The sequence below is a fragment of the Actinomycetota bacterium genome, assembly GCA_023488435.1.
GTDB lineage: Bacteria > Actinomycetota > Coriobacteriia > Anaerosomatales > UBA912 > UBA912.
Map to the genome: position 1 here is coordinate 1 of JAMDCK010000021.1, position 43959 is coordinate 43959.

Below are 43959 nucleotides of genomic sequence, written 5' to 3' on the forward strand. Positions count from 1 at the left end.
GAGCAGGGGCTTCTCGGCATACGCAAGGCGCTGGGGCTCTATGCGAACCTGCGGCCAGTCAAGCTCTTCCCAGCGCTCGTGGGTGCGTCCGCACTCAAGCCTGAGGTGCTCGACGGCGTCGACATGCTCATCGTGCGCGAGCTGACTGGCGGACTTTACTTCGGCGAGAGGCAGCGCCTCTACAACGTGGCCGGCGCGGGTACGGGCGGCGGGCCGGGCCAACGCGCGTTCGACACGATGGACTATCGCGAGTTCGAGGTCGAGCGCATCGCGCGCACCGCGTTCGAGGCCGCGCGGACGCGGTCCGGGCGCGTTCACTCGGTCGACAAGGCCAACGTGCTCGAGACCAGCCGGATGTGGCGCGAGATCGTCCACCGCTTACACGCCGAGGAGTTCTCAGACATCGAGCTTGTCGACCAGCTCGTGGACAACACCGCGATGCAGCTCATCAGGTGGCCGGCCCAGTTCGATGTCATCGTCACCGAGAACATGTTCGGCGACATACTCTCCGACGAAGCTTCGATGCTCACAGGTTCACTCGGCATGCTTGCCAGCGCATCTCTGGGTGACGGCTCCGCGCTCTACGAGCCCAGCCACGGCAGTGCGCCGGACATCGCAGGCCAAGGTGTCGCCAATCCGCTCGCGATGTTGCTCTCCGTCGAGCTGATGCTCAGACACAGTTTCGGCATGAACGATGCCGCGGATCGCCTCTCCTCGGCGATCGAGCATGTACTCGCCGATGGCTGGCGGACCGCTGATATCGCGGATGAGACCACCTCCCCCGACAAGCGGGTCGGCACTTCGGCGATGGGAGACATGGTCGCCAGCCGCATAAACTGAGGATAGGCTCCCCGACATGCATGCTGCTCAACAATCGAAGTCATCGCCACCAGCCTGGCTCATCGTCAGCACGGTTTCGGCCTTGGTGCTGATCGGTGTCGGTGGCTACTTGCTCTTCCTCACCCAGCGCGATTTCTTCGATGAGAGCGCCAAACACTCCCTCACGACAGTTTCTGCCGTCAAAGTCGACCAGATCGTGCAGTGGCGTGAAGAGCGTTTTCGGGACGCCGGTCATGTGACGGCCTCTATCGGCGCGACAAGGGTTGCGGTGTGGATTGAAGAGCCCGACAGCCTCGACGAGGCGCTTGTTGCCCAGTGGCTTTCGACTTCGTACGCTCCCAGCTACTACACGGGAGCGACCATAGCCGATGGTTCCGGTTTGATTAGAATGACTTCAGGCGCGGTGAGTCCGCACATGACTGACCCGCTGCTTCGCGCCATTGAGAAAGCGATGCAGACGGGGCAGCCGCAGATCACCGATCCCTATGTCGCAGCCGAGGGAGAACATGCAAAGGTGCATCTAGTGGCACCGCTCTTCGATTCCACCGCCGTAGAGCGGCAAGTCACAGGTGTTGTGTTCCTTTGCATGAACGCCGAGGCTACTCTCTTTCCGCTGATCGCCGTGGATCCGCTCGGCAGTGAAACTGCCGAGACCGTGCTGCTCAGACGTGACGGCGAATACGTCCACTTCCTCAACAATCTACGACATGTCGATAATTCCGATCTGTCCTTCAGGGTTCCGCTGACTCGCACCGGCGTCCCCGCCGTCAACGCGGTGCTTGGAGAGATCGGGACGATGCACGGAGAAGACTACAGAGGCGTGCGTGTACTTGCTAGGTTAGATCAAGTTCCAAGCACTCCTTGGAGTGTCGTTACCAAGATCGACGAGGAAGAGGTATTCGCGGGGTGGCGGCTCGAAGCGTGGACGATATGGATCGGCACCTTGATTCTGATGCCCTCAGCCGTCGGCACTGCGGGGATGATCAAGCAGCGGATCGACCTCTCTCAGAGGGCTGCCCTTTTCGAGTCGGAACGCGAGCGACTGGCGACTCAGCAAGCTCTGACCCTGAGCCAACAGTGGCTTTCTTTGGCATCAGAGGCGGCGAGCCAGGGATTTTGGGACTACGACATCCCAACGGGTCGGATTGAGATCAACCGCTCTTTCGCCACGATGTATGGATTCGACCCAGACACTTTCGTTGAATCGTACTCCGCGTGGGCAGGGCGACTCCATCCCGACGACAGGACCCGTGTTGAGGCCGAGTTGAGGGATTACATCGAGGGCGCAGCTCCCGAATACAGGGCTATATATCGAACGATGAATGCCGACGGGGCATGGCTGTGGACCCTGTGCATCGGGAGTGTCACTCACCGCGATGAGCAGGGCACTCCGTTGCGCATGCTCGGCGTTGACACGGACATCACCTCACTCAAAGAGGCGCAGATCGAAGCGGCGGCGGCTCGTCAGCTTCTGCAAGATATTCTCGACACCATTCCCGTCAGAGTCTTCTGGAAGGACCTTGAGTCGCGATACCTTGGATGCAATAAACCGTTTGCAGTCGATGCCGGGTATGCCTCGCCAGATGAAATTGCGGGCAAGAGCGACTATGACCTAAGTTGGGCGGAAAAAGCCGAATCGTTCCGAGCCGACGATCGCAATGTTATCGACAACGGGGCGATGCCGCTGGGAGTTGAGGAGCCCGGGCTGTCGGCAACAGGCGAGAGTATTTGGCTGCGCACCAACAAGGTTCCAATGCGGAACGAACACGGGAGCATCATCGGGGTGATTGGCACTTATGAGGACATCACCTCAGAGAAGCTGACAAAACTCGAACTTGCGCAGCTCAACGAGAACCTCGAGCAGCTGGTGGATGAGCGCACCGAGGAGCTCTCAGCGGCCCTGCAGGAACTGCAGACCCTTTTCGAGGATCTCAGGGAGGTCAACGAGCAGCTCACTTCTGCCAACGAAGCGAAGACCGTGTTCCTGCGCTCGATGAGCCATGAGCTTCGGACGCCGTTGAACTCGGTGATTGGATTTTCGTCCCTGTTACTGCAAGGAGCAGCAGGGCCGACGACTGGGGAGCAAGAAAAGCAGCTTGAGATGATCAACCTATCCGGCAAGCATCTACTTGAGCTCATCAACGACATCCTCGATCTGTCGCGCATCGAGGCGGGTAGCGTCCAGCTGACACGCACGGTTTTCTCGGTGGAGGAGCTAGTGAGGGAAGTCGTGGAATCAGTAGCGCCTCAGGCGGCGAGCAAGTCGCTTTTGCTTTCGCACGAGGTATCCGAGCCAGCCCTTCTGCTGGATTCTGATCGCATCCGTGTCAGGCAGATACTGCTGAACCTGCTCGGCAACGCCATCAAGTTCACAGACGAGGGCTCGATCACAATCCGTGCGTGGCGCCCCGCCGACGGCGAGGTCGCCTTCTCGGTCATCGACACCGGCTGCGGGATTTCGGCCACAGATTATGAACGCATCTTCGAGGATTTCGTGAAGGCTCGACAAAATCCCCCATGTGCGGTGGAAGGCACTGGCCTAGGACTTCCGATATCCCGCACCCTGACGACCTTGCTTGGCGGCACATTGACTGTCGAGAGCACTCCTGGCGAGGGTTCAACTTTCACTCTTCGGTTACCGGAAAGACCCGCGGGGGACTTCGACTCCACATGGATGAAAGGGGCACCGATGCTGAGAGGCGACGGTTACCGATTGAACAACGCGATACGCACATCCATTCTGACTTCAATCCTTGCGATCACAGCACTCGGCATTATGGGGTGTACGACTCCCGAAGCGCCCACCGATGCACAAACGTCGGTCTTGGAGACCCCTGAAGAGGGCGCTGAGCGCCTCCTGACCGAGCTCCCAACCTCAACCTTCACTGAGCAGCAAGCCCTCGAAGCCCGGGGCGCTCTTCGCGACGCGGTGATCGAAGGGGCTTCCTCATCTACCGACTGGCTTGCAATCAACGAGGATGGATCGTTCGAAGCCACCGGCATCTTGCAAGGGGGCGGCTCCTGGGATGGCGCCGGGGGCGAGCACATCCTCGTGGGACTCAAAGTCCCGCAGGTCGTTGGTGATGTGACCGTCTATCATGTCATCCCCCTGATCTTCGAGGCACAGGCCCAGGTCACAAGCAGGGGAGAGCAGCACTCCATCGAGGCTGTGATGTGGCCCTCCGAGGGAGCATCGGTCGATTATGGTGGGTACTGGGCCACGGCGCGATTTTCGGTTCAAGACGGCTGGATCAGAGGTGAGTCCCTCGCCTTCACCGATCGGGAAGTCGTTTGGGGTGCTTGGCCGGATGACTATCCCGCATCGGCGGACACCTTCAATCTTGCAGGCTTTTTGGCTTGTTGGCTTTCTGCGGAGCCTGGGGAGCAGGGATTCGCAGGTAGTTTCGATGTGACGGTGGTGGACCATCTTGGGTCGGCGGCCATCTACCATGTGGCGCAGGTTTTCTACGAGCAGCAAGACGACGTTCCTGCTGGGCTACTGTTGATGTCGAGCGATGCATCGGAGCCCATCAAACCGCAGGCACTGGCAGTTCGCTTGGTCGATGATAAGCTGGTGGTCGATGGGGCGGATCGGTGACGGGCAACCGAGCTCCAAGCGAATGCGCCGATCTTGGAGGGAGTGCACCCGTGGGGAGAAGCGCCTGGATGAGATATGCTGTTCGACTGCTCGGAGTGATTGCGCTCCAAGCAGCTTTCTTCCTCGTTGCGATCCTCGTCGTGATTCCAGCGCTGCCCCAGACCGCTGAGGCGATCCGGGCTGTAGTCATCGTCACCGGATACCTGTTGCCTCTAGCGCCAGGGCTATTGGTCCCCCGAGAGTGGACGGCGCGTCGCCGGTTGATCGTCTCGGGCGCTTCAACTGCTGTCTTGGCATCGATCCTCAACGTCGAAGCACCTGCGATCGGTCTCAGTGCCGAGGTCGGACTCTTGTTCTTCGCAGTGCAAGTCTTTCTGTCCTCACTGATCTCGCTCTTTCCAGAGAAATCCACGCAGCCACAGACCACGTAGCTTTCAGTCCCAGACACCCGGATCACACCGCCCCTGTCATGGCACCGCCGCTTTGGAGTAAACTGTGAGGCTACAACGGGCGAAGCGGAAGTGAAGGGGTGCACAGATGGCTCTATCCAAGGCCGAGAAGATATGGATGGACGGCGAACTCGTCGACTGGGACAAGGCGCAGGTCCACGTGCTCACACACGCTCTCCACTACGGCTCCGGGGTTTTTGAAGGCATCCGCTGCTACAAGACCGACGACGGCCCCGCTGTCTTCCGCCTGACAGAGCACATGGAGCGCCTGGAGCGTAGCGCTGCGATGCTCCTGATGGATATAGGCTACAGCGTCGACGAGACGGTCGCCGCGGTCAAAGACCTCATCCGAGTCAACCGCCTTCAGTCCTGCTACGTGCGTCCACTCGTCTTCCGCGGCTACGGTGTCATGGGCCTTGATCCGCTCCCGGCACCGGTCGGCATAGCCATCGCGGCATGGCCGTGGGCGACCTATCTGGGCGAGGAAGCCATCAAGCACGGCGTGGCCGTCGGCGTCTCGAGCTGGAGACAGCGCGGGATCAACTCGACCCCACCGGCGATCAAGGCCACCGGTCAGTACATCAACTCCTCGCTCGCCAGGATCGAAGCGAACCGACATGGCTACGCCGAAGCGGTGCTTCTGAACGAGGAAGGTAAGGTTTGCGAAGGGACCGGCGAGAACCTCTTCATCATCAAGAAGGGTGTGATCCACACACCGCCTGTCTCGGACGGCATCCTTGAAGGCATCACGCGCGACAGCATCATGAATCTTGCCTGCGCACTGGGCATCGAGGTCAGGGAGACCTCGCTCGTGCGCACCGACCTCTACACAGCCGACGAGATGTTCATGACCGGCTCAGCAGCTGAGGTCGTCCCCGTCAACTCGGTCGACGGCCGAGTGATAGGGGAGCCTGGACCGATCACGGTGGAGCTGCAGAAGTACTTCTTCCGAGTCGTGGAGGGCAAGGAACCGGCTTTCGCACACTGGATCGAGCATGTATAACCGGACACGACCCGCAGGGTAGGCGACTCGGATGATCACTCTTTACGACACCACACTGCGCGACGGGACCCAGCGAGAGGGCCTCACGCTTTCGGTTGGAGACAAGATCCGCATCGCCCAACGCCTCGACGTCCTCGGCATACACTACATCGAGGGCGGATTCCCGGGTTCCAACCCAAAGGACGCCGAGTTCTTCAAGCGCGTCCGCGACGTTGCGTTCGAGAACGCTCAGATCACCGCCTTTGGCGCTACCTGCCGAAAGGGTGCCTCGGCGGAGACCGATCCGGGACTTCTGGCGTTGCTGGAGACCGGGTGTGACACGCTGTGCATCTTCGGTAAGGCGTGGGATCTCCACGTGACCGAGGCGCTCGGTGCGACTCTGGCTGAGAACGTGCGCATGGTCCACGATAGCGTCGCTTTCCTCAAGGCGGCCGGCAAGCAGGTCTTCTTCGATGCTGAGCACTTCTTCGACGGCTACGCCAACGATGCGTCATATGCGATCGAGGTGTGTCAGGCGGCTGCTTCGGCCGGTGCGGATGCGATCGTGCTCTGTGACACGAACGGCGGCATGATGCCACATCAGGTGCTCTCGGCAGTGACTGCGATGTCGCTAGTCATCGATGCGCCGTTGGGGATCCACGCTCACAACGATACCGGTTGCGCCGTGGCCAACTCGCTGCTTGCGGTCGAGGCTGGCTGCGTCCAGGTTCAGGGAACCGCGAACGGTTATGGCGAGCGCGCTGGCAACGCCGACCTGCTGACGATCATCCCGTCGCTCGTGCTCAAGATGGGCAAGGAGTGCATCACCAAAGAGCAGCTCAAGCTGCTCACAGAGGTCAGCCACTTCATCGCCGAGACAGCCAACCTCTCGCCTTACCCGCATCAGCCCTATGTGGGCATCTCGGCGTTCGCGCACAAAGGCGGCGTGCACGCTAGCGCCGCGGCGAAGCTGCCCGAGGCTTACGAGCACATCGACCCTGCGTCGGTGGGCAATCTCGCACGAGTGGTCGTGAGCGAACTCGCCGGCCGAGCGTCCTTGACGATGAAGGCGAAGGAGATGGGCATCGACCTTACCGGTGATGCCGAGACGGTCGCCGAAGTCCTCGACAGCATCAAGCAGCTCGAGCACGAGGGTTACAGCTTCGAGACCGCGGACGGATCGCTCGAACTGATGTTGCGCAAGAAGCTGGGTACCTACGAGCCGCTTTTCCGCCTCGAGTCGTTCCGCTGCATCATGGAGAAGCGCGAGGACGGCAAAGTGGCGACCGAAGCGACCATCAAGATCCACGTCGGCGGCCACCGGTATATCGCAACCGCCGAAGGCAACGGTCCGGTCAACGCTTTGGACAAGGCGCTCCGAATCGCGATGGGCAGATTCTATCCGCACCTGGAGGACTTCGAGCTCGTCGACTACAAAGTGCGGGTCCTGGAGGAGAAGAAGGGGACTGCGGCAGTCACCCGAGTTCTCATTGAGACGAGCGATGGCGAGAAGTCTTGGGGGACGGTGGGCGTTAGCGAGAATATCATCGAGGCATCGTGGGATGCGCTCGTCGATGGAGTGGAGCACGGGCTGGCCCATCCGCTGGCGCAGTGTGATCACGGCCCGAAGACTGCATAGACGATAAAGGATTCGCGGCTTCCGTATGGAATCTATAGACCAGGGGTACGGCATAGATGAGATCCGGAGGCGCAAGATGCGCGTCGTCAGAGTCCTTAGCGACTGTGATTGCCGCTATGGACTAGCGGACGCTCAGACCGTCACTCTGATCTCCGACGAGCCTTTTGCGGCGTGGGAGACGGAGCGCACCCTATCACTGCACGAGGCATCACTCCTCACCCCTGTCGTTCCAACAAAGATCGTCTGTGTGGGCCTGAACTATCGAGGACATGCAGCTGAGTTGGGCCAGCCGATTCCGCAAGAGCCGGTGATCTTCCTCAAGCCCCCGACCACCATCAACAAACCTGAAGGCGAGATCGTCATCCCGCCGGGCATCGGTCAGGTCGATTACGAGGCCGAACTGGCAGTGGTCATCGGTAGGCACACGCATAATGCCTCGCCTGCCGAAGCCAGACAGAGCATCCTTGGCTACACCTGCGCTAACGACGTGACCGCTCGCGAAATCCAACGCCGCGACGGCCAGTGGACCCGCGCCAAGAGCTTCGACGGCTTCTGCCCTTTGGGGCCTTGGGTCGAGACCGACGTCGAGCCCGACGACCTCCTCGTCGAGGCGATCATCAACGGCGAGGTGAGGCAGGCTGCACGCACCAGCGAGATGATCTTCGGCGTGTACGATCTGGTGTCGTTCATCAGCGGGGTCATGACGCTTCTGCCCGGCGATGTGGTGCTCACGGGCACTCCGGCGGGGATAGGCGCAGTCCGCCCTGGAGACAAGGTCGAGGTGCGCATCGAGGGCATTGGCTCGCTTACGAACACTGTCGTCTGAAGGGCATGCGCCGTCTGTCGAATCGTGGCCGCCTTTCGGCTATGAGCGGACGCAATATGTCGTTTCGGGTGGTATCCTATCTACGATATGTTGTGCCCGACCGCCAATCCCTGGAGGAACCGCCGAGTGTCTGTCGATCGCCTTCGAACACCTGAGGTAGATGAACTGCTGAGGGCTTTAGCCTCGATTCAGAACCCGGATGAAGCCTACGCGCTGCTGCAGGATCTGTGCACTGTGCGCGAGGTTCAGGACATGGCACAGCGGCTTCGAGTGGCGCGGATGTTGGCGGCAGGAGAGCACTACTCGGCGATTAGGCACTCCACGGGTGCTTCGGCGACCACGATCAGTCGAGTCAGCAAGGCACTGAACTACGGGGCCGATGGCTATCGCACGATCATCGCAAGGCTCGATGAGGGGCCAGGCGAGCGCTGACATGTCCTTCGTCCACTTGCACACACACTCAATGTATTCGCTGCTCGACGGTGCGGCTCGCATCACGGATCTTGTGAGCAAGGCCGCTGAGCACAAGATGCCCGCTTTGGCATTGACCGATCACGGGTACATCTATGGGGCCGTCGACTTCTTCCGCCAGGCCAAGAAGGCGGGGGTCAAGCCGATCATCGGTTGCGAGGTCTATTTCACGCCGGGGTCGATATCTCAACGGGAGGGTAAGCCGGAGCTTTATCACCTGTTGCTGCTCGCCAAGAACGATATCGGCTTGGCGAACCTCAAATCGCTACTGAGCGCTGCCGCGGTCGAGGGTTTCTTCTACAAGCCGCGGATCGACATGGAGTTGTTGACTCAGCATTCGGAAGGTCTCATTGGGACGAGCGCCTGCATGAGCGGAATCGTGAGCAAGTCAATCGAGCTGGGCATGGTCGAACAGGCCCGGGAGTGGGCGATCAAGTACTCGCAGATCTTCGCGCCTGGCGACTTCTACCTCGAGATCCAGGATCAGGGGATCGTCGCCGACAACGGGGTGACCCAGCGCCAACTGTGCGAGAAGATCGCAGCCCTCGGCGAGGAGTTAGGCTTGCCGCTCGTGGCGACCAACGACATCCACTACATCTCGCAGGAGGACAGCACCACCCAGGACCTGCTACTTTGCATCGGGACCGGCACCACTCTGAGCGACGAGAAGCGCATGAAGTTCTCGAGCACGGAGTTCTACATGAAGTCACCTGCCGAGATGGCCGAGGTCATGTCGGCGTACCCGCAGGCTCTCGCCAACACGCTTGAGATTGCCGAGAAGTGTTCGGTCGACATCGACTTCGACAGTCTGCACCTCCCGGTCTTCCCGGTTCCGGAAGGCATGACGCAAGAGGGGTACCTGCACGAGCAGTGCGTCAAGGGGCTCAAAGTGAGGTACGGCGATCCAGTGCCCGATAGCGTCATGGCAAGACTCGACTCTGAGATCGCCGTCATCAACGAACACGGCTTTGCGCCGTACTTCCTCGTCGTGGCTGACATCGTGCAGTGGGCGAAGGGGCAGGGAATCGGGGTCGGCCCCGGAAGAGGATCAGCGGCCGGGTCGATCATTGCATACTCGCTAGGCATTACCACGCTGGATCCGATAGCCAACGGCCTTCTGTTCGAGCGCTTCCTCAATCCAGAGAGAAGCGAGATGCCCGACATCGACATCGACTTTGACGACGAACGTCGTGGCGACGTGATCCAGTACATGATCGATGAATATGGTGAGGACAAGGTCGCACAGATAATCACCTTCGGCACCATGAAGGCCCGCGCTGCTGTTCGTGATGCAGGACGGGTTCTCGGCTATCCGTATGGGGTGCCGGATCGCATTTCCAAGATGATCGTCGAGGACCTCAAAGGCACTATCGACTCGTCGCTTGCTCAGAACTCGGAGTTCAAGGCCGACTACGACACCAACATCGACACCAAGAAGATCGTCGACGCCGCCCGCGCGCTCGAGGGCATCGTCCGAGGCGAAGGAGTCCATGCGGCCGGAGTGGTCATCTGCCCGGATCCCGTTCGTACCCACGTGCCAGTGAAGTACGACACGAAGGGTGGCGCGGTCATCACGCAGTGGGACGGCGTGACCGTGGGCGACCTCGGCCTGCTCAAGATGGATATCCTAGGACTCAGGACGCTAACTGCGATCGCCCATGCTGTCCGGGGCATCGAAGAACGACATGGTTTGCGTATCGACCCCGAGCAGATTCCCATCGACGACAAGAAGACCTTCGACCTCCTTAGCCGAGGAGACACCATGGGTGTTTTCCAGGTCGAATCGGCTGGCATGAGACAGCTTCTGAAGAAGATGAAGCCGACCACCTTCGAGGACGTGGTGGCCATCCTTGCGCTCTATCGCCCCGGTCCACTCGGGTCGGGCATGGTCGACGACTTCGTCGAGCGCAAGCTCGGTCGCAAGGAGGTCACCTACTACGACGATCGACTGGCCCCGATCCTGAAGGAGACGTACGGCACCGTCGTCTACCAGGAACAGGTCATGCGCATCTCGATGGAGATGAGTGGCTTCTCGGCGGCTAAAGCGGACAAGCTGCGAAAGGCGATGGGCAAGAAGCTCACAGATGTTCTGGCGGCACTCAAAGGCGACTGGGTCGAGGGTGCCAAAGGCAACGGCTACGACGCCAAGCTCGCTGAGAGCATGTGGAACGACATCGAGCCCTTCGCCGAGTATGCGTTCAACAAATCGCACTCGGCAGCTTATGGGCTGATCACGCTGCAGACCGCTTACCTCAAAGCGCACTACCCAAGCGAGTACATGGCGGCAGTGCTCAGCAGCCATCAGGGTAAGACCGAGAACATCGTCAAGTACGTCGCCGAGTGCAATCGCGCTGGCCTCAAGATTCTGCCGCCGGATGTGAACTCGTCGAACAAGCGGTTCACGGCCGTGGATGAGGGCATCAGATTCGGGCTGGCGGACATCCGTGGCGTGGGTGAAGCCGTCGTGGAAGAGATACTGAAAGCGCGCGAGAAGGGCGGCCCGTTCTCATCGCTGCATGACTTCTGTGAGCGCGTCGAGGCGGGCAAGTTCAACAAGAAGACCCTGGAAGCGCTGGTCAAGGCGGGTGCTTTCGACTCCACCGGATACTCTCGCATGCAGCTATCAGGCCTGGTCGATGAGTGCGTGGAGCTCGCGGCCAGGCGCCACAAGGATCGCCAGAGCGGTCAGGTCTCGATGTTCGATCTCTTCTCGGCAGAGGATGTTGGCGGCATCGATGATATCCCCGAGCCCTCAGGCGAGGAGTGGGACAAGAAGATCAAGCTGACGTTCGAGAAGGAGATGCTAGGCATCTACGTCTCCGATCATCCGCTCAAAGCCATCGCGGGGAAAATCCGCGAGGCCGCAGATTACAGCTTGCTTGAGGTCGAGGACCTGCCTGCAGGCACCATCGCCAGATTCGCAGGGATCCTCTCGGCGGTCGACCGTAAGCCGACGAGGGCCGGCAAGATGATGGCCATCATGACCTTGGAAGACCTTGGCGGCTCCGTGGAAGCGGTGCTTTTCCCGCAGATGTTCGACAAGTTCCGCGATCTAATCGCCGAGGAAGCGCAGGTGTGCCTCAAGGCCAAGATCGAAGAGGATGACCGTGGGCGCAAGCTTATCGTGATGGACGTGACTGCCCTCGAGCCCACAGAGCGCGTGCGTAAGCCCGGCAAAGTGGTCGTAGAGACCGATCACGCGGCCATTGCGAACGGCAGATTCGATGAGCTCAAAGAGCTGGTGGATCGCTATCCGGGGAGTGACACCCTTGAACTGCATCTGCGTGGCTCCGGATCAGTCCGGGTCTTCGCCTGCGGCATGGTGGATCGCTACGAGAACGGTCTTCACGCTGGGCTCATGGAGATGTTCGGCGGTGCGTGCGTCCGCACGTAGGTTGGGGACGCACCTGCGAGGGGTTGACTCGCCTTCGGCATGTGGTATGCTACTCCAGCACTCTATCACTATAGTGCGATGAAGTGGCCGTAGAGGAGATTGAACTGCAATGAGACCCACGACACCAAGAGGCTTTCGCGACATCCTCACACGTGAGGCTCGCGAGCGTGACCAGATATCGAGGTCGATCATCGAGGCACTGGCCGCCTGGGGGTATTCGATCGTTGAGACCCCGATCGTCGAAGAGTACACGACGCTCCAGGTCGGCGTAGGCAAGTCGCTCCAGGGAACCGTGTTCCCGTTCGTCGATACCGACGGAACTTTGCTAGCACTGCGCCCAGAGATGTCGGTCCCGATCGCGAGGCTTGCTGCGACGCGGCTTTCCCAGTCGCCCGGACCACACCGGCTCAGCTACAGCTCGGAGGTCTTCCGCGAGCAAGTCTCGTTGCGCGGGCAGGCCCGGCAGTTCACCCAGGTCGGACTCGAGCTTATCGGTGCGAGCGGCCCTGTCGCCGATGCCGAAGTGGTCGGCACGCTCGTCGAGTCCCTTCGAGCTACGGGGCTTCGCGGGTTCGTGGTCGCTGTGGGCACCGTGGAGGTCCTGCGGTCGATCATCACATCGTCCGATATGGACTCCCAGTGGAAAGATGCTGTCATCGAGGCAGCTCAGAAGCGCAATCTCGTGGCCATCGACCTTTTGGCCGCTCGCGAAGGACTCGATTCTGCAGTCGCTTCTGCACTCAGGGTCGTTCCGCGCCTGCGCGGTGGCCGCGAGGTGATCGCCGAGTGTTCGCAGGTAGCGGGATCCTTCGCTGGAGTCGCGGCTGCCCTCGATCTTCTCGGCGCCACGTGGGATCTACTCGAAGCCTCTGGCGTCCAGGAGTTCGTCTCGATCGACCTGGGCACCATGAGGTCGTTCGACTACTACGCAGGCATGGTCCTCGAGGTCTTCGCGCCGCAGCTCGGCGTCGCAATCGGCGGAGGCGGCCGATACGACCCGGTGATGTCGGAGTTCGGCGACCCTTGTCCGGCCGCTGGCTTTGCGCTCGGACTCGAGAGGGTGCACATCGCACTTTCCGAGCAGGGCGGCGTGAAGCCCTCCCGAGCCCTGGACGCTGTTCTCGGCGGCGAGGCGCAGCAATCGTTCGTGGCGGCAGCCAAGCTTCGGGCCGCGGGGTGGCGGGTGCGTCTCGCTTGCGGGGATCGGGCCAGCGTCGCCGAAGAGGGTCCGCAGTTCGCAGCGAAGCTCGCTTTGTGGGCCTCGGCAGACGGCGTCGTGGTCCTCGGCAGCGATGCGAGCGTCACCGGCACGCTGTCCGAGCCCTTCGGCGAGCCGCCTAGCCAAGCCGAAAGAGAGTCGGAGGTGCGCTCGTGATCGTGAAGCGCTCGATCGAAGCCCACGAAGCCGCCAGCAGATCGCGACTTCGGTTCGCAATCCCGAAAGGCGCCCTGTTCTCAGGGGCCGTCGATGTGCTCTCGCGCATCGGTGTCGACACGCGCGGACTCGAGGAGTCCGGCCGCCAACTCATCGTGGTCACCGACGATTTCGAGTTCGTGATCAGCAAGCCAAGCGACATCCCCATCTACGTTGCCACTGGCGCCGCCGATGTCGGTATCGCAGGCGCGGACGTGCTCGCAGAACTCCAGGTTGACGTCGTGGAGATACTCGACCTCGGGTTTGGGGCGTGCAAGATGGTCGTCGCCGAGCCGCTGGTCCCGCGCGAAGACCCGCAGCAAGTGTACGAGCACCTCGGCGTCATCCGTGTGGCGACCAAGTACCCGCGCATCACCGAGCGCCACTACTCGCGAAAAGGCGTGCAGGTCGAGGTCGTCAAGCTAAACGGCAACATCGAGATCGCCCCACTCATCGGCATGGCGGACCAGATCGTCGACATCACGCAGACTGGGACCACCCTGCGCAAAAACGATCTGCGGATCGTCGAGGATGTCATGTTCGCTTCGGCGAGATTCATCGCCAATCCCGGCAGTCTGCGGACCCGTTCATTACAAGTCGGTGAACTCGTGCAGGCTTTGGGCGGTCTGAAGGTACAATGAAGATGATCGCCGGATTTCCCGGGCGACACGAGGAAAGGTCGATTCAACGATGATCCGCCGAATAGATCTCGAACCAGGAGCCAAGCTCACCGAGGACCAACTTGCGCGCACTTCCAGCATCGACGCTGAGGTACTGTCCGTAGCGGCAAGGATCATCGACGAGGTCCGTCGACGCGATGACGAGGCGCTTTTCGACTACACCAAGCGCTTCGATAGCGTCGAGCTCACCACCCTTCGGGTAACCGCCGAGGAGATCTCGGACGCTATGACCTCCGTCGACGATGAGTTTCTCGACGCGGTCTCGGCTGCCGCCTCGGCGATCGAGGATTTCCATGCCCGCCAGGTGACGCAGTCGTGGTTCACGACTCACGAGGGCGGGATATTCCTGGGACAGAAGGTCACGCCGCTCTCGCGCGTAGGCATCTATGTGCCCGGCGGACGGGCGTGCTACCCCTCAAGCGTGCTGATGGGCGCGATTCCTGCGCTGGTCGCAGGCGTGGACGAGGTCGTCATGGTGGCCCCGCCCGATTCAAGCGGGAACATCAACCCGTACACGCTGGCCGCTGCCGCGATCGTCGGCATCGACGAGATTTACAAGGTGGGCGGGGCGCAGGCGATCGCCGCCCTGGCATTCGGAACGCGATCGATCCCGCGTGTCGACAAGATCGTCGGCCCGGGCAACGCTTATGTGACCGCCGCCAAGAAGCTCGTGATGGGCGATTGCGGAATCGACATGCTTGCCGGTCCTTCGGAGGTACTGATACTCGCCGACGAGACCGCGGTCCCGCTCTTCGTGGCGATCGACCTCATGGCGCAGGCGGAGCACGATCCCCGTGCGGCCACCTACTTGGTGACCACCGACCCGGACCTTCCCGCAGAGGTCGAGGAGGCGCTGGGAGTGCTTCTCGGCGAGTCCCCAAGGGGGGAGATCACCGCGCAGTCCCTCTCGGAGAATGGCGTGTTCATCGTGTGCCCCGACACGCAGACAGCTCTCGACGCGGTGAACCTGATCGCGCCTGAGCACCTAGAGATCCAGACGGTGGACGCGTTCCACCTGCTCAGCGGCATCAAGAACGCCGGCGCCATCTTCCTGGGGCCTTGGACGCCCGAATCCGTGGGCGACTACGTCGCCGGGCCCAACCACGTACTACCCACTGGAGGCACCGCGCGCTTCTCGAATCCGCTTTCGGTCGATGATTTCGTCAAGAAGTCGTCGGTGCTGTCTTACTCGTTCGAGGCGCTCGAGTCAGAGGGCCCCGACGCCATGACCTTTGCGAACAGAGAAGGCTTGTGGGCGCACGAGGCGGCCATCGCACTGAGGCTGGGGATGGTACTCAGTGAGGACGATGATCCCGTACAAGGCGATGATGACACAGGCGGGAGCGAGCCTCGATGAAGAAAGTCAGGGACCCCAAGGACGCACTCGAAGGGCTTGTCCCTTACGATGCCAAGGCCATCAAGGCCGAAGTCGTGCTCTCCAACAACGAGCACCCCGACAACATCCCCAAGGAGATTGCAGCCTGGATCGCCCAGCGGATAGACAAGTTCCAGTTCAACCGCTATCCGGATCCCACGGCCCGGGAACTCAGAACGCTCATCGCCGAAGCGAACGGGCTGGATGCTGCCAACGTGCTTGTCGGGAACGGTGGCGATGAGTTGATTCTAGACATCCTGTTGGCATGGGGTGGCCCCAACCGCAAGGTGCTGGACCTGCCGCCGACTTTCTCGATGTACGCCATCGACGCAAAGATCACTGGAACCGAGCTCGTCAGCATCCCGCGGGACGCGGAGTTCAAGGTCGAAGGCGACGCTGTCCTAGAGCGGCTCGCACAAGGCGACATCGACGTCGTGATGATCGCCAATCCGAACAACCCGACTGGTAACTTATGCCCCGAAACCCTGCTGATCGACATCCTCAATGCTTCCGATGCGCTGGTTGTCGTCGACGAGGCGTACTTCGAGTTCTCCAGGCACACCATGAGGCCGCACATGGACAGGCATCGCAACCTGGTCATCTTGAGGACCTTCTCCAAGGCGTTCTCGATTGCGGGCATGCGGGTGGGCTACCTTCTCGGCCACGAAGATGTTCTCGACGAGATCCGCAAGGTGCGTCAGCCGTACTCGGTGAACGCCTTCTCGCAGTGGGTCGCGCTCAAGGTCTTTCGCGAGAGGGTCGTTTTCGAGAGTGCGATCCGCGAACTCATGCGCGAGCGGGACCGGATCGTCTTCGGCCTCGCTGAGCTCGACGGCGTGGAGGTCTTTTCCTCCGAGGCGAACTTCGTGCTCTTCCGCGTCGAGCATGCCGGTGCGCTGTGGCACGACCTGCTCCACAGTCACTCGGTGTTGGTGCGCGACCTAACGCGCGCCGAAGGATTGCAGGACTGCCTGCGCGTGACGATTGGGTCGCCGGAGGAGAACACGGCGTTCCTGACGGCGATGAGGGCCGCCCTGTCTGCTCGGCGGCTTTCACAGATGATGACCAGCGGGGCTGCTGCCGACCATCCAGCCACGCAAGAGGAGGCGGGGAAGTGACTGACATGACTCGGAAAGCAGCGATTGCGCGGGGCACTTCAGAGACATCGATTCAGCTTGAAGTCGACCTAGACGGTAGCGGTGTTGTGTCGGCGAGGACCGGGATCCCCTTCTTCGACCACATGCTCGATGCTTTCGGCAGGCACTCGCTGATCGACCTCGCCCTCGAGGCCACTGGTGACCTTGAGGTCGACGCGCATCACACGGTCGAGGACGTAGGCATCGTCTTGGGGCAGGCAGTAGCTAAGGCACTCGGCGACAAGTCGGGAATCAAGCGCTTCGGCTCGGCCACCGTTCCCATGGACGAAGCGCTGGTGCTCGCCGCGATCGACATCTCCGGCCGAGGCGGACTCCACTACGAGGTCGACCTGCCAATCGAATTCATCGGCACCTTCGATACGACGCTTGCCAAGGAGTTTCTCATCGCCTTTGCCAGCAATGCAGGCATGACCGTACACATACGGATGCTCGCAGGCGAGAACAGCCACCACATCATCGAAGCGGTGTTCAAGGCTCTGGCCCAGGCACTTCGTGTCGCCGTCGAGCTTGATCCGCGCGTCAAGAGCGTGCCCTCGACAAAGGGTGCCCTGTGATCGCTGTTGTCGATTACGGCATGGGCAACCTCAGAAGCGTGCAGAAGGGATTCGAGTCGGCCGGCGTCAATGGCGTTTCGATCACGAGCGATCCTTCGGCCATAGCCGCCGCCGATGGCATCGTCTTGCCCGGCGTGGGCGCATTTCGTGATGCGATGGCGCATCTTGATGCCAGCGGCATCAAGGAGGCCCTTGTGGCTGCGATAGCTTCCGGCACGCCGTTGCTCGGGATCTGCCTGGGGATGCAGATGCTCGCCGAGACAGGCTTCGAAGATGGCGAATGGCCGGGCCTAGGGGTGATACCCGGAACCTGCGTCCGACTCCCTGATGTGGTAAAAGTGCCGCACATGGGGTGGAACACCGTGGCTTACCCGCAACCCAGCCCGCTCTTTGATGGCATCCCTGCGGGGTCGGCTTTCTACTTCGTTCACAGTTATCGGCTGAATCCCGCGCAGGATTCCTGTATCATCGGAAAAACCGAGCACGGACTGACTTTTGCATCGGCGATCCAGGCAAGCCCGAACGTCTTTGCGGTTCAGTTCCACCCCGAAAAGTCTTCGGATGCCGGATTGCGCCTGCTGGCGAACTTCGGCCGGATCGTACAGGAGAAGATGCAGTGAAAATCCTACCAGCGATCGATATCCTCGACGGCAAAGCCGTGCGCCTCTACCAGGGGCGTCTGGATGCCGTGAAAATCTATAACGACGACCCCGTCGACCAGGCCAGGCAGTGGGCCGACCAAGGTGCGGAGTGGATTCACGTCGTCGACCTCGATGGTGCCGTGTTGGGCGAGCCGAGGAACGCTGAGATCATCGCAGCGATCGTGGCTGCTGTGGATGTGCCTATTCAGACCGGCGGTGGCGTCCGGTCCATGGATACCATCGATAGGCTGTTCGATCTGGGTGTCACCAGGGTTGTTCTCGGCACTGCGCTAGTGTCGGACCCGGATTTAGTGGAGGCAGCCTGCCACAAGCACGAGGGCATCGTCGCTGGAATCGACGCGAAGGACGGTAAAGTCGCGATCGAAGGCTGGAAGCAGGGCACAGAGAGGGGTGTCCTCGAACTCATCCAGGAGCTCAGCGTGCTTGGCCTGAGGCGGGTAGTCTACACCGACATCGGGCGGGACGGCACCCGGACCGGCGTGAATTACGGCGCCTATCGTGCTCTGGTCGATCAGACGGACCTACAGATCATTGCGAGCGGTGGAGTGGCGACGCTGACCGATATCCGGGACCTTGCAACCATCGGCGACCAGGTAGAAGGAGTCATCGTCGGAACGGCTCTCTATGAGAACGAATTCACCCTTCGGCAAGCGATGTCTGCCGCAAGAAATCCCGCGGAGTAGTGATCGCGCTTGCTCTCAGTCCGCGTCATTCCCTGCTTGGACGTCGATAAAGGCCGAGTGGTCAAGGGCGTGAACTTCGTCGATCTTGCGGACATGGGGGACCCGGTCGAGCTTGCCTCGGCGTATGATCGCGCTGGCGCTGATGAGATCGTCTTCCTCGACATCACCGCCACGCATGAGGAGCGCCCCTACATGCGCGAGGTCGCTACCCAGACCGCCGAGAAGGTCTTCATTCCGCTCACGGTCGGTGGCGGGATGCGCAGTGTCGATGACATCCGAGGAATGTTGGCCGCGGGATGCGACAAGGTGTCGGTCAACTCGGCGGCTATCCGCGATCCGGGTCTCATCTCGCGCGCATCGCGATTCTTTGGTGCACAGTGCGTGGTTGTCGCTATCGACGCCAGGCGGGTTCGAGGCTCCAATCCCGCTCGCTGGGAGGTCTTTGTTGCCGGCGGGAGGACCAACACCGGCCTTGATGCGCTGGAGTGGGTCCGGAAGGCGGAGTCCCTGGGTGCGGGTGAAGTGCTCCTGACGAGCATGGATCGGGATGGCACCAAGGACGGATTCGATATCGATCTGACGCGGTCGGTCTCCTCGGCAGTCAATATCCCGACCATCGCGAGCGGTGGGGCAGGGACGCTCGATGACTTCGTCGAGGTCGTTGTTGCAGGACGCGCGGATGCGGTGCTCGCAGCAGGTGTTTTCCACCGAGGTGAGCTCACGATCGCACAGGTCAAGGCGAACATGCGCGACAAGGGCATCAATGTCAGGCTATAGAGGAAAGGGCGTGTGTCATGCAGCGTGAAGAAGGCTTACTGGTACCAGCGGAGCTGACTTTCGATGCCGCCGGATTGATACCTGCCGTCGTTCAACAGCACGATACCGGCGAGGTTCTCATGGTGGCCTACATGAATCTGGAGTCCCTCGAAAAGACTCTGGAGACCAAAGCCACTTGGTTTTGGAGTCGTTCCCGAAAGAAGTATTGGATGAAGGGCGAGAGCTCGGGCAACATTCAGGCGGTCGTGGACGTGCGCTACGACTGCGACGCTGATTGCCTTCTGGTTCTTGTCGATCAGGTCGGAGTCGCCTGTCATACCGAGCGCAGGTCGTGCTTTTACCGATCGCTTCTGGAGGTGGACGCAGATGTCTGAAGTCAGGCACGGCAAGGACGTCGGGCAAGTGCTCTCGGAGCTCTTCGAGGTGCTGGAAAGCAGGCGCGGTCAAGTCGATGTCGGTGGCGAGAGCTACACTGCGCAGCTACTAGCGGGGCCCGAGGATCGCCTGCTCAAAAAGATTGGGGAGGAAGCCACCGAGGTGGTCATGGCAGCCAAAGACGCTGACGCGGTCCAGCTGCGATACGAGATCGCGGATCTTCTCTACCATGTGATGGTCGTGATGGTGCGCTACGGCTTGACGCTCGATGACGTCGCGGATGAACTAGCGGGTCGCCGGAAGAGCTAGAAGCTCGCAAGAGCTATCGGGTCGCGTTCGTCACCTTGATTACATAGCCAGTGCCCGAACAATCAGGACACCGGACATTCTTGGGGCGTCCGCTTGCATCGGTGATGTGGACGACTTTGTTGCCCTTGCACTTTGGGCAAGGCGATTTGCTTATCATCGGCGCGCGGCTCCCTGATCTAAGCTATTCCGCATTATACTGCGAGTGACTGGAATTGTTAAGAAAGATTAGGCTTTCCAGTCATGAGCTTCAGTTCTCACGCCTCAAGTTGCAAAAACGAGGCCAGAGGATTCAACTTTTCGGCCAGGAAGGGGGATGTAGCTCCCGTCAGTTTTGAGTATAATAGGCCGGATAGTGAATAGATGAGATGCTAGGGCCAGCAGGGACATGACCGCGGATTGAATGGAGGAAGTCACTTGAGATCCAGATCGAGCAAGTGGTTGGTAGCGGCACTCGGTGCCGTACTCGTGGCGGCGATGCTCTTCGCTACGGGATGTGCTCCACAAGAGCAGGAGCCTGCACCGCCTCAAGACGAGGTGCAGAGGGGCGGAACACTGAGCTTCTACATCAGTGAGCCTGCGTTCATCGATCCCTTCAACCTACAGGAATCGGAGGGCACCCAGGTCGGCCAAGCACTCTTCGACAGCCTGGTGAGCTTCGACCCAATCACCTCCGAGATCATTCCCGCTGCTGCGGCTAGCTGGGAATCCAACGAGGATGCCACTGTTTGGACCTTCAACCTTGTTGAAGGTGCGACTTTCCACAACGGTCGCGAGGTCACCGCCGCGGACTTCAAGTTCGCCTGGGAGCGCATCGTCAACCCGGAGAACCAGTCTGAGATCTCCTACCACCTCTCTGCGGTGGAGGGCTTTGAAGCAATGGCATCCGGAGCCGCCACTGAGCTTGCAGGTGTCAGGGTCGTAGACGATCTAACCCTTGAAGTAACGCTTTCTTACGCCTTCGCCGACTTTGAGTTTGTCGTCGGCCATCCTGCTCTCGCTCCTGTGCCTCGCGAGGAAGTCGAGCCGGATCCTGCGGCCTTCGGTGCGATGCCGATCGGCAACGGCCCATTCAGAATGAGTGAGCCATGGGCGCGGGATCAGTTCATCAGAATCGAAAGGTTCGAGGACTACTACGGTACCGCACCGAACATCGACGCTGTCGATTTCCGCATCCTTGCCGACATGGACACTGCGTTCCTTGAGTTCCAGGCCGGTAACCTCGACTTCACTCGGATACCGTCGGGCCAGATCGACGCCACGGTCGATCAGTATGGTCGTAGCCCTGATGGCTACACCGCCAACCCCGGCGAGCAAGTCCTCCTCGGCAACGAGTCGGCAACCTACTACCTGCTTATGAACAACACGCAGGAAGTGTTCCAGAACCCACAGGTTCGCGAGGCGCTGTCTCTGGCGATCAATCGCCAGGCAATCTGCGATATCGTCTTCGAGGGAACAAGGACTCCGGCTAGCGGAATCGTGCCTCCTGGCATCGTCGGCTTCACTGAGGATGCGTGGGAGAACTCAAGGTACGATGTCGATGCAGCAAAAGCTGCCCTGGAAGAGGCAGGATTCCCCAACGGCGATGGCCTACCCCCGATCGTGCTTGAGTACAACTCAGGTGCCGGACACGAGGATATCTTGCAGCTGGTCCAGAGCGACTTTGCGGCTATCGGTATCGAGTCCGAGCTCAAGGGTATGGAGTGGGCAGCTTACCTAGATCGACTCGCCGAGAGGACCTACCAGATGGGTCGCTTGGGATGGGTCGCCGACTACCCGATCATGGACAACTTCCTGTACCCGCTCTTCAAGTCAGGTAGCTCTGACAACTTCGCCGGTTACACCAACCCCGAAGTCGACAGGATGCTCGAGCAGGCTCGTAAGACCGTCGATGATGCAGAGCGCATCGCTCTGTACCAAGAGATCGAGGCCGCTATCGGCGCCGATATGCCTGTGATTCCATTGATGTACTACAGCCACACGCGGGTTGCCTCGGAAAGAGTTCGCGATGGCGTGATGAGCCCCAAGGGACTCTTCGCCTTCGAGAGCGTTTGGCTTGCACAGTAAGACTGAATGACGTTCGATAGACCAGGCGTGCCGGGACGTGCTGCATGGCGTCTCGGCACGCAGGGTGTTGGTGGCTGTGGCCGACAAGCGGTGCACAGACGGTAGAGACAAGAGAGTGATGGATGTTCAAGTACGTTGCGCGGCGCCTGCTGCAGATGATCCCGGTATTCCTGGGTGTGACGTTGTTGCTGTTCGTTCTTCGCGCTCCCGGTGTGCTGCCCGGCGATCCCGTAAGGATGATCACTGGCGAACGGGCCATCTCCGAGCAACTTAGGGCTCAGGTGATCAAGGAGCACGCGCTTGATCAACCCCTGCACGTCCAGTACTGGATCTACTTGACCAACCTTGCGCAGGGCGACCTGGGTGAATCCTTTCAGCGTGGTCGCCCCGTGGTCGACATCTTCGCCGAGAAGTTCCCCAACACTTTGCGATTAGCGTTGGCCGCCATATTCATCGAACTTATCGTCGGCGTGGCCGCTGGCATCATTTCGGCTATCAAACGGTACTCTTTTTGGGACGTGTTCGTGACCTTATCAACATCGGTTCTGGTCTCGGTCCCGGTCTTCTGGTTAGGCATGCTCCTGCAGATACTCTTCGGCATACAGATGAAAGAGTGGACCAGCGGAGCGTTCTTCTTACCGATATCTCAGATGTCCTCTGCTCAATTTCCCGATTGGGCACACCTTATACTGCCGGCAATCACGCTCGCTTCCGTTTCAACCGCCTATGTCGCCCGGATTATGCGAAGCCAGATGCTCGAGGCTATGAGCCAGGACTACATCCGCACTGCTCAAGCCAAAGGGCTATCGCGTAATGCGGTCACATTCAAGCATGGTCTGAAGAATGCCATGATCCCAGTGGTCACCTTCATCGGCATAGACTTCGGGGCGATGATGGGTGGGGCCATCCTGACGGAGTCGGTGTTTAGCTGGCCCGGAGTCGGTCGTGAGATATTCCTTGCGGTTGGCCAACGGGACTGGCCCATAGTGATGGGCGGCGTCATCATCGTCGTCATAATCGTGATGATCATCAACCTCCTGGTCGACTTGAGTTACGCCGCTTTGGATCCCAGGATCAAGTACTCGGGAGCGAAGCGATGACTGCTGATCAGACAGTTACAGTTCAGAAGAGTCGTACGTTGTGGGGGGACGCCTGGCGGCGTCTGCGCAAGAATAAGCTTGCCGTAGTTAGCATGGCCTGGGTGGTTCTTATCGTTACGGTTGCCCTCTCAGCCGACCTGTGGGTGCCAACGACGTTTGCTGACCCCCTTGCAATCAACACCACCCCAGGCGCGAGCCTGCAGGCTCCTTCGGCAGAGCATCCTTTTGGGACGGATAGGTTGGGCAGGGATGTCCTCTCCCGAGTCATATATGGAGCCCGCATATCACTTGCGGTCGGCCTCATCGCCGTTGCGATATCGCTCGTCATCGGTTTGACCTTGGGTGCGATATCGGGCTACTTCGGCGGGCTCGTTGACACTCTTGTCATGCGCAGTGCCGATGTGTTCTTCGCTTTCCCGTACATCCTTTTTGCAATAGCGCTCGTCGCAGTATTGGGGCCCAGCTATCAGAACGTGTTCATAGCGATCGGGATATTAGGCTGGCCCGCCATTGCGCGGGTCTTTAGAAGCTCGATCCTTTCGGTCAAGCAGAACGAGTATGTCGATGCCGCCAGGGCCATGGGCGCCTCTCATGTTCGCATACTGTTCAGGCACATCATGCCCAACGCTATAGCGCCTATCATCGTCTACGGAACGATGAGTATCGGTGGTGCCATCATCACCGAAGCGGCACTATCGTTCCTTGGGATGGGGGTCCAGCCGCCGACGCCCTCGTGGGGCCTGATGCTTTCCGATGCCAGGGCGCTGATGTTCGTTGCGCCGTGGCTTGTCTTCTGGCCGGGGCTGGCGATCCTAACTACGGTTCTGGCGTTCGTTCTCATGGGCGATGGTTTGCGCGACGCACTTGACGTGAAGATGAAGGACTGAGCATGTCTGAGCTACTGCAGGTCAACTCACTGGCCACACACTTCAAAACGACCGACGGCGTTGTCCGCGCCGTCGACGGCGTCTCCTTCTCGCTAGCCCCGGGCCGCACCCTAGCCGTCGTCGGCGAGTCAGGCTCGGGGAAGTCCGTCACGGCGCTCTCGGTGATGCGACTCATACCGGAACCCGGCGGGAAGATCGTCTCGGGCGAGGTTCTCTACAAGGGCGCTGACGTGCTGAAGATGACTGACTCGGAGGTCCGCGGACTTAGAGGCGATCGCATCGCGATGATCTTTCAGGACCCCATGACCTCACTGAACCCGGTTTTCCGCATCGGAAATCAGGTCGGAGAGACGCTCATGGTGCACAAGGGAATGAATCGCAAGGAGTCCTTCGAGCGCGCGATAGAGTTGCTCGACATGGTCGGCATCCCACACGCCAAGTCCCGTGCGCGCGACTATCCGCACCAGTTCTCGGGCGGGATGCGCCAGCGGGCTATGATCGCGATGGCGCTCGCATGCGAGCCTGACATTCTGATTGCCGATGAGCCCACCACCGCCCTCGACGTGACCATCCAGGCGCAGATACTCGACTTGTTGCTCGATCTGCAGCAAAGGACCGGGACCGCCATCATCATGATCACTCACGACCTGGGCGTCGTAGCAGACATAGCCGATGACGTGATGGTCATGTACGCAGGCAAGCAGGTAGAGTACGGAAAGGCCGATGAGGTCTTCTATCAACCGAGGCACCCCTACGCTTGGGGCCTGCTCGACAGTCTTCCTCGGCATGACGTTGGCAGCAAGGGGTCGCTGCTGCCGATCATGGGCCAGCCGCCCAGTCTTATCAACCTGCCAAGCGGGTGCGCCTTCCACCCCCGATGCGCTTATGCGCGCGAGATTTGTTCTGCGCAAACCCCGGCTTTGGTCGATGTAGGCGACGGACATCTTGCGGCCTGTCATTTCGCGAGTGACCCGGGCTTCACGCGCAAGGCTTCGCCCGCAACGGATGAGGTGGCATGAGCCATGACTGAAATACTTCGGGTTGAGAGCCTACGCAAGCACTTCCCGGTCGAGCAGGGTATGTTCAGCTCACACCTCGGCCGAAAGGTCTACGCTGTCGACGACGTGTCGTTCTCGGTCAATGAAGGCGAGACGCTGGGTCTTGTAGGCGAATCCGGGTGCGGCAAGTCCACTACCGGCCGATGCGTGACCAGGCTGCTCGAGAAGACTTCCGGGAGCGTCACATTCGAGGGAGCAGAGATTGGCAAGCTAGGCGGCAAGGCGCTCAAGGCTTTCAGGCGAGATGTGCAGATCATCTTCCAGGATCCTTACGCATCACTGAATCCGAGGATGACGATCGGCGAGATCGTCCGAGAACCGCTTTCTGTCCACGGTATCGGCACTCGCGATGAGCGCCGAGCCCAGGTCAAGGAGCTTCTCGAGGTCGTCGGGTTGAATCCTGAGCACGTCAACCGCTTCCCGCATGAGTTTTCGGGTGGACAAAGACAGCGCATCGGCATCGCTCGTGCACTCGCTTTGCGCCCCAAGCTCATCGTCTGCGATGAGCCCGTGTCGGCGTTGGACGTCTCGATTCAGGCCCAGATCATCAACCTGCTCGAGGATCTGCAGAAGACGTTCGGGCTGACATATCTGTTCATCGCCCACGATCTGTCGGTAGTACGTCACATCTCTGATAGAATCGCTGTGATGTATCTGGGCAAGATCGTCGAGTCTGGGGACTGGAGGGGAGTCTACGATACTCCGCATCACCCTTACACACAGTCATTACTGTCCGCCGCTCCGCTGCCTGACCCCAAGGCGCAGCGCTCGCGGGGGCGCATCATCTTGCATGGAGACGTCCCCAGCCCGATCGACCCTCCGTCTGGTTGCCGATTCCACACTCGCTGCCCGATCGCGCAGTTCCCGCAGTGCGCCGAGATCGAGCCGCCTCTCGCCGAGGTTGCGCCAGGACACCTTGCGGCCTGCCATTTCGCGAAGCCGCTGCCTATCGATACCGAGTCGCCTGCTAAGTGACTCGAGCCTTCTAGAAAGGGGAGCGGATGAGACCTGATCCATCCGAACGACTCGACGAGCGCGCAGTCACTGTGTGGCGCATACAGAGCCTGATCTCAGTTGCTGTTCTGGGGTCCGGGCTGCTTGTGCTCGCAGTTCTCTACCGGTTCAATGTGATTCCATGGCAGGTATTGCCAGTTGCGGCGGTGGCCCTACTGACCTGGGGGTTGCTGTCGGTGGGGTTGTTTCCCAGAGTACTCTGGCTCAGGTGGCGCTATGAGGTCCTCGACACAGAGATCGATCTGAAGTTCGGCCTGTTGATCCAGAAGCGCACGATCATCCCGATGGCGAGGGTCCAGCATGTTGACACGAAGGCGGGACCTTTGTTGCGAGCGTTCGGTCTGGCCGATGTCACCATCGCCACAGCCGCCGGAATGCACGAGATCCCTGGCCTCTCCAACGAGGTGGCCGACGCTCTTCGCGATCGCATCGCACTATCCGCTGGAATGATCGAGGACGTGCTTTGACGGTGAGCTGGTCAGAGCCGCGCCGGGCACATCCAGCAGCGATAGCCGTCTACGCTTGGAGCACAGTGACCACGCTGTTGAGTATCGCCGCTCCGATCTTAGTCCTGAGTATGTTAGAAGCCGACGGCTTGGCAAGGATATTCCTCCCGATCGTTGGCGGCGGCCTTGTGGTTGCTGCGATAGGCGCCACATTGGCGGTCAGCTACGTTCGCTGGCTCAAGTTCCAGTTCACCATCGACGGAGATACGTTCCATGTCGAGCAGGGGATACTCTTCCGCAAGAACACCCGCATGGCGGGGGAGCGAATCCAGACCATAGACACCGCAGCCAATCTGGCCTTCAGAATCTTGGGCCTGGTGACCCTCAACGTGCATACCGCTGGGGCCACGGGCAAGCCGGAGGTATCGATTCCTGCACTGACCATCGCGCAAGCCGAGGATCTGACGCAGGCGCTGAGGAGCCTGCGGCCTGTGACCCGGCCGCCGTTCACTGTCGAAGGTGATGCGGTCGCTTCGGCTGACACTCTGTCCCTAGCCGGAGGAGTAGCCTGTGTCGCCGAGAAGTGGACCCTCAGTGACCGGATGCTTGCACTCAATGCCTTGACGTCCACGTCGGGTTTCGGGGCGGCTCTTGTGGGGACGATAGCCGGAGTTGGAGTCATTGTAGAGATCTACGGATTGCTAGTGGGTCCCGTCGACAGCACCCCCCCTGATTTCGTATTGATCCTCGGGGGTCTGGTGCTCATCGTACTGGTCATCCTCGTCGCATGGGCCGTCAACTGCGTGTTGACCGCCTTGCGGTACTGGGGCTTCTCGGCAGGATGTGGTGGCGACGTCATAGTGGTCGAGCATGGCCTGTTGCGCAGAGTGATGCGCAGCGTGCCCCTTCGGCGGGTCCAAGCGGTGAGATACACAGAGAGCGTCCCGGCCCAGATGGTATCCAAGGTCGCCGTGTCCGCGGATTGCGCGGGGGTGATGTGGGGGACGGAGGCCCAGTCGGGTTCTGATGTCCTGCACCCGATTTTGGAGCGGGAAGAGGCACTCCGGTTCTCCGAGGCGATGGTCCCCGGGCACCTGCCCCCGCAGATGCAACCTGTGCCCCGTTCGGGGCTACCGCTCTATGTCGTGTTTCCCGCAATCGCCCCATTGATCGTGGCGGTTGCGGCAGCGGTGTTCCTTCCCTATGGGTGGCTGGCCTTCCTGGTTCCGTTGCTCGCTGCTGCGTGGGGCGTGGCCATGCACAAAGACGCCGCCTGGGGTTTCGATGAGGTGACGCTGGCATTACGGTGGCGCATCATCAGTCGCACCACGCTTGTCGTGAGACGCTCTCGGATACAATCGGTTCAGGTCACGCGCAATCCGATACAGAGGCGGATGGGGTTGGCTACTGTCAGAGTCCAGATCGCGTCAGTATCTCGAGCTGCGGTGGCGCATGTGGAAGAGTCTGAAGCGTGGCGACTGTTCGAATGGGTGTCAAGAAAGGGAACCTGAAGATGCGCACGGATGACTTCGATTACGACTTGCCCAGTGGCCTGATCGCTCAAGAGCCCATGGAACCCCGGGATGCGTGCAGGCTCCTTGTGCTTGACAGGGCCAGCGGGCAGATCGATCACCGGATCTTCCGCGACCTTCCCGATTACCTGAACAAAGGCGACGTGCTGGTCGTGAACGAGACGCGTGTCATGCCAGCGCGCTTGAAGGGTGCGAAGGACGAGACCGGCGGCGCCGTGGAAGTGTTGCTCCTGCGTGAGGCGTACGAGAACACATGGGAGTGCCTGGTCAAGCCGGGACGCCGAATCATGCCGGGCGCCAAGCTCGTCTTCGGCGATGGAGTCATGCGCGGGCTGGTGGTCGACAAAGTGGCCGACTCGGGAGCAAGGCTGATCCGCTTCTCGGTGGATGCGCCCAGGACATTCGGCGACGTGGTCAACGAGATCGGCGAGATGCCGCTGCCGCCATACATCACCAAGCCGCTGGCGGATCCGTCGACGTATCAGACCGTCTACGCCCGTGAGGCGCGCAGCGCTGCGGCGCCCACAGCCGGGCTACACTTCACGCCTGAACTGATGGAGCGCATCGAGTCCATGGGTGTGCGGATCGCGCGTGTCGAGCTCGATGTCGGGATCGACACATTCCGCCCAGTCGCCGAGGATGACCCCACCGAGCACGTGATCCACAAGGAGTACTTCAGGGTCGGCCCGCTCGCCGCCGAGATCATCAACACCGCTCGCGCCAAGGGCGGCAAGGTGGTGGCTGTGGGGACGACATCAGCGCGGTCGCTGGAGAGCGCGTGGGACCCGGAAGTCGGCGAAGTCACCCCACAGGCACGCGAGACCGATCTGTACATCCTGCCCGGCTACAGATTCCGCGCGATCGATGCGCTGATCACGAACTTCCACACGCCGCGTTCGACGTTGCTCATGATGATCAGCGCGTTCGCGGGTCGTGATCTTGTGATGGGTGCGTACCACGAGGCCATCGAGAGACAGTACAGGATGCTTTCCTTCGGCGATGCGATGCTGCTGAAGTAGTCGATTGAGCGCCAGGCGGCTCTACTCGACCGGCACCCACCAACTCCAGTTGGGGGAGCCCGCAAGTGATTCGACGCCTGAGGTCTCAGGAGCCATCGCGAAGCCTGCTTCGGGTGACGCCCCCGGAGGCGCAAAAATCGGCGTACCCTGGTCGTCCCTACCGGCTTGCTCGAATGTGGGTGCCCCGTCTTCCTCGGCAGGGGGAGCGAATCGCGGCGGCAGGATGGGCCACATTCCGAAGGCGCCAAGCGTCCCTGAGGTCAGAGCGAATGTCCGGCCTCGGAGGGTGCGCGTGACGAGCGTCGCCTCGTAGAGGACATCATCCGGTCCGAGGATCATGATCGTGCCGACTTCCCGGGTCGCATAAGCTTGGTGAGAACCGGTGGATCCCGAGCCTAGGTCAGTGATGATCGATCCGATCGAATCGCCCTCAGGGCGGCCGAGCGAGGGGCTTTCGGCGACCTGGTAGACATTCTCGCCCAGCACAGCGAAGCGGGCGCCCGTGGCTGGTGCGGCCTCGGGGGCCACAGCCTGTGGGGGCACATCCGCAGGCGGCGGTGCCTCGATTGCAGTGTCGGCGCCCATTGGCATCGGAGCATCGGCGGTCACCTCGAAGGCAGTCTGGGGTCCGGCTGGAGTCATCAGATAGCGCACCCCGACTATAGTGCCGAATCCCGCTACCACCAGGATTGAAGCCGCAGCCCCGATGAACACTAGCTTCGGGTGGCGCAGAAGGTCGGCGATACTCGGCGGTAGCCACGATTTCGACTTGCCGGGGGCTTCTGTCCCGGCTTTTGCCGCCGCTTGAACCTCCGCTGCTGCCGCCGCTTTCGTCGCTTGCTGTTCGCGGACGATCGCAGCGAGCGTCGCTACAACTACGCCTTCATCGACCGCCGGAGTCGGCACTTTTCGCATGTTCGCCAGCACGCCGACGAATCGAGTGCAGCTTTCGCACGCGGCGCAATGCCGCTTGGCGCGAGCAATCTCCTCGGCATCGAGGCGCTCACCGTCTGCCGCTACCGAGATGATCTCCTGTATTTGCAGGCACTCGTTATCGTTCATCGTCTCTCACCTAGAAGACCCATTATCGTCATCAACGTCCGTCGGGCGCGGAACACGCGCGATTTGACCGTACCAGCGGGCACGCCGAGAGCCTCGGCGGCTTCCGCATACCCCATGCCGAAGAGCGTCACCGCAGAGAGTGCCTCGCGGTCCTCGGGTGAGAGGGCTCGCATCGCCTCTTCTAGCGCGACTTTGTCGATGACCCCCGAAGCATGATCGGGCGAAGAGTCGGTCGCAATCGTCAGCGGGTCCACAGGAATCGGCCTTCGCTTGCCTGCCCTCAAGGAGTCCAGGCAGATGTTGCGCGTCACCCGGAAAAGCCAGGTCGAGAAGGCTGATTCCCCGTTGAACCCGGCTAGGGATCGATACACCTTGATGAACACCTCCTGCACAACGTCATCAGCAGCCGCCTTGTCGCCGAAGAACCGAAGCGCGTGGGCGTAAACGGCGCTCGCATGGGTGCGCATGAGCGTTTCGAAAGCCGCCACGTCACCTGCGCGTGCGGCTTCGATAAGCTCGGTCTCTTCGGTTCTTGCCGAGGGCATCCAACACCTTTCGCTGATATGACGTCGGTTGCAGCTGTGCGGTTCACGTGTGATCGATGCATAATCATCGCCCACCGCTGCATGTCAAGGATACAACAGATGCCAAGTGCTGGTAGTATCGGCTCATGACTCGTTTCGACTTCTCGGTCCACGCGACCGACCCGCACTCATCGGCGCGCACAGGAACGCTCCTGACCACGCATGGACCGGTAAAGACTCCGGTCTTCATGCCCGTTGGTACTCGCGCCACAGTCAAGGGCGTGACGACCCCGCAGCTGGCAGAGCTTGGAGCCCAGGTGCTCCTTGCCAACGCCTACCATCTCTACCTGCGCCCCGGAGTCGACCTCATCCGTCGGGCAGGCGGCCTGCACTCCTTCATGAACTGGAACAAGGTCATCCTCACTGATTCCGGTGGATTCCAGGTCTTCTCGATCGCCGACACTCTCAAGCTCGACGACGATGGCGTGACATTCAAGAGCATCGTGGACGGCACGCTCCACAGGTGGACCCCCGAGGACAACATGGCAGTCCAGGAGGCACTGGGCGCAGACATCATCATGCAGCTCGACCATTGCCCGCCTTACCCGGCGAGCAAGGAACTGGTCGCGACGGCGGTTCGGCGAAGCCTCGACTGGGCCCGGCGCTGCAAGGATGCTCACAGGAGGCCCGATCAAGCCCTCTTCGGCATCGTTCAGGGAGGGGTGTTCGAGGATCTGCGGATCGAGAGCGCACGCGGTCTTGTCGATATCGGCTTCCCGGGCTACGGCATCGGGGGCTACTCGGTGGGGGAGCCGCACGACCTGATGCTCGAATCGCTGGCTCCTGTGTGCGAGATACTTCCCGCCGACAAGCCGCGCTACCTCATGGGAGTGGGCAATCCGACATCCATGCTCCAGGCGATAGGCCTGGGTGTGGACATGTTCGATTGCGTGCTGCCGACGAGGACAGCTAGGACCGGAACCGCCTTCTCGTCGCAAGGTCGCATGAACCTACGAAACGCCAGGTACAAAGACGACCTGGGTCCGCTTGATGACTCGTGCACCTGTCCGACGTGCAGGGATTATTCGCGGGCCTACATCCGTCACCTGGTACAGTGCAAGGAGATGCTTGGATCCACGTTGCTCTCAATCCACAATCTAGCGTTCCTGACGAATCTGACGGTGCTTGCAAGGGAGGCGATACGCGAGGGGAGATACGCCCAGTTCTTGGACGAGTGGCTCGCAGGGCCTGGAGCGGACGACTACTGATAGGCAGCTTTGCTGCCGAGCGACGCCGCACGGAGCGCGGTCGGCGGCGAACAGTCAGACCCGGTAAAGTCATTGTGCAGTGATTCCTCTATGATGTTATCATTTCAAGCCGAAAACGCAGTGTCGCGCTCTGTCTGCGCACCCCTGATTAGACACCGGAGGTTTCTTGTTGTGGATATCATCAGCATCATCTATATAGCAGTACTCATCTTGGCGTTCTATCTGTTGATAATCCGCCCCCAGCAGACCAGAAACAGAGAGATGCGCGAGCTTGCAGCATCACTGACTGTGGGCGATCGAGTCATCACGGTGGGCGGGATGCATGGTCAGGTCACTGAGGTCAACGATGAGACCGTGCTGCTCAAATCTCATGACGGCTCGGTGATGATGTACGAGAAGGCCGCCATCGGCAAGATCGTCCGCGACATCCCTGCGATAGACGGGAAGTAGTCGAGTGACCCGAATCGAAAGCCGGCGGCCCCGCAAAGTGCAGCTGCCCGGGATTCTTATCATCATGGAAAGCGGGAAGTAATGAATCTGCGGCAGTGGAACTTTCTTGCCCTGGCGATCGTGATCGTCTTAGTCGGAATCTCCTGGTACCTGCTCTGGCCAATCGACCAGAAGATTACCCGTGGACTCGACATCAAGGGTGGCTTGTCTCTTATCCTAACTGCCGAGGAAACCCCCGGCATCCCCGTCACTGAAGAAGTGATGGACCGGGCGGAGCTCATTGTCCGCAACCGGGTAGACGGCCTAGGGGCCGCAGAGGCTTCGATCCAGCGTCAGGGAGCGACGTCACTTCTGGTCCAATTGCCTGGCATCGGGAATGCTCAGGAGGCGCTGGATGCACTCGGTACGACAGGACAACTAGAGATTCGTGATGTGATCAGCGTTGATGCTACCACCGGTGCTCCGGTGTTGGGTGAGATCCTGCTCACCGGCGAAGTGGTCACTGACGCCAGCGTAAGCACCGACCAGTTCGGCGCATTATCTGTGGATGTCACGTTCAACCAAGAGGGCGCACAAAGATGGGCAGAGGTCACGCAAGCGAGGATCGGTCGGCAAATCGCGATCGTCTTGGACGGAGTGGTCCAGTCGGCCCCCGTGGTGCGTGAAGCCATCCTCGGAGGCCAGACATCGATCTCTGGCAACTTCACACCCGAAGAAGCGAACCAACTGATGACCGTGCTGGAAACCGGAGCTCTTCCGGTCACTCTCGAATTCTCTGAAGCCCGGGTGGTTGGCCCGACGCTGGGACAGGACTCCCTCGATAAGGGCATTTTTGCGATTCTTGTGGGCCTGGCGGTTGTCGCGGTCTATCTCCTCGTGTTCTATCGACTGCTGGGAGTCATATCGCTACTGTCGATGGCGGTTTTCGCCTCCATCTTCCTAGGCACGCTTGCGGTGCTGTCTACATTTGGCTGGTTCGCGTTGACCCTGCCTGGAATAGCGGGAATCGTGCTGACGATCGGTCTGGCAGCCGACTCCTCCATCCTCATGAATGAGCGCTTCAAGGAAGAAGTCGCCCAGGGCAAGACGATCCGCAGCGCAGCTAAGTCCTCGACTCGCAATGCGATCGGAACCTCGCTCGATGCCGACCTGGTTACGCTGGTCACGGCCATGGTCCTCTATTTTGTAGCAATCGGACCGGTCAAGGGCTTCGCACTGACACTCATGATCGGCATCATCTGCGACTTGATCGGCATGTTCCTGCTCAAGCGCCCGTTGATCATCATCCTCGCCGAGAACGTGATGGCAAAGGCGCCCGGCTGGTTCGCCCTGCCGAAAGGAAGCACCAATGCCTAAGATCGACTTTTTGGGTCACATGAAAATCTTTGCGGTCATCTCGGCGATTCTTCTTTCTGTGTCTATAGGGGCAATCGTCGTCAGGGGCCTTACTTTCGGAGTGGAGTTTCGGGGCGGGACGGTAATCAACATCGGGACAGATACCGACCTGAGCTACGCTGAGGTCAGGGACGCTTTCGCCCAAGCTGGCCTTGTAGAGCCCGTGATCCAGTCTGTCCAGGAGGGCGGATTCATCGTCAGATCAGGGGAGACTGATCCCGATGAGGCCAACCGCATCTTCGTCGAGGCTGCAGGGATACTGGGAATCGATAGCGCCGCAGGCAACGTCACAACTATCGGTCCGGGCTGGGGTGAGAGTATCACCAACGCAGCCCTGATGGCGCTGGTGCTATCGATTGTCGCGCTGTTACTCTACATGTCGGTGCGATTCGAGTACAAGATGTCGGTGTGCGCCGTCATCGCCTTGCTGCATGACGTTGTGATCGTCGTGGGCATCTATGCTCTTGCAGGCAGGGAGATCACGCCCAACACGATCGCCGCTCTGCTGACGATCACGGGATACTCGCTCTACGATACGGTCGTGGTGTTCCACCGCATGAAGGAGAACTCCGCTGCCTTGGTCAACACCACTTTCACTGCGATGGCGAACCGTTCAATCAACCAAGTGTTGGTGCGAACCATCAACACCTCACTGACCTCGCTCGTCCCCATCATCGCCCTGCTGCTCTTCGGCGGGGAGACGTTGATGGACTTCGCCTTTGCCATCACTGTGGGTCTGCTGGTCAGCACTTACTCGTCGATAGGCGTTGCAAGCCCCATCTATGTACTTTGGAAGGAACGCGAGCCCAAATTCCAGGCGTTGGCCAAGAGGCAGGCTGGAGCCGCGTAGCCTTCTGCATATTACGAGCGATTTCGAAGTGCCGAGCCTCGGGTGCGGCCTTCGCGGGTGGGACCTATGACCGAAGTGACAATCGAACAGCGCGGGCACTGCTGTGGGCATGGCCGATGGGGCGTCCGGAGAGTGGAGCCTGGTCCCGCCGAGGCGCTGGCGCGCGAGACCGGTTTTTCGCTGGTCTTCTGCCGCATCATGGTTGGCCGCGGTATCACCGATGCGGCCGCCGCCCGCGCATTCATCGAGCCGTCGCTTGATCGTGACTGGCTCGACCCGCACGTGATTCCGGGTATGCGCGCGGGGGCCGAGAGGGTCGCTGCCGCGATTAGGGCCCGTGAGCGCATCGTGGTCTTCGGGGACTTCGACCTCGATGGCATCTCTTCGGCGGCTTTGATGGCTCGCGGACTTTCGGCGATGGGCGCAGATGTCGAGGCAATCATCCCGGACAGGTTCGCCGAAGGTTACGGGCTCTCGGTTGCCGCGATGGATCGTGCTCTTGCGCTTGGTCCGAAGCTGCTCATTACCGTCGACTGCGGTGTCTCCTCCAGAGCCGAGGTCGCCCAGCTGTTGGGCGCCGGGGTGGACGTGGTGGTCACCGATCACCATGAGCCCGGGGAGGGTCTGCCGGTCGGGATACCCGTTGTGAACCCCAAGCTTGACCCCAACTGCCCCTCCTTCTCGCTTGCCGGTGCGGGTGTCGCGCTCAAGTTCGTGCAGGCCGTTGGCGACGCGGTCGGCTCGCCCGATGTCTGGCGTTCGCTCACAGATCTTGCAGCGCTGGGCACGATCGCCGACATCGTCCCGCTGATTGGCGAGAATCGAGCGCTGGTCGCGGATGGCCTCGCGCGCATCGCAGCGGCTCCGCGAGCGGGCATCGCCGCGCTAGCAGAGGTAGCGGGTGTCTCGGCGAGTGGATTGCGCTCCCAGGATGTCGCCTTCGGTCTAGCGCCGCGACTCAACGCCGCCGGCCGTATGGGAAGCCCGGACATCGCGCTAGACCTGATGATGGTCGATGACGCTCCGACCGCCGAGAAGCTGGCATCCGCGCTCGATGAGCAGAATCGCAACCGCCAAATCGTCGAGCAGAAGATGAGCGAAGAGGCCCTCCAGCTCGCCGAGCAGAGCATCCGCAGCGGCGATCGCGCCCTGGTGCTCGCACGCGAGGGTTGGCACGAGGGCGTGAAGGGGATCGTCGCATCCAGGTTGGCCACCAGGTTCGGCTTGCCGTGCATCCTATTCGTCATCCGCGACGGGCTCGCCCTGGGCTCGGGTCGCTCGGCTGGCAGCGTCGACCTCTACGCTGCGGTCGAGGCGTGCTCCTCACACCTGGTGCGCTTCGGCGGGCACCATGCGGCAGTCGGGGTGACCCTGGCGGTGGAGGAGCTCGAACCCTTCCGGGAATCGCTACGTGCACATCTCGCGACCCTGCCTGCCGATGAGTTCGTCGCCGAGCGGCTATGTGACGTCGCGGTCTCCCTCGATGATGTTTCGGTCGAGTTGGGGACGGAGCTCGCGTTGATGGAGCCGTTCGGACACGGGAATCCGGCGCCTCTGTTTGAGGCGAGCAGCGTCTTCATGACCTCCCGCCAACGAGTGGGTAAGGATTCGAACCACCTTCGCTTCACCGCATTCGACGGCACGAACGGTGTCGGCGCCATCGCATTCCGCTGCCGAGACATCGAGCAGGCCGCCGACATGGAGACGCCGGTCGATCTTGCCTTCGAGCTCAGCGTCGACACGTGGCGCGGCAACCGCCGGGCACAGCTGATGGTTCGCGATTTCGCGACCCTCGAAGTCGAGGAGGACGCACCCGCGGCAGAGCTCGTCGAAGAGCTATTCGCGCGCGCGGATGCGATCGTCGCTCGCGAGGAGTACTCGGGAATCACAGACGCCGAGTCGTTCCACACCAAGCTCGTCGGAGTGACTTTCGAAGGCAGACAGGACGTTATCTCTCGGTTGAAGTCGGGCGACGCACTCGCGATGAGACGCCAACCCGAGAATCCCTATGACGCCAATGCGATCGCGCTCTTCGAACACCGTGGCGCACAGGTTGGCTTCCTCAACCGCCGTCTGGCCCAGGCCCTTGCACCTGCACTCGATGCCGGTGTCGCCTACGACGTCGAGGTCACAGATGTGACCGGCGGCGTCGACGCACGCTCCTGGGGCGTCAATGTGCGCATCAGCCGGCGAGGCGATGCCATCGACCCGGTGAGCGAGACTTCCAAGGCTGAGATCCGCGAAGAGCTTGCGCAACTGTCGCCCGAGGCCCTTGAGCGCACGATCATCACGCGCCTCATCGGCGACAGGGCGCTTCTGGAGACCCAGGGCAAGGCCCTCGAGGTGCTTGCAGCAGGCAGGCGCTGCCTTACGGTGATGGCCACCGGCCGAGGCAAGTCCCTGATCTTCCACGCCCACGCCGCCAGGCTCGCACTTAAGGAATCAAAGGCGTCGGTCTTCGTCTTCCCCTTGCGCGCACTCGTAGCCGACCAGCACTTCCACCTCGCCGAGATGTTCCTCGAGTTCGGCTTGACGGTGAAGGTTCTCACAGGTGAGTCCTCATCGGCGCAGCGAGACGAGATCTTCGCGGGACTCGCCGAAGGCGAGGTATCCGTGGTGCTGACCACACCGGAGTTCTTCGAGCACAACTCGGCCAGATTCGCAGCGACCGAGCGGATCGGGTTCGTCGTTGTGGACGAAGCGCACCACGTGGGTCGCGCGAAGGCCGGACATCGCCCCGCATACGCTCGGCTCGGCGAGGCGATAGCCTCACTGGGCGATGGCGTCGGAGTCTTCGCTTGCACCGCCACGGCGAGCGCCGAGATCGCGTCGATAATCGAGGAGTCTCTCGGCATTGATGTCGTGCTCGAGGACCCGGCGGTGCGCGACAACCTCGGGCTTGAGGACAGGCGCGGCATCAAAGACAAGGAAGGAAGTCTGCTGGCCATCGCGCTTTCCGGCGGCAAGACGATCGTCTACTCGAACTCGCGTGACCAGACCGTGCGCATCGCCCGCATGCTACGCAAGCGCATCCCGGCGCTGGCCTCGCGGGTCGTGTTCTACAACGGTGGCCTCGGCAGGCAGGCTCGGCACGCGGTCGAGCAGGCCTTCAGGAACGGCGACCTATCCATCGTCGTGGCCACGAGTGCTTTCGGTGAAGGCGTCAACATCCCCGATATCCGCAACGTCGTGCTCTATCACCTGCCATTCAACGAGATCGAGTTCAACCAGATGTCGGGCAGGGCCGGCCGTGATGGAGCCCCTTCGGCGGTTCACCTGCTCTTCGGGGCGGGGGACGGTCGCATCAACGACCTCGTGCTCTCGACCCAGGCCCCGGCCCGCGAGGACATGGCAGCCCTCTACCTGACGCTCAAAGACATCCAGGGCTCGAACGGCGAGGGCTTCGAGGTCACCAACGCCGAGCTCGCCGAGCTGATCTCGCGCCAAGCCGGTCGCGACTTCACCGACAAGGCGGTCTCTGTGGGCCTGTCGGTCTTTCGCGAACTCGGACTGTTGCGTTCGGAAGGCCACGGCCCTTACCGGCGCCTCACCGTCGTCCTGCCGCCGCCCGGCAAGATGGAGCTCGCCGAGTCCGTGCGCTACTCCGAAGGGCTCGAAGAGATCGCCGAGTTCCGCGAATTCCGCACCTGGGCGCTTGGCGCAACCGCCGAAGATTTGCTTGCGCGCTTCAATCGACCTATCCTTCCATCAACGACGCCAACGACGGGCCAGGAGACATGTCAGCGACCCTAGAAGACATCGAACGCCATCTAGGCCAGTATCTTCCGGACGTCGACGTCACGGATCTCGAGGATGCCTACGAGTTCGCTCGCGAGGCGCACGAGGGTCAATCGCGCAAGTCGGGTGAGCCTTTCTTGGCGCATCCCGTCGAGACTTGCCTCATCCTCGCTGAGCTCCACATGGACACCGCGACCCTCAAGGCAGCGATCCTCCACGACGTCGTCGAGGACAGCTCGGTGGAGCTGGGGACGGTACGCGAGCGCTTCGGTGATGAGGTCGCCGACCTCGTGGACGGCGTCACCAAGCTCGGGCGCATCGAGTTCGAGTCCCTCTCGGAAGCGCAAAGCAACAACTTGCGTAAGATGCTCATTGCGATGGCCAAGGACATCCGCGTCATCATCATCAAGCTGGCCGACCGCCTTCACAACATGCGCACCCTCGCTGTGTTGCCGCCGGACAGGCAGCGCGACAAGTCCATCGAGACGCTCGAGATATACGCGCCACTCGCGCATCGCTTAGGCATCTCGAGTATCAAGTGGGAGCTCGAGGACCTGGCCTTCTACTACCTCGAGCCCAAGAAGTACCACCAGGTCCAGAAGATGGTCGCCGAGCGCAGGGCCGCGCGCGAAGTCTACCTCGCCGATGTCATCGACACGCTCCATCGCGAGCTGCATGAGGTCGGGGTCTCGGCCGATATCTCAGGCCGCCCTAAGCACCTGTACAGCATCCACCAGAAGATGTCGCAGAAGGGCAAGGACTTCAACGAGATCTACGACCTGATCGCCCTGCGCATCATCGTAAGCTCGGTCAAGGACGTCTACGGCGCGCTGGGAACGGTCCACTCGATTTGGAAGCCGGTGCCCGGTCGCTTCAAGGACTACGTCGCCATGCCTAAGTTCAACATGTACCAGTCGCTGCACACGACGGTCATCGGACCCGCGGGTCGCCCCTTGGAGATCCAGATCCGCACCGAGGAGATGCATCGCACCGCTGAGTTCGGCATCGCAGCCCACTGGCGCTACAAGGAGGGCGGCCGAGGAGACGCAAGCTTCGAGGAGAGGCTCTCGTGGCTTCGGCAGATGCTCGAATGGCAGACCGAACTCAAGGATCCCCGCGAGTTCATGGAAGCGCTCAAGATCGACCTCTTTGAGGACGAGGTCTTCGTCTTCACGCCGAAGGGCGACGTCAGATCGCTTCGCAAAGGGGCCACGCCGCTCGATTTCGCTTACGCGATCCACACCGAGGTCGGGCATCACTGCGTCGGCGCGAAGGTCAACGGCTCGATTGTCCCGCTCGCTCACGAACTGCACATGGGCGACCGCGTCGAGATCCTCACCAACAAGAACTCGTGGCCCAGCCGCGACTGGCTCAACATCATCAAGACGAGCAGCGCGCGCACCAAGATCCGCGGGCACTTCTCGAAAGCCAGTCGCGTCGACGACCTCGCGAAAGGCAAGGAAGAGCTCGCCAAGGTGATGAGGCGCCATGGCATGGGGCTGTCATCGGCGCAGACGAATCGCGCCTTGGAGCAGGTAGCCGCCGAGGTCAAGCTCGCATCCGCAGACGACCTGCTCGCGCAGATCGGGGCGGGGAAGGCCTCGCCCAAGCAGGTGGCGGGCAAGATCCTCAAGCTGATGTCGGTCGATGACGCCAAACCCGCCGAGGAGACCCTTCCGCGCGAGTTCACCCTCGCCGAGCCGATGCGCCCACCCAAGGCGCACCGCCAGCGCAAAGGCGGCGTGGGCGTCCGCGTCAAAGGCGTCGAGGGCGTTCTCGTCAGGCTATCCCGATGCTGCACCCCGGTGCCGTGCGACAAGATCCTCGGCTTCGTCACGCGAGGCAGGGGAGTATCGGTGCACCGCGCGGATTGCCCGAACGCGACAGAACTCCTCGGCCAGCCGGAGCGCCTGATCAAGGTGGAGTGGGATAGCGAGCACGAGGCAACGTTCCAGGTCGAGATCGTAGTCGAGGCCCTCGAGCGCCTACGCCTGCTGCCCGAGGTCACCGACACACTGGCCCAGGCAGGCGCGAGCATCCTGTCGGCGAACTACTCGACCACCAAGGAGGGCATCTCGACGATGCGCTTCCTGTTCGACCTAGGCAATATGGACCAACTCGGACCGCTCTTACGGGAAGTCCGTGCGCTGGATGGCGTTTTCGACGCCGAGCGCCGCGCCCCGGGCGCCGAAGTCAAAAAGAAGAAGAGGTAGCCGTGAAGATCGAGAGACTCGCACTAGGCCCGCTGGAAACCAACTGCTGGCTCGTTTCAGACGGACATGGAGGACCAGTGGTCATCATCGACCCTGCCGATGAGGCCGATCGGATTGTGAGCGCGCTCAAAGGCCGAGAAGTCGCTGCCGTGGTGTTGACGCACGGGCACTTCGATCACCTAGCAGCAGCCGGCGAGGTCATGTCGGCCACAGGAGCCGGACTCCAGGTCCACATGGCCGACGCACCCTGGATCACCACTGCCGCCGGCACCGGCGGTCTGCCCTTCGGATTCGAGGCCGCAGCCCCTCCTGCCAGCCGAGAGCTTCGCGACGGCGATACCATCGAGGCGGGCTCGCTTAACGTCGAGGTCCTGCACACGCCAGGACATACTCCCGGGAGCATCTGCCTGCTCGCCGACGGACATCTGTTCTCGGGGGACACGCTTTTCGCGGGCAGCGTCGGTAGGACCGACTTCCCACGAGGTGACGGGCGGGCACTAGGGCGCTCGATCGCAGAGCGCATCGCTCCGCTTCCTGACAAGACGCTCGTGCATCCTGGGCATGGTCCGGATACAAGCATCGACCGCGAACGGCGGATCAATCCCTTCTTCCCTAGGGGCTAGAAGTGCTGTGTCTCGCATTCTTTGGGGCTGGTCGCTTGGCTGGATTGCGGGTACAATCGATTAACTTGCATTTAGGTAAGATAATTCCGCTTGCCAACAAGGACAGGACGGAGCTGCTCGTTGAGGACGCATGAGGTATTCGTGACGACTGCGGTGAGAACTCTATGACATATGCGGCAACGCGACCCCTTGTCGTTGCACAGGCTAAGCGCCGAGGACTCCGGCTTGCTGTCCTGGCGCTGTTTGTCGTTATGTGGGCACTGGTCTTTTCGGCAGTAGCTTTTGCGAATACGACTCCAACGGTTCCGGTGAATGTCCAGGCTATCCCCGGAACGACATCTCCGCTGATTGCCAGGATTACTTGGAATGCGTCCACCGATGACGTCGGCGTGAGTGGGTATAACGTTTGGCGCTCGCTGACCTCCACGGGAACACCCTCGTTGATTGGTTCGACGGTCGGCCTGCGTTTCGATGATGTGAGGGGAGTGCCGGGTCAGCCGTACTTCTACATGGTCAGCGCCTTTGACGGCGCTGGATTACAGTCGACTCGATCGGCCCCAGTAGGTCCGGTGCGCTCCACATGGGTACCGCGCCCGCACGTGACCTACACCACAGCGGGCAATCTATGTTCGTCCTGTCACACGCCGCATGAGGCCGCCACCGCAAGGGGCCTGCTCAGACCTGCGACAGGGGCCAGGACTGAGAGTTCAGTCTGCTTCACGTGTCACGATGGATCCGGTGCGATCAATATCAGGACCGGCCCCACCAATTCGTTCGCTCTCGCTAGCGGGCATGCTCTAGAGGAGCGCGATACCGGAGCCGATCTAGCGGATCGCTGCTCCAGCTGCCACTCGGCTCATGGTGACTTCAACGTCAACAGAATGCTGCCTAGACCCTCGATCAATGGGACTACGGTAGCCCGCGGGAACTCCTGGTGTCTGGCTTGCCACAACAGTACTAACGACTGGTTCGGCCCAGGATATCCTTCCATGGCGACTCCCTCCAGGGATGCCAGCGGCTTCCCGGTGAGCGGCAGGTTCCCTGGACCCTCGATTGTGAGTAGTGCGGGCGCCAATCGACATGCGCTGATTCCAGCTTCGACGATAGCTACTCCGTCGCGTCAGGCAGGCGACTGCCTCTACTGTCATCAGTCCCATCGCTCGGCGAACCGATACGACGCTCTTCGCCACACTTATCGCGCTCCGAGCGCATCGACCTTGGCCAGTGACCAGATAGGTGGCTTCGCTGAGTCCTGCTTCGCTTGTCACGGAGCCACCACGCCCAGTGTGTTTGCAACGCGCCCCGCTAACATGACTAACATCCGCCAGTTCGTGGCCACATCGACCGTCGCTACCACAACCAACATGGGGCATCGGATCGAAACGGCAGGCGGGACGTTCCCGGTCGGATCGCCGATGCCGTGCTTCAGTTGCCACAACCCCCACGGGTCCAGCAGGGGTAACGCATCGCTGATCTCAGATGAGAGAGGCAGGCTGCTTTCGACCACTTCGGCGGCGGGGGTTCGTGCCTTCTGCCTGACATGTCACGCGACAACCGATGGATTCGTCTGGAACAGCATCACTTCTACGGTCACCGCCGTCAGCACCACCGAGACTGTGGTCGGACTGCGTCGTGATGGGACCGGCGGCACCGTATTAAGGCTTCCGGTCATGGCAGCCGGGCACAATCGTGCTGACTCTCGGTCCTGCTACGAATGTCATACCAGTAGTCCGGGCACCCGTTATGCGCCCGGTGGGAACAACGTGCATAACCCCGGACCCGGCACTCCCCCTGGCATTGTGACCAACACTTTGTTTTTCAGGCCCGAAGACACTGTGACAGGCAATATTCCTTCGGGTGATCAGGCGGGGGACACGTATCAAGCTGCCGTGGCTGGATGGTCTGTACGCTCGATGGCACCGGCCAGTTCGACTGTTGCCTTCCAGTCTCAGACCGCCGCAGTGACCGTACCCACTGGTGCACAGAACTGGAGGATGGTTAGGTTCGTCTCCCCACCCGTTGCCACCACCGTTTCGATCCCGGCCGGTGGATGGAACATTGAGATTTGGGTCAGGCAGAACGCCACTGGAGCTAGCGCGTCCATGCGTCCCTTCGTCTACGTGTGGCTAGCTAACAACACTAGGGGTCCGGCCATCGTGGGTCCTGCAAACATGGGAACTACATGGCCAACAACGTCACTGCCGGGTGAGTCTCGGGCGGCTACTGCAACGGCCCTCCTACCCGTGACGCTCAATCCAGGCGACAGGATTGTCATGGACATGGCCGTCCAGACAAATGCCACTTTCGCGATTGATCGTAGTTTCAGCTACTCCTTCGGCGTGGGGGCACAAGGATTCCTGCGTGCACCAACTGCCATAACCTGGGTAGCCCCTTAGATTGGTCGAGAAGCATCTAATCTTGGGGGGTTAGGCCGCTTCCGCGAACCTTGACGCCCAGTGAGAGTCCCATTCGTTGTTGTAGCGTAACACCCTGAGTTTGAGGATTCCAAGTGCACCGGGCTTGAGCCAGCT

The 43959-nt window shown here is 61.0% G+C and carries 36 protein-coding genes; 34 read left to right on the forward strand and 2 right to left on the reverse strand.

Annotation, left to right across the window (positions count from 1 at the left end; all coding sequences use genetic code 11):
* The 26 genes from M1617_02855 to queA form a co-directional block, all read left to right on the forward strand.
* Positions 1-840: 3-isopropylmalate dehydrogenase (locus M1617_02855; protein ID MCL5887226.1), on the forward strand; the 840-nt coding region annotated here is incomplete at its 5' end.
* A 16-nt stretch (positions 841-856) separates the two neighbouring features.
* Complete coding sequence (locus M1617_02860; protein MCL5887227.1) at positions 857-4438, forward strand: ATP-binding protein; 3582 nt, start codon at positions 857-859, stop codon at positions 4436-4438.
* A gap of 68 nt (positions 4439-4506) precedes the next feature.
* The gene (locus M1617_02865) at positions 4507-4869 is read left to right on the forward strand and encodes a hypothetical protein (GenBank protein ID MCL5887228.1); all 363 of its coding nucleotides are present in this window, start codon (positions 4507-4509) and stop codon (positions 4867-4869) included.
* A gap of 106 nt (positions 4870-4975) precedes the next feature.
* Positions 4976-5890, forward strand: coding sequence for a branched-chain amino acid transaminase (locus M1617_02870; GenBank protein ID MCL5887229.1), 915 nt, complete (start codon positions 4976-4978; stop codon positions 5888-5890).
* Positions 5891-5921: 31 nt separating this feature from the next.
* Positions 5922-7508, forward strand: a complete 1587-nt coding sequence (gene cimA, locus M1617_02875) for a citramalate synthase (protein MCL5887230.1) — start codon at positions 5922-5924, stop codon at positions 7506-7508.
* A 25-nt stretch (positions 7509-7533) separates the two neighbouring features.
* A complete protein-coding gene (locus M1617_02880; protein MCL5887231.1) occupies positions 7534-8334 on the forward strand; it encodes a fumarylacetoacetate hydrolase family protein in 801 nt (266 codons plus the stop codon).
* Positions 8335-8460: 126 nt separating this feature from the next.
* Entirely contained in the window at positions 8461-8766 is a 306-nt protein-coding gene (locus M1617_02885) for a YerC/YecD family TrpR-related protein (protein ID MCL5887232.1), read from the forward strand.
* Positions 8744-12199, forward strand: coding sequence for a DNA polymerase III subunit alpha (gene dnaE, locus M1617_02890; protein ID MCL5887233.1), 3456 nt, complete (start codon positions 8744-8746; stop codon positions 12197-12199). The genes M1617_02885 and dnaE overlap by 23 nt, the downstream gene beginning before the upstream one ends.
* 109 nt (positions 12200-12308) lie before the next feature.
* On the forward strand, positions 12309-13574 hold the full coding sequence (hisZ, locus tag M1617_02895) for an ATP phosphoribosyltransferase regulatory subunit (protein ID MCL5887234.1): 1266 nt from the start codon (positions 12309-12311) through the stop codon (positions 13572-13574).
* Between the two features lie 2 nt (positions 13575-13576).
* Positions 13577-14254, forward strand: coding sequence for an ATP phosphoribosyltransferase (gene hisG / locus M1617_02900; GenBank protein MCL5887235.1), 678 nt, complete (start codon positions 13577-13579; stop codon positions 14252-14254).
* 49 nt (positions 14255-14303) lie between these two features.
* Positions 14304-15650 carry a histidinol dehydrogenase gene (hisD, locus tag M1617_02905; GenBank protein ID MCL5887236.1) on the forward strand — a complete coding sequence of 449 codons (1347 nt, stop codon included), beginning with the start codon at positions 14304-14306 and terminating at the stop codon, positions 15648-15650.
* A complete protein-coding gene (hisC, locus tag M1617_02910; protein ID MCL5887237.1) occupies positions 15647-16786 on the forward strand; it encodes a histidinol-phosphate transaminase in 1140 nt (379 codons plus the stop codon). Before hisD ends, hisC begins: the two co-directional genes overlap by 4 nt.
* A gap of 5 nt (positions 16787-16791) precedes the next feature.
* Positions 16792-17379 carry an imidazoleglycerol-phosphate dehydratase HisB gene (gene hisB, locus M1617_02915; protein ID MCL5887238.1) on the forward strand — a complete coding sequence of 196 codons (588 nt, stop codon included), beginning with the start codon at positions 16792-16794 and terminating at the stop codon, positions 17377-17379.
* Entirely contained in the window at positions 17376-17999 is a 624-nt protein-coding gene (gene hisH / locus M1617_02920) for an imidazole glycerol phosphate synthase subunit HisH (GenBank protein MCL5887239.1), read from the forward strand. The genes hisB and hisH overlap by 4 nt, the downstream gene beginning before the upstream one ends.
* A complete protein-coding gene (gene hisA, locus M1617_02925) occupies positions 17996-18724 on the forward strand; it encodes a 1-(5-phosphoribosyl)-5-[(5-phosphoribosylamino)methylideneamino]imidazole-4-carboxamide isomerase (protein MCL5887240.1) in 729 nt (242 codons plus the stop codon). Before hisH ends, hisA begins: the two co-directional genes overlap by 4 nt.
* Positions 18725-18733: 9 nt before the next feature.
* The gene (gene hisF / locus M1617_02930; protein MCL5887241.1) at positions 18734-19501 is read left to right on the forward strand and encodes an imidazole glycerol phosphate synthase subunit HisF; all 768 of its coding nucleotides are present in this window, start codon (positions 18734-18736) and stop codon (positions 19499-19501) included.
* A 17-nt stretch (positions 19502-19518) separates the two neighbouring features.
* A complete protein-coding gene (gene hisI / locus M1617_02935; GenBank protein ID MCL5887242.1) occupies positions 19519-19875 on the forward strand; it encodes a phosphoribosyl-AMP cyclohydrolase in 357 nt (118 codons plus the stop codon).
* Positions 19868-20185 carry a phosphoribosyl-ATP diphosphatase gene (gene hisE / locus M1617_02940; protein ID MCL5887243.1) on the forward strand — a complete coding sequence of 106 codons (318 nt, stop codon included), beginning with the start codon at positions 19868-19870 and terminating at the stop codon, positions 20183-20185. Before hisI ends, hisE begins: the two co-directional genes overlap by 8 nt.
* Positions 20186-20599: 414 nt before the next feature.
* Positions 20600-22249 carry an ABC transporter substrate-binding protein gene (locus tag M1617_02945; protein ID MCL5887244.1) on the forward strand — a complete coding sequence of 550 codons (1650 nt, stop codon included), beginning with the start codon at positions 20600-20602 and terminating at the stop codon, positions 22247-22249.
* A gap of 122 nt (positions 22250-22371) precedes the next feature.
* Entirely contained in the window at positions 22372-23349 is a 978-nt protein-coding gene (locus tag M1617_02950; protein MCL5887245.1) for an ABC transporter permease, read from the forward strand.
* Positions 23346-24236 (forward strand): ABC transporter permease, encoded by an 891-nt coding sequence (locus M1617_02955; GenBank protein ID MCL5887246.1) that lies wholly within the window; start codon positions 23346-23348, stop codon positions 24234-24236. The genes M1617_02950 and M1617_02955 overlap by 4 nt, the downstream gene beginning before the upstream one ends.
* Before the next feature lie 2 nt (positions 24237-24238).
* The gene (locus M1617_02960) at positions 24239-25255 is read left to right on the forward strand and encodes an ABC transporter ATP-binding protein (GenBank protein ID MCL5887247.1); all 1017 of its coding nucleotides are present in this window, start codon (positions 24239-24241) and stop codon (positions 25253-25255) included.
* 3 nt (positions 25256-25258) lie between these two features.
* Positions 25259-26269 carry a dipeptide ABC transporter ATP-binding protein gene (locus M1617_02965; GenBank protein ID MCL5887248.1) on the forward strand — a complete coding sequence of 337 codons (1011 nt, stop codon included), beginning with the start codon at positions 25259-25261 and terminating at the stop codon, positions 26267-26269.
* Between the two features lie 26 nt (positions 26270-26295).
* Positions 26296-26775: a PH domain-containing protein gene (locus M1617_02970; protein ID MCL5887249.1), complete on the forward strand. Its 480-nt coding sequence runs from the start codon at positions 26296-26298 to the stop codon at positions 26773-26775.
* Between the two features lie 2 nt (positions 26776-26777).
* Positions 26778-28265 (forward strand): PH domain-containing protein, encoded by a 1488-nt coding sequence (locus M1617_02975; protein MCL5887250.1) that lies wholly within the window; start codon positions 26778-26780, stop codon positions 28263-28265.
* Between the two features lie 2 nt (positions 28266-28267).
* Positions 28268-29305, forward strand: a complete 1038-nt coding sequence (queA, locus tag M1617_02980; protein MCL5887251.1) for a tRNA preQ1(34) S-adenosylmethionine ribosyltransferase-isomerase QueA — start codon at positions 28268-28270, stop codon at positions 29303-29305.
* Between the two features lie 21 nt (positions 29306-29326).
* Here the strand turns inward: queA and M1617_02985 are convergent, their stop codons facing one another.
* Both M1617_02985 and M1617_02990 read right to left on the reverse strand, forming a co-directional pair.
* Positions 29327-30367, reverse strand: a complete 1041-nt coding sequence (locus M1617_02985; protein ID MCL5887252.1) for a zf-HC2 domain-containing protein — start codon at positions 30365-30367, stop codon at positions 29327-29329.
* Positions 30364-30912: an RNA polymerase sigma factor gene (locus tag M1617_02990; GenBank protein ID MCL5887253.1), complete on the reverse strand. Its 549-nt coding sequence runs from the start codon at positions 30910-30912 to the stop codon at positions 30364-30366. The genes M1617_02985 and M1617_02990 overlap by 4 nt, the downstream gene beginning before the upstream one ends.
* 125 nt (positions 30913-31037) lie before the next feature.
* Between M1617_02990 and tgt the strand changes: the two genes are divergently transcribed.
* The 8 genes from tgt to M1617_03030 all read left to right on the forward strand — a co-directional run bounded on the left by tgt (position 31038) and on the right by M1617_03030 (position 43824).
* The gene (gene tgt / locus M1617_02995; GenBank protein ID MCL5887254.1) at positions 31038-32159 is read left to right on the forward strand and encodes a tRNA guanosine(34) transglycosylase Tgt; all 1122 of its coding nucleotides are present in this window, start codon (positions 31038-31040) and stop codon (positions 32157-32159) included.
* A gap of 171 nt (positions 32160-32330) precedes the next feature.
* Positions 32331-32609: a preprotein translocase subunit YajC gene (gene yajC, locus M1617_03000; GenBank protein MCL5887255.1), complete on the forward strand. Its 279-nt coding sequence runs from the start codon at positions 32331-32333 to the stop codon at positions 32607-32609.
* Positions 32610-32690: 81 nt separating this feature from the next.
* Positions 32691-33965, forward strand: a complete 1275-nt coding sequence (gene secD / locus M1617_03005; protein MCL5887256.1) for a protein translocase subunit SecD — start codon at positions 32691-32693, stop codon at positions 33963-33965.
* Positions 33958-34854, forward strand: coding sequence for a protein translocase subunit SecF (gene secF / locus M1617_03010; protein MCL5887257.1), 897 nt, complete (start codon positions 33958-33960; stop codon positions 34852-34854). Before secD ends, secF begins: the two co-directional genes overlap by 8 nt.
* A gap of 132 nt (positions 34855-34986) precedes the next feature.
* Positions 34987-38607: a single-stranded-DNA-specific exonuclease RecJ gene (recJ, locus tag M1617_03015; GenBank protein ID MCL5887258.1), complete on the forward strand. Its 3621-nt coding sequence runs from the start codon at positions 34987-34989 to the stop codon at positions 38605-38607.
* Positions 38592-40805 (forward strand): bifunctional (p)ppGpp synthetase/guanosine-3',5'-bis(diphosphate) 3'-pyrophosphohydrolase, encoded by a 2214-nt coding sequence (locus M1617_03020; GenBank protein MCL5887259.1) that lies wholly within the window; start codon positions 38592-38594, stop codon positions 40803-40805. Before recJ ends, M1617_03020 begins: the two co-directional genes overlap by 16 nt.
* Before the next feature lie 2 nt (positions 40806-40807).
* Positions 40808-41428, forward strand: a complete 621-nt coding sequence (locus M1617_03025; protein ID MCL5887260.1) for an MBL fold metallo-hydrolase — start codon at positions 40808-40810, stop codon at positions 41426-41428.
* A gap of 164 nt (positions 41429-41592) precedes the next feature.
* Positions 41593-43824: a cytochrome c3 family protein gene (locus M1617_03030; protein MCL5887261.1), complete on the forward strand. Its 2232-nt coding sequence runs from the start codon at positions 41593-41595 to the stop codon at positions 43822-43824.
* The last annotated feature ends 135 nt before the right edge of the window (positions 43825-43959 follow it).

Coding starts and splice junctions, on each gene's coding strand:
- M1617_03020 (MCL5887259.1), top strand. CDS start 38,592: ATGTCAGCGACCCTAGAAGACATCGAACGCCATCTAGGCCAGTATCTT.
- tgt (MCL5887254.1), top strand. CDS start 31,038: ATGACTCGTTTCGACTTCTCGGTCCACGCGACCGACCCGCACTCATCG.
- cimA (MCL5887230.1), top strand. CDS start 5,922: ATGATCACTCTTTACGACACCACACTGCGCGACGGGACCCAGCGAGAG.
- M1617_02970 (MCL5887249.1), top strand. CDS start 26,296: ATGAGACCTGATCCATCCGAACGACTCGACGAGCGCGCAGTCACTGTG.
- dnaE (MCL5887233.1), top strand. CDS start 8,744: ATGAGGGGCCAGGCGAGCGCTGACATGTCCTTCGTCCACTTGCACACA.
- hisB (MCL5887238.1), top strand. CDS start 16,792: ATGACTCGGAAAGCAGCGATTGCGCGGGGCACTTCAGAGACATCGATT.
- M1617_02985 (MCL5887252.1), bottom strand. CDS start 30,367: ATGAACGATAACGAGTGCCTGCAAATACAGGAGATCATCTCGGTAGCG.
- M1617_02860 (MCL5887227.1), top strand. CDS start 857: ATGCATGCTGCTCAACAATCGAAGTCATCGCCACCAGCCTGGCTCATC.
- M1617_02880 (MCL5887231.1), top strand. CDS start 7,534: ATGGAATCTATAGACCAGGGGTACGGCATAGATGAGATCCGGAGGCGC.
- M1617_02865 (MCL5887228.1), top strand. CDS start 4,507: ATGAGATATGCTGTTCGACTGCTCGGAGTGATTGCGCTCCAAGCAGCT.
- secF (MCL5887257.1), top strand. CDS start 33,958: ATGCCTAAGATCGACTTTTTGGGTCACATGAAAATCTTTGCGGTCATC.
- M1617_03030 (MCL5887261.1), top strand. CDS start 41,593: ATGACATATGCGGCAACGCGACCCCTTGTCGTTGCACAGGCTAAGCGC.
- M1617_02960 (MCL5887247.1), top strand. CDS start 24,239: ATGTCTGAGCTACTGCAGGTCAACTCACTGGCCACACACTTCAAAACG.
- M1617_02990 (MCL5887253.1), bottom strand. CDS start 30,912: ATGCCCTCGGCAAGAACCGAAGAGACCGAGCTTATCGAAGCCGCACGC.
- M1617_02870 (MCL5887229.1), top strand. CDS start 4,976: ATGGCTCTATCCAAGGCCGAGAAGATATGGATGGACGGCGAACTCGTC.
- M1617_02950 (MCL5887245.1), top strand. CDS start 22,372: ATGTTCAAGTACGTTGCGCGGCGCCTGCTGCAGATGATCCCGGTATTC.
- hisD (MCL5887236.1), top strand. CDS start 14,304: ATGATCCGCCGAATAGATCTCGAACCAGGAGCCAAGCTCACCGAGGAC.
- M1617_02955 (MCL5887246.1), top strand. CDS start 23,346: ATGACTGCTGATCAGACAGTTACAGTTCAGAAGAGTCGTACGTTGTGG.
- hisI (MCL5887242.1), top strand. CDS start 19,519: ATGCAGCGTGAAGAAGGCTTACTGGTACCAGCGGAGCTGACTTTCGAT.
- hisC (MCL5887237.1), top strand. CDS start 15,647: ATGAAGAAAGTCAGGGACCCCAAGGACGCACTCGAAGGGCTTGTCCCT.
- queA (MCL5887251.1), top strand. CDS start 28,268: ATGCGCACGGATGACTTCGATTACGACTTGCCCAGTGGCCTGATCGCT.
- M1617_02965 (MCL5887248.1), top strand. CDS start 25,259: ATGACTGAAATACTTCGGGTTGAGAGCCTACGCAAGCACTTCCCGGTC.
- hisZ (MCL5887234.1), top strand. CDS start 12,309: ATGAGACCCACGACACCAAGAGGCTTTCGCGACATCCTCACACGTGAG.
- secD (MCL5887256.1), top strand. CDS start 32,691: ATGAATCTGCGGCAGTGGAACTTTCTTGCCCTGGCGATCGTGATCGTC.
- hisE (MCL5887243.1), top strand. CDS start 19,868: ATGTCTGAAGTCAGGCACGGCAAGGACGTCGGGCAAGTGCTCTCGGAG.